The following is a 57,118-nucleotide window of genomic DNA, read 5'->3' as shown; positions in this document are numbered from 1 at the left end:
CGGGGGATATGTTGCGTGCTGCCGTCAAGGCGGGAACCCCCTTAGGCATTCAAGCCAAGAAGATCATGGATAGCGGTGCGTTGGTCTCGGATGACCTGATCATCGGGCTGGTGAAAGACAGATTACAAGAAGCCGATTGCCAAAACGGTTATCTTTTTGACGGTTTTCCCCGCACCATTCCCCAGGCAGATGCGCTCAAAGAGGCGCATGTGGGCCTGGACTTCGTGGTCGAAATCGCCGTGCCAGAGCAAGACATCGTCGAACGAATCAGTGGGCGCCGCTCTCACGCAACGAGCGGCCGCACCTACCACATCAAGTTCAATCCGCCAAAGGTCGAAGGGATCGATGACATCACGGGTGAACCGCTCGTCCAACGCGAGGATGATAAAGAAGAGACGGTGAAACATCGGCTCTCCGTGTACCGTGAGCAAACGCGCCCCCTCGTCGATTACTACTCAAGCTGGGCTGCCGCCGACGCCTTGCAAGCACCTCGCTATCGCAAAGTCGAGGGATTGGGATCAGTCGATGAAATTAAAGCGCGCATATTTAACGCCTTGACCTGACACGAGACCGCCTCACCCGATGAGCTTGTTGCGAGCAACCGCTACGGTCAGCGGCTTCACGCTTTTATCCCGTATATCCGGACTGTTTAGAGATGTCATCATTGCCCGTGCCTTCGGCGCGGGCGCTTTGACGGACGCTTTCTGGGTGGCTTTTCGCATCCCAAACCTTTTGCGAAGGCTCTTCGCCGAGGGCGCCTTTGCCCAAGCATTCGTGCCGATTCTGGGTGAGGCCAAGAACACGCACGATGAAACGGCAATCAAAACGCTGCTCGACCGCGTCGCGTTGGCGCTGTTTGCCATTCTGTTGATCGTGACGGTTGTCGGAATCATCTCAGCGCCCACCGTGGTCATCATGATGGCAAGCGGTTTGGGGGCGGCGGGACGAGAAGACTCGTTTGACGCGGCAGTCGTAATGACGCGGATCATGTTTCCCTACATTGTGTGCATGTCCATGGTGGCCTTAGCTTCGGCTGTACTCAACACGTGGCGAAAATTTGCGGTGCCGGCCTTCACACCCATTTTGCTGAACCTGTCGATGATTGCGGCCGCGTTCGGCATCGCCCCCCATCTAACCCATCCGGTTTACGCCTTAGCGATCGGCGTCATGCTAGGTGGGTTACTGCAGTTGACCGTGCAATGGGTAGCCCTGGGCAAACTAGGATTGCAACCTCGTCTGTCAATCAATGTCAGGCAGGCTCTCGTCGATCCCATGGTGAGACGCATCATGCGCCAGATGTTGCCTGCAACCCTTGGCGTATCGGTTGCCCAGATATCGCTTTTAATTAACACCAATATTGCTACCTGGTTAACGCCCGGCAGTGTGACCTGGCTTTCTTTTGCCGACCGCCTGATGGAGTTTCCCACCGCGCTGATCGGGGTTGCCATCGGTACAGTGCTGTTACCGACTTTATCCAAAGCCAGTACCAATATGGCCGACGGCAGATACAGCAACCTGCTTGACTGGGGGCTCAAGCTCGTACTGTTGCTCGGTTTGCCGGCAGCGGTCACGATGATGCTTATCCCACAAGCGCTCGTCTCGGTACTTTTCCATTATGGTGCTTTTCAAGCCACGGACGTCGGACAAACGCGGCTGGCCGTGGTGGCCTATTCGGTTGGTCTGATTGGGATACTCGCCGTTAAAGTGCTTGCTCCTGGTTTTTACGCACAGCAAAACATCCGCACGCCTGTTTTTATTGCCATTTGCGTGCTGGCAGCGACACAACTGATGAATTTTGTCTTTGTACCCCTGTTTGCGCATGCAGGCTTAGCGCTAACGGTGGGGTTAGGGGCGACGTTGAACGCGTTGGCACTCTTGATTGGATTAAGACGACGAGGGATCTATCAGCCAAACCCCGGCTGGTGGCCGTTTATCGCTCGCATAGGCGTGGCGCTGCTCGCGATGGCAGGCTGTCTCGCCTGGATATCTGCTCGCTTTGACTGGATCGCACTGCAATCCTCGCCCGCACTGCGCATTGGTGCCTTGGTGCTGATCCTAGCAGCAGCGGGGGTCACATACATGGCAGGGCTATGGCTGGCGGGCATACGCATCAAAGACTTCAAACGTGCCCCAACTGTTTAGAAAAAGCCATGCCGCCCGACGCTTGACCATGATTTGTTGGAAAACTGCCAGATTTGCCGCCCAAACTGCCAATAAGGTTTGCAATTCATGGGCTTAGTGCTATAGTAGAGGGCTTTACAGGGTACCCCCCTGCCAACCTAACTAACAGTAAGATATAGCAACCTCATGGCAAATACCGCCCAAGCCCGTAAACGCGCCCGCCAATCGGTAGCGCTTAACAAGCACAATTCAAGCCTGCGCTCGATGTTGCGCACATCGATTAAACGTGTGCGTGAAGCCATTGAGGCTGGTGACAAAGCTGCCGCCAATCTGGTCTTGCAAAAAACAACCAGCATCATTGATCGCGTTGCAGACAAAAACATCATTCACAAGAATAAAGCTGCTCGTCACAAGAGCCGCCTGTCAGCTGCCATTAAATCTTTGGCCTAATGCCTTTGCTTTAGGGCCCCTGGCTGAAAAGGTTCAGTCATCACCAAGGTGTCCCATTGAGTCTCGATTGGATGTAAAGTAGTGCGCTTGTTTAACTCAACGCATAACAACACATCCAATATGAGCAAACCCCGCATACTTCAAATCGGTTCTCTCTCTGGTTCGCCCGTCGCCAACGCGGTCGTCGAAGAGAGATATGACGTTCTCCCTCTCTGGAAATCCTCAGACCAAGCTGCGTTTCTTCGCGAACAAGCTCAAGACATCGAAATTGCAGTCACCTCTGCGGTCACGGGGATTACCGCTGAAGTCATCAACGCGCTACCCAATCTCAAAGCCATTTGTAGCTGGGGGGTCGGTTACGACACATTAGATATCGAAGCGGCACACGCTAGAAACATTCAAGTCAGCAACACCCCAGAGGTTCTCGATGACTGCGTGGCCGACATCGCTTGGGGCCTGCTGCTCGCGTGCCCCAGACAAATAGCTTGGGGTGATCGCTTTGTTCGTGCCAATCATTGGGAAAATAAAACAGCCACCCTGCCCTTGGGAATGCGTGTGAGCGGCAAGAAGCTCGGCATCGTCGGTTTGGGTAATATTGGTGCTGCCATTGCTAAGCGTGGTCTCGGGTTTGATATGCAAGTCGGATATCACAACCGACGTCAACGTAACGACGTTGCCTATGAATACTTCTCGTCGCTCATCGCCCTCGCTCAATGGAGCGATTTTCTCGTGATTGCCACCGTTGGTGGGGCAAGTACCAAACACCTGATCAACGAGGCTGTGTTAAGGGCACTCGGACCACAATCTATGTTGGTGAACATCGCGCGAGGCTCAGTCATCGACGAAGTGGCATTGGTCAAGGTGTTAACCGAAAGTGCGTTGGGTGGTGCAGCGCTTGATGTTTTCGAAAGCGAACCGAAAGTACCGGATGCGTTAAAAACAATGGATAACGTCGTGCTCTTGCCCCACATTGCCAGCGCCACGGTTGAAACCCGACAAGCCATGCTTGAGTTAATGCTCAACAACATTGACACCTATGTCAAAACCGGCAAAGTGGTGACACCGGTCTAAACGAACGTCGTATTACTTTGCTTGAGGATGCGGGCCAAAACTTGTTTTGAGCCCGTTGTCTGTTGCAAAATCTTGAACGAATTTCCAGGCTAAAGGTTCGAGCTCTCGGAGTCTCTCGTCAACGATGACGGCTTTCACACGATCTAACGTGGTTGGCGTCACATAAGGAGAGTAGCTGATGTGGCTTCGAGCGAAACCTACGGGACGATAAGGGGCAAGTACCCCCGCCAGTCGTTCTGCCCAATCGCTAGGTCTGAACGTGGCACCAGATTCGGTAACACCGTATAAAACGAAAAACTGCACTTCTTTTGTCATGCACAACCCGTCTGGTCGCATTCAGGCAACGTGTTCAACAATAAACACGCCGCTGCTCCCTGAATTGTATATGATTGAAGTTTTCCCTTTGCGCACCCAGCGATAACGCTGCGGATTAGCCTCGGAGTCCTCGCATGACCGACAGCAGTCAATCAAAACAACCTCTTAAACATTTTCTTCAGTTTTCAGATTTGACCGTCGAAGAGTTGCATTACGTTCTTGATCGCGCTCGCATTATCAAGGGCAAATTCAAACGCTATGAACCCCATCACCCGCTCAACGACCGCACACTTGCCATGGTATTTGAGAAGGCTAGCACCCGCACCCGAGTCTCTTTCGAGGCAGGGATGTATCAGATGGGTGGCTCTGTGATTCATCTGACCACCACCGACTCTCAACTGGGTCGTTCCGAGCCGATCGAGGACACGGCCAGAATCGTGTCTCGCATGGTCGATCTCGTCATGATCAGAACCTTTGAGCAGACTAGGATTGAGCGTTTTGCAGAGTATTCTAGAGTGCCTGTCATCAACGGGCTTACCAATGAATATCACCCTTGTCAGGTGCTGGCTGATATTTTTACGTTTATCGAACACCGGCAGAGCATTGCAGGCAAAATTGTTGCATGGGTCGGTGACGCCAATAATATGGCGTACACCTGGATACAAGCAGCGCAGATGCTTGGCTTTACCCTTCACGTCAGTGCCCCAACTGGTTACAAGTTGGATCCTGCTCGCATCGAAGGCGTTGCATCAAACGTGCTCAAAGAGTTTGCGGATCCCATGCAGGCGTGTTTAGGCGCGCACTTGGTCACCACGGATGTCTGGACCAGCATGGGCTATGAAGCCGAGAATGAAGATCGACGTCGCGCCTTCGCCGATTGGTGTGTCGATCAGGAGATGATGAGTAACGCGTCTACGGATGCACTCTTCATGCACTGCCTACCTGCGCACCGCGGCGAAGAAGTCACTGCTGAGGTGATCGATGGCCCGCAAAGTGTGGTTTGGGACGAAGGAGAAAACCGATTGCATGTTCAAAAAGCGCTCATGGAGTTTCTATTGCTAGGTCGACTCGACTAAGGCTCGGATCTCCCTCGGCTTGAGGTTAAAATCATACGTTGGCACCTATACAGAGTTACTCATGAGCGATATCAAAAAAGTAGTCCTTGCTTATTCAGGCGGCTTGGATACATCTGTCATCCTTAAATGGTTGCAAGACACCTACCAATGCGAAGTCGTCACTTTTACGGCTGATATTGGCCAGGGCGAAGAGCTAGAGCCTGCCCGTGCGAAGGCCATCAAGTTTGGCATCAAACCAGAGCAGATTTTTATCGACGATTTGCGCGAAGAATTTGTGCGCGATTTTGTTTTTCCGATGTTTCGATGCAATGCGATCTACGAAGGCGAATACTTGCTGGGTACATCGATCGCTCGCCCGCTTATCGCAAAACGTCAGATCGAGATTGCCCGTCAAGTGGGGGCACAGGCAGTGTCGCATGGCGCAACCGGCAAGGGAAACGATCAAGTCCGTTTCGAGCTTGGCTACTATGCCTTAGAGCCCGGCATTAAGGTGATCGCTCCCTGGCGCGAGTGGGATCTAGTCTCGCGCGAAAAGCTACTGGCGTACGCTGAGGATGCAGGCATTGCCATTGACATGAAGCACAAGAACGGAGGTGCGCCCTACTCCATGGACGCCAATCTTTTGCATATCAGTTTCGAAGGCCGGCATCTTGAAGATCCAAAGGCCGAGGCTGAAGAGTCCATGTGGCGCTGGACAGTCTCTCCTGAAGCGGCACCAGATCAGCCGGAATATCTCGATATGGAATTCGAAAATGGTGATCCTGTTGCGCTCAATGGGGTCCGTCTATCCCCTGCCCAATTGCTGACAAAATTAAATGAATTAGGTGGTAAGCACGGCATTGGTCGACTCGATTTGGTTGAAAATCGTTACGTTGGCATGAAGTCACGCGGTTGCTACGAAACCCCAGGCGGCACGATTCTGCTGAAAGGTCACCGAGCGATTGAGTCGATTACGCTGGACCGTGAAGTCGCCCACCTGAAAGATGATTTGATGCCACGATATGCGGCGCTGATTTACAACGGTTACTGGTGGTCACCCGAGCGTCGGGTTTTGCAGGCCTTGATCGACGCGACGCAACAACAAGTCAACGGCTGGGTACGATTAAAACTGTACAAAGGTAGCGTTTACACCGTTGCCCGTGATTCAAAAGACACCTTGTTTGATCAAACCATCGCTACCTTCGATGATGATGGCGGCGCCTACAATCAGGCTGACGCAGCTGGCTTTATCAAACTTAACGCGTTGCGTATGCGTATCGAAGCAAAGGCAGGCCGCAAGTAAACCTGCCATGTTTGAGGGATGCTGGCAAAACATCCCGATATAAAAAAACTGTGTTGACTCATCATCAACACAGTTTTTTTTGGTTCTCTGTTTTCAACTAGCCTTAGCGCTGGACTATTTAAATCTCGATTTGAGTCCCCATTTCTACGACACGATTCGGTGGAATTCTGAAAAATCTAGTGCTGCGCGTGGCATTGCGCATCATGAGAGAGAACAGACGATTTCGGACAGATTTAAATGAGAATTTCTTCTGAACCACTAAGGTCTCGCGTGACAAGAAATAGGATGTCCGCATGGGCTCTAAATTAACTTCGGGATGCAGTTGCCCCAGTTTTTCAAGGATATTGGGCACATCGGGCTCTTCTTTGAAACCGTAGGTCACCGTGGTCTCCCAGCTGCTGGCGCTCAACGGTTTAAAATCAAACTTGTTTTCTAGTTGCACAAAAGGCGTATCGGCGACTTTGATGTGCAAAAACAAGTTCTGCTGATGCAACACTTTATTGTGCTTGAGGTTGTGCAAGAACGCAGGCGGAACAATCCCACCAGCTTCTGAAAGAAACACCGCAGTGCCGTCAACGCGAGCGGGCGGGTGATTTTCAAGCATCCCCATGAATTCGCTGAGCGGCTGACGGTCTCTCAGTTGAATGTCTGCCAACAATGCTCGCCCATTGCGCCAAGTCATCATAAAGCAGAAGATGACCCCAGCGACCAGTAATGGCAACCAACCGCCTTCAACAAACTTCAGTGAGTTTGAGGCAAACAGTAGTGCATCAACGGCTATCAGTATTGACAGACAAATCAATACAAATAGGCGCTTCACGCGCGAAATGCCTCGTAATAAGACCTCAAACGCCAACATGGTCGTAATCAGCATCGTCCCAGTGACTGCGAGCCCATAGGCATTCGCCAGATTATCTGATTTACGGAAGATAACGACCAGCGCCAGTACTGCAATACAGAGCAACCAATTGACTCTGGGCAGATAAATTTGCCCTTCTTCACGTTCTGACGTGTGTAAGACATCCATACGGGGCCAAAATCCGAGCTGGACAGCCTGTCGAGTGACAGAAAAGGCACCTGAAATGACCGCTTGAGAAGCAATTACTGTGGCAATACTGGCCAGAATCACCAAGGGGATCAAGCCGATCGCAGGTGCCATCAGGTAAAACGGATTTTCAATCGCTGCTGGGTTTCGCAGTAATAAGGCACCTTGCCCAAAGTAACAAAGGGTCAACGCCGGTAAGACCAGCGCAAACCAAGCCCTGCGAATAGAGGTGCGACCGAAGTGGCCCATATCGGCATACAGCGCTTCCGCCCCTGTCAATGCCAGGACGACAGAACCCAACAAGACGAACGTTTTATGGGGTGCTGCGAGAATAAGTTGATAGGCGTAAACGGGATTGATCGCCACCAGTACCGCAGGTGTCTGGGAAATTTGCCAAATACCCATCGCACCCAAGATAAAAAACCAGAACATCATCACAGGGCCAAACAATTTGCCGACCACCGCGGTCCCGCGACTCTGAATCACAAACAAAGCAACGATAATGACTAAACAGAGAGGGATTACCCATGCTTCGAAACTATCGGAGATCAGGCTGATCCCTTCGACTGCTGACAACACAGAGATGGCCGGGGTAATCATGCTGTCGCCATAAAACAGGGCAGTACCAAAAGTGCCCAGCGCGATCAAAAGCGCTTTTTGCCAAGGCGGACGCCCCCGAACGGCCAGACCAACCAAGGCCATCGTCCCGCCCTCACCTTTGTTATCAGCTCTTAAAATGAACATGACGTATTTGATGGACACGACAATCATCAACATCCAGAACAACAAAGACAGCGTGCCCAACACTTGATCTTGGGAAAAGTCTTTATATCCCTCAAGGCACTGCTTCAGTGTGTAGAGAGGACTGGTACCAATATCACCATAAACAACGCCGATCGCACCGATCATCAACGCCGAGGCTGGTGTGGCGCCGGTGCTATTTTTGGAAGAATTATCGGATGACATTAAATTGAACCAATCTGTTTAATTGCGCCCCAATACGAGGCCCGGGGAAAACAACAGTCAATCTCGTGCCCGCAAATTGAGGACGACTGACAATATTCCACCAAGCGCCGTGCGCGCGAGCGATTTCGCGCACGATGGCTAACCCCAACCCTGACCCTTCACCGCTGACCTCAGGCGAGCGGTAGAAAGCCTCGAAGACTCTACCTTGCTCTTTGGGACTGACGCCACAGCCATCGTCCTCTACCGCGAGCGTGGGAGGAGTCTCAGTAATGTGCAAACGCACATAACTCGCAGCCGAAGCATACCTCAAAGCATTATCGATCAGGTTACCTAATAACTCGTTCAGTAAAATTGGATCGCCATCAATCCAAACCGGTTGCTCTGGCACGTCAATCACTAAACTGATTTTACTATCTTTGGCTTTATGCCACCATTGCGCACCCGCGCTGCGCAACCATTCGCACAGATCCAGACGTAAAAAATGGTCTTGAGGCCCCGCTTGCGTATCTACCCGAGCCAGTACGAGCAACTGCTGTCCCAGCCTGATCATGCGATCACTAATGGATTTAATGCGTTCAGCCCTGTCTCTGATGTCGGGGGCAAGCTCTCTGGCCAGCATCAGCTCAGATTCGAGTCTCAATCCCGCGAGGGGCGTTCTTAATTGATGAGCAGCATTGCCAATAAAGCGCTTTTGAGCGGCCATCGACTCATCTAACCGGTCAAGTAGCTCGTTCGTGTGTCGGATCAAAGGCCCTAGCTCACTGGGCAGGCTGTCGACCTTCAACCGGCTTAAATCATCGGCTGAGCGCAAGGCGATCTGAGCCGAAATCTGATTCACTGCTTGTAAACCTGATCTGACCCCTTGCAAAATGACCCATGTCAACGAAGCGAGCAAGATCAGATGACCAATTAACATCGACCAGAAAATATCCCTCAGTGCCCACTCTTCAATTTCAAAGTTATGCGTCAGTAACCATGTCGCAAACACGTCAAGTAGCGCGAGCAGAAACACTGGTAGTAATAAACGACGAACCAAATGCCGAGCTAAGGAGCCCGATCGCAAGAACGAAATACTGGCATCAATTGGTGCGTTGCTGTTCGACATCTAAGCTGTACCCGAAGCCACGAATCGTTTGTATTAAGATACCCGTGCCCTCAAGTCGTTTGCGCAAACGGTAAATATAAACTTCAACGGCGTTCTCGCTAAAGTCAGCATCAAGCGCTGATAGGGCCTGAACGATCTGCTGTTTGGTGACGACTTTGCCCGGATGATTCAAGAGCATTTCTAACACCGATAGTTCGCGAACAGATAGTGACAGACGAACACCGGCAACGCGCAACTCGCGATTAGATAAGTCAAACGATAGCCCGCCAAACTCGATCACCGATTGAGACAAACCAACTCGCCGTCTGATGACCGCTCGCACTCTTGCAGCAAACTCGATTAACTCGAAAGGCTTGGTGAGATAGTCGTCTGCCCCCGCATCCAAGCCAGACACACGATCATTCAATCCGTCGCGAGCGGTCAAGATCAGAACAGGGGTATTGTCGCCCTTCTGCCTGAGGGCAGCAAGAATTTGAAGACCATCAATAGACGGCAAACCCAAATCAAGCACCGACAAATCGTACTGATACCGATCGAGCGCATCGATCCCCTGAAGACCGTCATCAACCCAATCAACGACATAGCCTTGATTGGTCAAAAACTCTTGCAATGCACGCCCTAAGGTGGCGTCGTCTTCGATAACAAGGATTCTCATGATGAAAGTTTACCTCGCGAAAGCAGAAGCCCTGCTTTCTTTTCTACCTACCAGTGATTTACCGAGCAAGCGAAAACTCATAGGGGATATCGGCCAGTGCTTGAACCGCTTGACTATTTTTCTGGTGAGGTCTGAACCGTGTCTGTCGGGCAGCTGCCAAGGCAGCGTCATCTAAAGACGAATAGCTTGAGGACGAAAACACGGAGGCCATGGTCACAGCACCTGTATTATCGATCGAAACGCGAATCACCACCTGACCTTGCTGGCGCAATTTGATGGCGGCCACGGGATAGCGTGGTTGCGGTGGGATGCCCCGATATCCACCTGCTTATCCACCCAGTTATCCACGCGCTTATCCACCGGCTTATCCCCTTCGATGGTCAACTTGATATCAATTGTCAAAGGTGTTGCTTGGACGGGGTGCTTTGATAGGTGCAGGTCAGTTGGTTCAGAGACAACCTTCACGTCTGAGGTCGAATCAGACAATGCAGGTTCGTCGTTAGGTTGTACTTCAAGCGACACCATGATCGGAAGGTCGCTGCTGAGATGAGGTGTGGGTTGGATTCGAATGAAAAATACACATACGGCGAATAACGCATGTACGCAGAAAACGCAGAAAACGGTTTTCAGCCGATTCATCCAATCAGCTCGTGCCATGGGAGGGGAAACGTGATGAACGTGAATAAGTGATGGTGGGTCGTGACGGACTCGAACCGCCGACAGCCTCGGTGTAAGCGAGGAACTCTACCAACTGAGTTAACGACCCTAAAAAAACAAATGCGGCTCGCATTATAGCGAACCGCATTTTTTTAGCAACCGACAGTCGATTAATTCACTGCGTCTTTCAGTGCTTTACCTGGACGGAACTTAGGTACTTTTGCTTTTTTGATCTTGATTGCCTCACCAGTGCGTGGATTACGGCCAGTGCGCGCAGCGCGAGCAGTCACAGCAAACGTACCGAAACCAACCAACGTCACCGTACCACCTTTTTTGAGTGTGGTTTTGACAGCAGCGATCATGGCATCAAGCGAGCGACCCGCAGCAGCCTTTGAAATATCTGCCTTAGTGGCGATGTGTTCAATCAGTTCGGTTTTATTCATTTGAGGTTTACCCCTTTGTAATGTTGACAAAAAATCTGACAAAAAAAACTACTTACTCAAACAATTGGCTTTTGATCATTCGAAAACCAAAAAACTATATTTGATGCTTCCAGAGTGAGATTAGGCCTTTTGCAACGGCGGCTGTCAAGAAAAAAACAGCGTAAAAGCCGCACTTTCAGCCAATCTAGCAATTTTTTTATAAGCCTAATTGACAGTAGCTAAAAAAACCAAGGGAGAACACTCATAAATTATTAAGAACGTATTAACAATCCCTCATTTAAATCAGTCTTGCCTCCATCAACATTTGCTCAATGCTTGCTCAAAATCATTGATCAAATCCTGCTCATCTTCAATACCGACAGAGACACGAATCAAACTATCAGCAATCCCCATTTGGGCCCTGAGGTTAGGACCCATTTCGTAATAAATAGTGTGTGCTGCGGGCAACGCCAGTGTGCGCGTATCACCCACGTGTGTCGCAAGGATCACCACTTGCAGATAATTCAAAAATTGAAAACAATCAATGCCGTCAACTAGCTCAAGCGCAAATAGCATGCTGTAACGATCACCGAATAATTGTTGCGCCCGAGCGTGCTGGGGATGATTGGGCAAACCAGGGTAGGCAACTTTGGCTACTTTAGGGTGCCTGACCAAGTAATTCGTTAATGCAGTTGCGTTTCTACAAATTTTATCCATACGAAGCGCCAGTGTTTCAGCACCAATCGCAATGCGATGAGCCGCATCCGACGATAGCGTGCCGCCCATGTCGCGCAACCCTTTCTTCTTGATTTGTGTCAACCCCCAGCCGTTGACCGCGCCCTTTTTGTAGACATCCAGAATATTCGGAAACGTCGACCAGTCGAAAAGACCCGTGTCAGTCAATGACCCGCCAAGGGCATGTGCATGCCCGCCAATATGTTTAGAGAGTGAGTTCATGACGAGTGACGCGCCAATCGACTTAGCCTGAAAGAGGATGGGCGAGGTCACGGTATTGTCAACGACCAAACAAATATTGTTAGCGCGACACAACTCACCAATACCTTCCAAATCTGCCACTTGAGTGCCCGGATTAGCGATTGTCTCGGTGAAAACCATTCTTGTATTGGATTGAATTGCAGCGGCGACTGCTTTGACATCTGTCGCGTCGACCAAGGAAACTTGAATTCCAAGCAGCTGCAACGTGCCGAACAAGCTACTCGTGTTGCCGAAGATGAACTGACTGGACACCAAGTGGTCGCCGCTGCGCAAGAGCGAGGTGAACAAAGCGGACAAAGCAGCCATCCCAGTCGCAAACGTCAAGCTGCTGGCACCAGACTCCATGATAGAAATTTTCTTATCAAGGGCCTCTGTGGTGGGCGTGCCTTGACGCGAATACGTATAGCCTGCCTTGCCTTGAAAAACGACGGCCAATTCACGCGCATCGGCATACGCATACTGCGTTGAAGGGTGGATCGGCTTATGCACCGCCCCATGCTCAACATCGTTGCGCCGATCCGCGTGAAGAATACTTGTCGTGAAACCGAATTTAGCCATGATGCGTTCAATGCCCAGTCGTTGATTGCGAATGGCATTCAGTTTACAGATTTCTTTTTCATCATGGGCCGAGCAAGTTAACCCCAGCGTCAATTAGCGCCTTTGTCGGACGGTCTCATAAAGACAGACGCCAGTGGCTACGCTTACATTCAGGCTTTCTACACTGCCAAGCATCGGGACGTGTGCCAAGAGATCACAGGTCTCGCGGGTCAGTCGTCTCATCCCCTCGCCCTCTGCACCCATGACCCACGCGATCGCACCCTTAACATCAACCTCGTGAATACTTTGAGTCGCCTGATCGTCAGTGCCAATCAACCAAATATTGCGATCCTTAATGTCCCGCATCGTACGAGCCAAGTTAGTCACCATAATGTAGGGCACCGACTCGGCAGCCCCGCATGCGACGCGTTGAACCGTCGTACTCAACCCAGCTGCGCGGTCTTTTGGGGCAATCACGGCATGCACGCCAGCGGCGTCAGCCGTTCGAAGGCAAGCACCTAAATTGTGAGGATCGGTCACACCATCCAGAATCAACAAGAAAGCTGGTTCAGTCAACTCGTCGAGGACTTCGTCTAGATCCGCAGCTAACTTTCTGGGATCAGCCACAGCGACCACGCCTTGGTGGCGTGCGCCACCAGCGAGACCATCAAGGCGATCCATGGCGACAGGATGAACTGCGCAACCAAGTGCACGAGCTTGTTCGATCAGGCTCTGCATCCGCTTATCTCGACGAGACGCTTCAACGTACAGTTCTTTGACGGAGCCAGGTGCTTGCCTCAGACGAGCAATAACCGCATGAAAACCCGCCAGCACTTGTGTTGCAGCCATGATGAACCTTATTCGATCTCTATCCGTTGAACCTCGCCGACTAACGAGGTTTGCGGGGAGATTTTTTCACACTTGGACTTTTCCCGCTTCGAGCCTGACGTTGCGGGGGACGTGAATCCATCTTCGCCGTCTTTTTCGCTTCTGCGCGGCGGACTTTGGCCGTTGTCCCCTTGAGCTCAGCGGGTTTGGAAGAAGCAGCCTTCTTCGCGCGTCGAAACGGTTGCTCTTCTGTCCGATTGGCCTGCTTACGCAGTGAGACGAAACTGGTACCCGCAACAAGCCGGAACTCAATTCGCCTTGCCTCAAGATCAACACGTGCAACTTGCACTTGCACAGCATCCGTCAAACGGTACCGCATGCCTGTTCGCTCTCCGCGCAACTCATGAAGCGCTTCATTGAACTGAAAGTATTCGGTACCGAGCTCAGAGACATGCACCATGCCTTCAACATGCAGGGTATCGAGCGTCACAAAGATACCAAAGCTCGCCACCCCAGTAACTTTGCCACTGAACGTTTCGCCTACCCGCTCTTTAACAAACCAGCATTTCAACCAGGCCTCGACATCACGGGAGGCATCATCGGCTCGGCGCTCATTCGCCGATAACAACAGACCGAGTTTTTCCCAGACATCATGCTCGTGTTCACTGCGAGTCGCACCGGGCGCAGAGATATGACCAGCAAATTCCGGTTGGTATCTCGTCCCCTTGAGTAAGGCCTTGATGACCCGGTGAGTCAGCAAATCAGGATAACGCCGGATGGGCGACGTAAAATGTGTGTAGGCTGGGTAAGACAAGCCAAAGTGTCCCATATTGTCCGGACCATAAATTGCCTGTTGCATCGATCGCAAACACATCGTCTGCAGCAAAGAGTAGTCAGGCCGGCCACGCGCCTTCTCGAGCAACTCGCCGTAATCTTTGGCCGTGGGATCTGAACCGCCGCCCAACCCAAGACCCAGCGTGCGCAAGAACTCTCGTAGCGAGGTGAGCTTGTCAGGCGTTGGCCCTTCATGCACGCGATAGAGTCCGATGTGTTTGCTTCTGAACATGAAATCGGCGGCGCAGGTGTTGGCTGCCAACATACACTCTTCAATCAGCCGGTGTGCATCATTTCTCACCATCCCGACGATCTGTTCAATACGGCCCAGCTCATTACATAAAATCTTGGTTTCAACCGTGTCAAAATCGATAGCACCACGATCTTTGCGGCCTTGGTAAAGCAATTGATAAAGCTGATACAGGTGATTGATCTGCGGCATAACCTTTGACAGGCTCTTGGCCATCGGGCCGCCTTGTTGCTGCAAAGATTCCCACACCTGGTTGTAAGTCGTGCGCGCGTGAGAGTGAATAACGGCGTTATAAAACTGATAAGCGCTGACGGTGCCCGCTTTGGTGCCAGAGGCATTGATTACCATATCGCAAACGAGCACAAGGCGATCGACGTTGGCATTCAGGGAGCACAGTCCGTTGGATAATTTCTCTGGCAGCATGGGGATCACCCGCCGCGGAAAATAGACACTCGTACCGCGTTCACGGGCAGCGATGTCCAAGCCGTCGTCTGGTGTCACGTAGTGGCTGACATCTGCAATAGCGACTAACAGACGCCAAGCGGGGCGTTTACGCCCTGTGGTACCCAAATCAATGGGCTCTGCATAGACGGCATCATCAAAGTCTCGAGCGTCTTCTCCGTCAATCGTGATAAAGGGTACATCACGCAAATCAACCCGATCTTTGAGATCGCTACGCCTTACCGCGTCAGGTAACTTCTCTGTCTGACGCAAGGCTGCCTCACTGAACTCGACAGGCACATCAAATTTGCGAACTGCAATCTCGATTTCCATCCCGGGGTCGTCAATCTCACCGAGAATCTCGGCAACGCGGCCCAACGGCTGAGTATGGCGAGTCGGTTGCTCGATGATATCGACAGACACGACTTGACCGTGTTGCGCGCCTCCCGTCTCACCAGGTGGGATCAATACATCGTGTTTGATGCGCTGATCTTCTGGCACCACAATCGTCAAACCACGTTCGTTTAAGAACCGCCCAACGAGGCGGTTCGTTCTGCGCTCGATGACTTCAACAATAGTCCCTTCCGGTTTGCCCCTGTATTCACCACCAGGTTTAACCAACACGCGATCGCCGTGAAGCACTTTGAGCATTTCACGGGGCGATAAAAAGATATCGGGACCGCCGCCGTCTCTAATCAGGAAGCCAAATCCATCACGATGCCCCTGCACTTTGCCAGCGACAAAATCCAGTTTGTTCGCTAGCAATAGCAGCCCTTTACGGTTAGGCAGTAATTGACCATCGCGCTCCATCGCGGCAAGCCGACGATCAAATCCGATACGCGTCTCTTCTCGGTCGGCACCCATATGGATAGCTAGATCACCTGCTGATAACGGTGCCGCAGAATTGCGCAACGCCTCGAGAATCTGCTCACGACTGGGGACATCAGGGTCAAAGTCGGCTGGAAGTTCGGGCGTCCCGGCGGTGACACGAATTTTCTTTGCTGGATATGGGGCGCGGTTTGCCAAAGTGTGAATCTCGTTTATAATGGAGGGCTTGAGTAAAAGTTATCGCTAATACAGTAATTATTCATGCGAGTAGTGCTGTACGGTAATCAGTCATGCAGGGCCCAGGTGGCGGAATTGGTAGACGCGCACGGTTCAGGTCCGTGTGCCGCAAGGTGTGGAGGTTCGAGTCCTCTCCTGGGCACCACTTAAGTGTAAAGCATATTGCGTGACAATACGCTTGATGTTTAATCAGTCGCGTTTTAGCTAAGCCAGCCCCAATACCATCTTGAAGTGCGAGATGTTGGCTTCGAAAAACTCATCCCCTTCAAGTACAAAACCATGCTTGTTATAAAACGCGATGGCGTGCGTTTGAGCGTGCAAAACCACAGCAACGTGCCCTCTTGTGCGTGCTTCACCGATCAATGCCTGCAGTACTGCGCTGCCGACTTGGTTGCCTCGGGCCGAGGCAGACACTGCCATTCGGCCAATATGCCCGTCTGGTAATAACCGACCAGTTGCAAGCGCTTGGCCTTGTACGTCATAGGCCACGGCATGAACACATGCTGCGTCCATCTCGTCGACCTCTTCCTCGGGGGGCACCCCTTGTTCAATGACAAAGACGGCATGCCTGATGGGCAGCGCGTCTTGTTGCATCTCATGCCAAGGCCCCAATCTTATGTTTACGTCATGGCGATGCATTTCAATCTCTTTTTGCCTGTCATTCATGAGCTCAATCAATTCGCGTTTAGCCAGCCACCCCATGTGCTAACCCGTATCACGATAGTGCAACATAGCTGACCTTAAGTTGCATAGGATACCAACATCCTGCGGCACACTTGAGACAAGCATGTCCAACGTTGTCTGTTAAATTCCCAGCAAACATCATTTGAGACGAGGCACTTATGGCATTGCTTGCACCACGAAATTTTGCACTATGGATTGCCATGGCAGGTGCCGCGATTGGGACAGGGCTCATGCTATTGGGTTCTCCTTACTGGTTACTGCTAGCGCTGCCCTCTTGGTTGTTGGTGGCGGTCGGGTTTAGAGACCTTCATCAATCACATCACGCGATCCTGCGCAATTACCCCATCATTGGTCATATCCGATTTTTTCTCGAGTTCATCCGGCCTGAGATCAGGCAATATCTACTCGAGAACGATACAGAAGAGGCCCCCTTTGCTAGGGTCAAACGCTCGTTGGCTTATCAACGCGCTAAAAAGGCGAGTGATAAACGCCCGTTTGGTACCCAACTTGATGTGTATGGGGATCGTTATGAGTGGATTAATCATTCAATGGCGCCCACGAAAATAGCCGACATGGATTTTCGCATTACCGTGGGTGGGCCCGCCTGTTTGCAGCCAGTATCACTATCGGTCCTGAATATTTCGGCCATGAGTTTTGGGGCGCTGTCTGCCAATGCGGTACTCGCGCTCAACGAAGGTGCCAAAATCGGCAATTTTGCACACGATACGGGTGAAGGCGGCATCAGCAGTTACCACAAAAAGCCAGGGGGAGACTTAATCTGGAACATCGGTTCAGGCTACTTCGGTTGCCGTGATGAAAACGGCCGATTCTCTGAAACCAATTTCGTCGCTAATGCGAGCTTGCCTCAAGTACGCATGATCGAAATCAAATTGTCTCAAGGGGCAAAACCAGGCCATGGGGGGATTTTACCTGGTGCGAAAGTCACGGCCGAAATCGCGCTCGCCCGTGGTGTCAAAGAGGGTGAAGATTGCAATTCACCAGCGGCTCATACCGAATTCGACAGTCCCAAGGGTTTATTGCAATTCGTGCAGCGATTGCGCGCGCTGAGTGGTGGCAAACCCATTGGGTTTAAATTGTGTATCGGCCACACATGGGAGTGGTTCGGGATCGCCAAGGCCATGGTTGAAACGGGTATTACGCCAGATTTCATTGTTGTTGATGGCGCAGAGGGTGGCACAGGGGCCGCGCCAGTCGAATTCGTTGATCACGTTGGCACACCGCTGAGAGAGGGATTGCGTCTGGTGCACAATACTTTGGTTGGTCTCAATTTGCGGCACCTGATTAAAATCGGTGCCTCCGGTAAGATCGTATCCGCGTTCGACATGGCCTGTATCATGGCTCTTGGGGCAGACTGGTGTAACAGCGCTCGCGCGTTCATGTTTTCAATCGGATGCATTCAGGCACAAGCCTGTCACACCGATCGATGCCCCACCGGCGTGACCACACAGGATCCCCAACGACAAAAAGCACTGGTGGTGGCAGACAAGGCACCTCGTGTCGCCAGCTTTCATCAAAACACACTGCATGCGTTGGGCGAGTTGCTTGCGGCCGCAGGGCTTAAGCATCCAGACGATCTGCACACGCATCACATCGCGCGCCGCATGTCGTCGACGCAAGTCACGCTGCTCTCGTCGATATTTCCATCGATGCCCCCCGGCTCATTGCTCAGAGGCGAACTTCCTACTCGTGTGTTTCAAATTGGCTGGCCCATGGCAAGCGCGGACCGGTTCGCGCCTAACCAAGACTTGGGTGAGTCGTTAGCAAAAGCGCAAACCAACTCAGAACCGGTGATTGCCTGATCATCGCGTTTTATGCACCAACATGGTACTTTTTGCACTACTTGAGGGCGATCTCGAGGCAATTGAAAACGTTTATCGCCGTTTTATCCGTTCTTTCTATGTGACATTATTGTTGCAGCGCACATAGGCAGTCTGGCATGGCTCTTGCTTAGATCGTGACAAGTCAATCAATAATTAGTTTCCGAACTAATGTAATGAGTTTCAATCACTAAAGAGGATCTTCATGTTAACTTGGATAAAACGATCTCTAGCCTTAGCGGCAGTCGCGTTTATGTTGAGCGCGGCTAGTCTTAGCATCGCGCCCGTCGCGCATGCGCAAGACGCTAAACCGGCAGCCACAGCAGCGGCCGTTGCAGCACCTGCAGCCGCCGGCGATGCCGCGGCGGTCACGCCGCCGACCCCCAACAAAGGGGATACCGCATGGATGTTGATCTCAACGGCACTGGTTCTTCTCATGACATTGCCAGGTCTGGCTTTGTTCTACGGCGGCTTAACGCGGGCGAAAAACATCCTGTCGGTCTGCGCTCAGTGTATGGTGATTTTTTCTTTAATTACTGTCCTCTGGTCGATCTATGGCTATAGCCTCGCGTTCACCGAGGGCTCAGCTTGGATCGGAAAATTCGACCGATTATTTCTGGCTGGATTGACGCCGGATACCAATGCAGCCACTTTCAGCAAGGGCGTTGTCATTCCTGAGTTTGTCTTCATGGCGTTTCAGGCGGTCTTTGCAACGATCACATGCTGTCTGATCATCGGTGCTTTTGCTGAGCGTGCCAAGTTTTCTGCAATCCTGTGCTTCATGGTGTTGTGGTTCACCTTCAGCTACCTGCCGATTGCCCACATGGTTTGGTTCTGGCCTGGTCCAGACGACGTCAAAGATGCCGCTTCACTTGATGCGATGACAGCCAAGGCAGGCTGGTTGTTTCAGAAAGGGGTGCTTGATTTCGCCGGTGGTACTGTCGTTCATATCAATGCGGCCATTGCCGGTCTGGTTGGCTCATTTGTGATTGGCAAGCGCCTCGGTTACGGCCGCGAAATCATGAAGCCACACAACATGGTTCATGTCATGACGGGCGCATCGCTACTGTGGTTCGGCTGGTTCGGATTCAACGCTGGCTCAGCGCTTGAAGCCAATGGCACAGCTGCTCTCGCCTTTGTGAACACCTTCTTGGCAACCGCTGCTGCAGTATTAGGCTGGACCTTTGCTGAGTGGATTTCTAAAGGCAAGCCATCCGTGCTGGGTGGTGCATCGGGTTGCGTCGCAGGTTTGGTGGCCATCACCCCCGCTGCTGGTTTTGTCGGCCCGATGGGCGCCCTGGTCATTGGTGCGCTAGCTGGCATTGTTTGTTTATGGGGTGTCAACGGTCTGAAAAAGCTGTTGGGTTCAGACGACTCCTTGGATGTCTTCGGTGTACATGGTGTTGGCGGGATATTGGGTGCCCTTCTAACAGGCGTGTTTGCAGCCCCCTCCTTGGGCGGCACAGGCATCTACGACTACGTCACCAATGCTACTGCCAAAGACTACGACATGCTCGGTCAACTCTGGATTCAGTCCCAAGGCGTCCTGACGACGTTGATCTGGTCAGGTGTGGTCTCGTTCATTGCCTTCAAATTGGTCGATATCGTGATCGGACTGCGTGTCCCAGAGGATGAAGAGCGTGAAGGCCTTGACATCACCTCGCATGGCGAGTCTGCCTACGAAAATTAAGCTTCACCTTAATCAGTTTGCTTTAAGCACGTGCTAAATAACTCCCGGAGCACTCATGCAACTCTTATCGAAATCTGTCACTGTCCTTGCCTTGGCATGCACATTAACGGGCGCGGCTTACACCCAGGTCGCACTGGCGGAAGAACCCGCAGCGGCCCCAAGCCCATTTACGGCCAACGCCTCTGTGGTTAGCGAATACCGGTATCGTGGTCTCTCGCAATCAAACTTTCAACCAGCTGTCCAAGGTGGGTTTGACTACGCGCATGAGAGCGGTTTCTACATCGGCAATTGGAACTCAACCATTAGCTGGATCTCTGATGCCAACAAAGGCACGTCAGCCCCCATCGAAATGGACTTTTATGGTGGCTACAAGCACGACTGGTCTGAGGGTTTCATCGCTGACGTCGGCATCTTGCAATATTATTATCCATCGTCAGGGTATCCGAGTGACGGAGTCAGCCCCAACACCACCGAAGCCTATGCGGCCCAGAACTTTACGTTTGGCCCTCTCACTGGTTACGTCAAGTTTTCGTATTCGCTTAGCACACTGTTCGGAACGGCTAACAGCCGAGGTTCAAAATACGGCGATCTGACCTTAGCCTACGACACTGGCGTATGGGGCTTATCGCTCAACGGCCATGTGGGTTATCAATACTTGGCGGGCGACAACCCTGCAGGCGGATCAAACAGCAGTCTGTACTCCTATACAGACTGGAAACTCGGCGTCACGAAAGACTTCGGCGAAGGCTTCTCTGCCAACGTGAGCTATGTCGGCACAAACGCCAACACGGCAGCTTACACGAGCCCAACTGGTGCCAATCTCGGCAAGGGTGCGGCAGTCTTCGCTGTCACCAAAACGTTTTAAGTTAATACCCACACTAACTCTGTCAACCAGCGATCAAGCTGGTTTACAGGGGAGTGAGAATGCAGATATAGTCCGGATCAGTGCACAAGAGCCCGTTTAAGGACTCGGATCCGGAGACAACAATGATTCAAACATATTTGCGCAACGCTTGCTTACTGTTGAGCCTGTTGTTAACTGGCTTTACGGTTAACGCTCAAGACTGGCCCAGTCGACCGGTCAAAATTGTTTTGCAGTTTCCACCCGGCGGCTCAACCGACGTTGTTGCACGAATCCTCAGTCAGCACATGTCCAAGACACTTGGGCAAGCTGTTCTCGTTGAGAACAAACCGGGTGCAGACGGGGCCATTGCAGGTGAGTATGTGGTTCGGTCCGATCCAGATGGATACACGTTTTTTCTGGCCTCGAATACGCCGATGATGCAGGTGCCTCTGCTCAAGCTCAAGCCACCTTATGACCCAATTAAATCATTTACCCCTGTCTCTTTGATGGGGTATTACGTCTATGTGCTGGTTGCGAGCCCAGCGATCGAGCCAAAGACGGTTGAACAGCTTATTGCATACGGCCGAAAGAACCCGGACAAGTTAAATTACGGCAGCTACAGTAGCGTGACGCAACTCATGCAAAGCTTGTTCAAAACAAACTCACAGGTTGATCTGAATATGATCAACTATAAAGGTGAGGCCCCTACGGTCAGCGATATTCTTGGTCAGCATATTCAATTTACGTTTGCGACACCCACTAGCACGATGTCTCATATCAACGCCGGCAAGTTAAATGCAATGGCAGTGCTGCTTAAAAATCGATCACCATTATTACCCAATGTGCCCACAGCTCAAGAGGCTGGGCTTCCTGCGCTAGACGCGGTGACCTTCGCAGCGTTCTACGGACCTGCCAACCTGCCAGACGCCATTACGCAGCGGATGAGCGCCGCCATTAACGCTGCCATCAAAGATCCGGATGTCGCTGCACAAGTCGCCAAGCAAGGTTTCGACTTGGCAGGTTCAACGCCTGCTGCGCTCGCGTCTTTCACCGCAGAACAATTGGTCTCTTGGAAGCGAGCTTTTGACCGTGCGGGGTTAACCCCTGACTAGCGCGCAGACCGATGAATCCAAAGTGTCGGTTGGTCTGAGTCTATCAACCGACTTGAGGACTAAAGGGATAAATGGGACTGCGGATGTGCTTGAAATCAAAGCGGGCATAGTTTGAACTCGTTGGTCCCCCTTCATCAGAATCACACTCAACGAGTCCTTTACTGATGGGCACGAAAACCGGCCGACAGTAGATACGGGATTTCAATAGAACAAACGACTTGTCTTCTAAGCTAATCCCGCAACTGGTCAGTGTGCCAAGGTCGTAAGGCTCAATCCGCTCAGTTGTGATAACGATTTGCGCCGATCCCGTATCGAGCACGGCCGTCGGGCCCATCTTGGCGATTGCCCCTGTGAAAATCGGACCTGTGACTTTGAAGCTGCCATCAGTGAGCGATCTGACTGTTCCCGTCAGTCTTAATGGTGCGGGTGCTTTACCCAAGCTCAGCCACCCAGCTTTGTTGCCTAAGTCAACCGTCACCGTTGCACCAAGGCCGGCTGATATCATTTGCTGCGCCACCTGAGGATCTGCGATAGGACCAACAGCGATATTCGTGAGCCCGTGGCGCAACGCACCAGCCAACACATCCATGGTGTCGCAAGTGCCGCCAGACATCACGTTGTCACTGTGATCCAGCAAAAGGACAGGGCCAGAGCCTGGGCCCCGTGACAACTCAACAGCTTGCGACAGAGACCGAGCCAAGGGGGCACTTTGGTAGAAGAACCCTTCACGGTGCTTGAGGATCAGCGCTTGGATACCATTAGCGACCTCATCGGCGAGTGGTTGATTGTTATCAGTCACGACCACCACAGACATCCCTGCATCGTGAAAATCAGCGAGTGCAAATCCCGCCAAGACCGATACCGCGAGCACCCCTGGGCGCTGCTCAGCTTTGTGCGCGGCTTCAACAGCCGCTTGCATCGCCCCCTGAGTGGTATTGCTACACAGCGTATGCGACAGCACCGGAATCTGTCGATAGGCCATGATGGGTCTCGTTCGCCCGGCGAACATGTCCAGAAAAATCCGACCCGCATGATCACCGGTCTCAAACATGTCGATATGGGGATAGGTTTTATAGCTCACCATGACGTCGCAATTTGCTGCCATGCGTGGGGTCACGTTGGCATGCAAATCCAGGGCAACAATCAAGGGGGTAGACGGCGCAATTTGCCGGATCCTCGCGAGCAGCTCACCTTCGCCGTCGGGTGCATCTTCAGCGACCATCGCACCATGCAGATCAAGCAAAATCGCGTCACACCCTGGCCGGATAGCATCCACAATTTTGTTGCAGACCGTTTCATAAGCCAATCGAGAAACTGTTTGACTGGGATTAGCCATGGCTGACACGGGCGTCACGACCTGAGCCCCTGTCGAAAGCGCCGTTTTTATCAAAGCACCGACCGCAGTCCGAGCGTGCTGCTCTTGTTGCAGCACCGCCTCGTCCCACAGAGGGTCAAAGGCTTCAAGCGGCGTTGGAATCGGTGAAAACGTGTTCGTCTCGTGCTGAAACCGGGCAACAACAATTCGTTTGGTCATTTTTTACCATCCATAAAATCGCGGCCAGGCGTTAATCTGGCCTGATGCGTCAAGAGCCTGATACTCAGGAAACTGAGCCCCTGTGGCGCAAGCGTGATTGGGAAGAATTCGCAATTGAGTCCCAACAGGCAATCGATCAACGATATCCTTGAGGGGTACATCAGGATTTGAAATGATGCCATGCTCTTGGTTGGCACCGTGCATCACCAACCCTTCTAATGGCTGACCATCGAGTGCGCAGACCTGACCATAGCCAAAGTCATGCCGTTGTTTTTGCGTGCCACGGTCTCGACTCATGGCCATCCAACCGGCATCAACGATGGCCCATCCTTTCTCGGCCTGGTGGCCAATCACCGTTGTCACCACGCTCAGCGCGATTTCACTCAGCTGGCACACGCCAACGTTGTGCATCACCAAGTCAAAGAACACATACACCCCTGCTCTGACTTCAGTGACCCCATCAAGATGGCGAGCCATCAGTGCCGTCGGCGTTGATCCAACGCTCACGGTCGCGCAAGAATAACCGGCTGCGCGCAGCCTGTCAGCCGCATGAACGCACAACCGTCGCTCTTGCTCGGCCATGGCAATGAGTGCCTCAGCGGTGTTTAAGTCATAGCTCGAGCCAGCATGCGTCATCACGCCCGCAATGGTCGCGCCCGGCTGATGCAGGGCCTGTGCCACATCAAGCAGTAATTGCGCATCTGGGGCTACGCCTGATCGGTGACCGTCAGTATCGATTTCAATCAAGACGTTGAATGTCACCCCTTTTGATTGACCGAATTTGCTGATCGCTTGTGCGCACTCAACGCTATCGGTGAGCAACGTGAGATCACAGCCCTTGTCAATTAATGCATAAGCCTGTGCAAGTTTGCTGGGCACCATGCCGACGGCGTAAAGAATGTCGTTGATGCCCGCAGCGAAAAACTGCTCGGCTTCTTTCAGGGTTGAGACGGTGATACCACGAGCCCCCGCTTGTAATTGCATCTTTGTGACTTCGACGCACTTAGTGGTCTTGACGTGGGGCCTGAACTGAATGCCAAAAGCATCAATCTTCTTTTGCATCCGGTCAATATTACGCTGTACGGCCAAGAGATCTATCACGGCTGCCGGGGTGCTCACTTCGTTCAGTTTCATCGGTAAATTAAAAACTCATTCAATACAGTCGTTAAACAATTGAGGCGCCGACGGAGACAGGATCATTGATCAGGACCGTTTGACATGATTACTGACAACATCGAGCACTTGCCGTCCGTTGCTGCTCATTAACTTCGTTCTCACGACGGCGGTCATCCGGCCATGATGAACAACTTTGGAATCCGAAGTAATAGTCTCGCCTTGTCCAGGGCTGATGTAACTGGCGTGAACAGCCGTCATCAGCCAACCCTCACCCAGCGCCGCATTGGCCGTCACCATGGCTTGGGTCAGTGTAATACCGCCCTGTACGTGCCCCACTCGATTGCCGATGTGCGGGCCGTTTTTAATGACACAGTGAGCAGCCCCTTTGATGGCTTCGGGATAAAACCCAAGAAAATGGGTGAGAAAATCACCCCCCTCTTGCGACGAATGATGAAGTGCAACCCTGGCGAGTTTGACAATTTCGGCCTCTGACTCTGTCAACTGCGCAGGGTCAAACACAGACTCAGTCGGCGCCAGCTGTTTGATCCAGGGGATTGGATGCAGTTCAACACCAGGTGGTGGCGGCAAAATCATGAAACTACCTGTACCAAAGCAAACCAATTCTCCATTGGCATGTACCTTGGTACTACTCAAGCCTTCTTTGCCTGCGGCACCAATGACAAACCCCTCTGAGGCACTCGCCACCGTCAATTCACCGTATCGTGGCGCGGACGTTAGCTGCAGGCTCAGCGAAACCGTCGCCAAACGCGTTGAAGGCTCTAAACCAGATCTGATCCCCGTCGCTAAGCCCATATCGGTAATGATGGCGAATGCAGCCACGTGAACTTGCCCGTGCTTGTCGAGCAAATGCTCCCCCAAAGGTAACGTTAGCAGTGATTGCGTGAGTTGTACTTGATTAAATACTTGTCCAACGAAATTACCGACGAAGTGGTAACCCGGATATCGATTAAGCACAATGGCGTGCTTGACCTGCTGCATAATCGGGTGATCGTCTAGCGTTGGGTCAAACATGGGGCTGGCCGCTTCAGGGTTGATGTTTGGCGCAAGCGTCAGGCGACTGCCCTGCTCACACATAGTCTCGTTAGTCTACCCTCGATGAGCGCCTGCGCTTGACCAACAATCCGATTGATCAGCACTTCGCAAGAGGGTATGTCGTTAATCAACCCCTGCACCATGCCGACTGACCAGATACCCCCTTCGGTGTCACCCACTTCGTACACCCCTCGCCCTTTCAGACCGGATACGTGCGGGCCAATCTGCTCGATACCCAAGCCCTCTTTCTCCATGCCAATAATACTTTCAGACAAGGCGGTTCTCGCCACGCGGCTACTATTACGCAAGCTGCGCAAGATCAAGGCAGTGCCGGTTTCGCTGCCAGCAACAATCGCTTGTTTGATATTGTCGTGAATTGGGGCTTCTTTCGTACACATGAAGCGAGTCCCCATATTGATGCCCTCTGCGCCCAGTGCCAGGGCCGCCACCAAACCTCGCCCATCGCCGAATCCACCCGATGCAATCACAGGGATGGTTAACTGTGCAACGGTCGCCGGGATCAGGATGAGCCCCGGAATGTCTTCTTCACCCACATGACCTGCACACTCAAAGCCGTCGATACTGACGATATCCACACCTATCTGTTGCGCCTTTAGTGCGTGACGTGCAGTGGTACATTTGTGAATCACCGTGATGCCTGCCGCCTTGAAGGCGGGCATGTGAGCCGAGGGGTTATTACCCGCTGTCTCAACGATTTTTACGCCCGACTCAATGATCGCTGCCCGATACTCTTCATAGGGAATCGGCTTCAACGAAGGAAGCAGCGTCAGGTTCACCGCAAACGGACGATCCGTCATGCCTTTCACCCGTTCTATCTCAAGGCGTAAGGCGTCAGGTGTTGGCTGCGTTAACCCGGTTAACGTCCCCAAAGCCCCTGCGTTCGAAACGGCGGCGACCAGTTCCGCCCGGCCAACCCATTGCATTCCACCTTGCACGATAGGATGCTCAATACCCAACATTTTTGTGATGACAGTTTGCATGATTTAAGTGACTACCGGTGAAAGATGAGGATGATAATTGAGAACCTCAGCATCGCTCAGAGGACGATATTCAGTGCACGTGGGACTCATCGTCAACTTCGCCCCTGTGAGTGATTGCAAGGACTCGAAATCAATATCAGCGGCCATGCGCTGAACGACTAAACCTTGCTCAGTGACCAGGATGAGCGCCAAATTCGTATAGATGCGACTCACACACTGTGATGCAGTGAGCGGGTAAGTGCAGCGCTCAAGAATTCGAGGCGAACCGTCTTTCTGACAATGCTCCATCAGCACCCAGACATGCGGTGTACCCGCGGCGAGATCCATCGCACCGCCGACTGCGGGCGTATGGGACGAGTCACCCGTTGACCAGTTTGCGAGGTCGCCGTTGGCAGCTACCTGAAATGCGCCCAAGCAAGAGATATCGACATGCCCACCGCGAATCATCAAGAACGAATCGCTGTGACTAAATATCGACGCACCTTTGACTAAAGTCACAGGTGTCTTGCCCGCGCTGATCACGTCATCGTCCTCAAATCCGGGCTCAGGCTTGGGCCCCAGACCGAGCATCCCCTGTTCACTGTGCAACATGATTTCGCGATTGACCGGAACGTAATCCGCCATCATCGTTGGCAGACCGATCCCCAAATTGACACAACTGCCATCTGGCATATCTTGCGCGGCAATTTGCGCAAACGTCTGACGACTCAACCCTTTCATGGTCTGACCTCCACCAGTCGATCAATAAACAAGCCCGGTGTGACGATCACCTCTGGGTCTAAAGCACCGAGCTCAACGATTTCACGCACTTGTGCAATAGCCAGCTTGGCCGCGCCCGCCATCACCGGGTTATTGACTCGTGCGCCGCGGTGATAGACCAGATTACCCCAGCGGTCACCCTGTTTGGCGTTAATCAGGGCCACATCCCCAGTGATGGGCTCTTCAAGTACATAAACTTGCCCTCGTATCAGACGCGTCTCTTTGCCTTTGGCCAGGTCGGTGCCGGCAGACGTCTTAGTAAAGAAGCCACCAATCCCAGCCGCGCCTGCACGTATCCGTTCAGCCAGCGTGCCTTGTGGAACGAGTTCAAGTTCTATTCGGCCCGCCGTGTACTCGCTATCGAACGCTGTTTTTCCAAAGATGCTTCTCGGATAAGACGACACCACTTTGCGAATCCGTCCCGCCTTGATGAGGTTCTCGATGACGTCGCCCCCACCGGTCGCGGTATTGGCGACGATGGTCAAATCTTTGACACCCAGTTCTAACAAACCTTCACACAATTGACCGGGGCGACCAGACACCCCGAACCCGCCAATTAAAATGACAGCCCCATCTTTGATCCCTTGCATTGCCTGAGCGATTGTGTCGACACGTTTATCTATCATGATGATGAGCGACCTTGATCAAAACGAGGTGCGCGCTTCTCGACATAGGCTTGCGTCGCCTCTTTGTGATCCGCCGTGTCAGTGCAGCGCACATGCCTGATCGCCTCGTGATCGAGCAGATCCGACAACGAGGCGTCGAGCGCGTAGTTCAAGTTTGCTTTCATGTGTCCAATCGCCGCTCTAGGGCCGTCAGCAAACTTCTTGGCTAGCGTTTTGACGGTAGCCTGCAAGGCATCGGGTTCAACCAATTGATGGATGAGCCCAATATTGAGTGCCTCTTGCCCGGTCAACAGCGGAGATAACATGTACAGTTCGCGTGCTTTTGCAGCACCGACTAAACGAGGCAAAAAGTAATGTCCACCGAAATCGCCTGGCAAACCCACCTTGATAAACGCAGTCGTGAATTTCGACGTCGTATCAGCAATTCGAATATCGCAGGCCATCGCGAGCGATAGCCCAGCCCCTGCTGCGGCCCCGCTCATCATGGCAATGGTCGGCTTTGGCATTTTATGCAACAGCTCGGTCACTTGATTTTTACTGCGCAACTGGGCGACTTTATCTTCAAACGTTAATGCCCCCACGCCAGGACCGGCCATACGGGCAACATCACCTCCCGCACAAAAAGCACCGCCCGATCCCGTCAGGACCACCGCGCCCACCCCGCTGTCGGTTGAGGCGTCCAACAATGCCTGTTTAAACAAATCATGCATTTCTGGGCTTAAGGCATTGCGCCGCTCGGGTCTGTTCAGCGTGATGGTGAGTATCCCGCTTTCAAGGTGCGTCAGTAGGTGTGCAGACTGATCTGAACTGCTGTGCGTCATTTTGTCTCGTCCTTATTTTATTTTCTTGTGATTCTCTTTGAATGGATCACATAGGCATTTATATAGCATGACAGGGTACCCGTTCGGGGCTGCCCACTGGATCTTACTCAAATTTTGTTGAAGACAAGCCCATTCTCCACCTCTGCCTTGGCTTCAAGCTGTTTGCCTTTTCCGCCTGTCGACCTACTTTGCCACAAGGACACATTCACACGTCACAAGCACAGGGTTGATATGCCGAGCAATACGACCCCTATTCACATTGCTGGTGTAATCCACGAGGGCGATATCGATGTCTGCGCGAAGATTGCCGTCCGTGTCAGCCGCAACGCGTCCCCGCTCGATCAATAGCTCAGTCGCAAGCTGCTCGACCTGTCTGCCGTCAGCGAAGTCTGCGCAAATCAAACTACCGACTCCGCCATAAATCTGAGCCTCTCGCCAGTGGTGTGCAGCACACAACTGTTCAAGTGTTTCGCACAGATCTTGATTGGGGACGGCACGAACAATCAGACCCTGCTGCTTCTCCTGAGCTGGCCAGTCGACGAGTGGTCGACAGTCAAGCCTTCGAGGTTTAAACAAAGAGAAATTCGTTTCGGTGTCAAAGGCAACCTCGAAACGGACTGACTCGATTAAGCAAATTTCTGCCTGGATCGCACTGGCGACCAGAATTTCATCGGGCACCAAGTGCCCGCAACGCCTGCTGCCGTCGGGCGCTAGCCAGATTGCGTGGCAGTGCAACCAAGGAGCACCATCCCTATGCCCAAACGTAATGGTGGCAATTTCCAGGTCGACCGCATCTGTGTCGACGATTTTCTCGCTAAAGAAAACCGCGTGCTCGGGGTGATCCGATAGTGCTGGCAGGTGATAGCAAAAACGACTAAACCCCCCGCCCGTTAACCTCAGAACCGCACTATCACTGTCAAATCGGCCAAGCGCAGCAGCCACACTGTCCAATAAGGTTAGCCCTTCGGTTAACTCAGCGTGCACGATTCGGACGTTACTCAGTAAAGCCGTCGAGGTGTTGTCAACGGCTGGTCCGGGATGTTTGATTTGTCTCATCGTCTTATTATGCAGACCTTATGGTCGCTGCCAATTCAGTGATCGTCAAGGCCAATACTAGAATACTATTTACAATTCGACCATCCCCATGACTGTAAACGTGACCTATGAACTTCACTTTGACCGAAGCGCAAAAAGATCTGCAAGACCGTACCAAAGCGTTTATTGCAGAGAAAATCATTCCGTACGAGACAGATCCGAGGGTGACGGCACACGGACCGAGTGAGGACTTGAGGCAAGAACTCATCGCACTTGCTCGGCAAGCGGGTCTGTTGACCCCGCACGCATCACAAGAGCTGGGTGGATTGGGATTAAGTCACATCGACAAAGCCATTGTTTTCGAAGAAGCCGGTTACTCAACGCTCGGCCCCACTGCCATGAATATTCATGCCCCAGATGAGGGCAATATACATTTGATGGAAATCGTTGCGACCGAGGCGCAAAAAGAACGCTGGTTGCGACCTCAAGTCGAAGGCCGAACCCGATCTTGTTTTGCCATGACCGAGCCGTCACCGGGCGCCGGCGCCGATCCGTCCATGATGACCACCACCGCAGTCAAGGACGGTGACAATTACATCATCAACGGCACAAAATGGTTCATCACGGGAGGCGAAGGCGCTTCGTATTGCATCATCATGGCGAAGCTCGAAGACGGTTCTGCCACGATGTTTTTAAGTGATATGGATCGACCTGGCATACAGGTCGTTCGGAGTATGGACTCGATGGATGCCTGTTTTTCAGGTGGACACGTCGTGATGGAATTCAAAGATGTCAGAATTCCCGCAACCGATGTATTGGGAGAGGTAGGCAAGGGCTTTCGGTACGCCCAAATTCGGCTGGCCCCTGCTCGCTTGACGCACTGTATGAGGTGGCTAGGTCAGGCAAGACGCGCCCATGACATCGCCGTTGACTATGCGAGCAAACGAGAGGCATTTGGTCGTATTCTGGGCAAACACGAAGGCGTTGGTTTTATGCTGGCTGACAATGACATGGACATCACCACAGCTCGACTTCATATTTGGCATACGGCGTGGTTATTAGATCAAGGCCAAACCTGTAATTTCGAATCAAGCCGCGCCAAAGTCATCTGCTCTGAGGCCGAATGGCGAGTGATCGATCGATGTGTACAAGTGCTCGGCGGTCAAGGTGTCACTGGCGAAAAGATCTTGTCTCGTATTTTTATGGATATGCGTGGATTCAGGATTTATGACGGTCCAAATGAGGTTCATCGCTGGAGCATGGCGCGCAAGATCATTGAGGCAGGGGTTCGGCCATGAGTTCAGCCATACCCTCCCGCCAATCAAATCCACAGACACTTTTTGACTTGACAGGAAAAGTTGCTCTGATGACAGGTGCTTCAAGCGGCATCGGTCGCCATCTCGCTCAAACGCTCGCAGCGGCGGGCGCCGAGGTGATCGTCGCCGCGCGGCGCGTCGACAAGCTGCAGGCCTTGGTCAAAGAGATTGAAGCCGCTGGCGGGCATGCTCATGCGGTTGCTCTGGATGTATCGAACGCCGACAGTGTGCGTCACTGTTTTGATGAAATAGAGACACGCATTGGTGCCCCGGATATTGTCGTGAGCAACGCAGGCACAACGGTGGCCAAGCCCTTGTTGGATCAAACCGAAGCAGATTGGGATCATGTGATTGATACAAATCTGAAAGGCGTCTGGTTGGTCGACACAGAGGCCGCACGCAGGATGATCAAACACGGCAAAGGCGGCAGCATTATCAACGTCGCATCCATTTTGGGCGAACGGGTCGCTGGCGCTGTGATTGCGTACACCACTTCGAAAGCAGGCGTCGTGCAAGCGACTAAGGCCATGGCGCTTGAGTTAGCTCGCCATCAAATCAGGGTCAACGCGCTTTTACCTGGGTATGTGGCAACCGATCTCAACAGCGATTTTCTGCAAAGCGATGCCGGGCAAAAGCTCATGTCTAGAATCCCTGGGCGCCGTTTCTGCCAGATGTCTGATCTTGAAGGCCCGCTCATGTTGCTAGCCTCCGACGCAAGCCTCGCCATGACGGGGACGAGCCTCGCCGTCGACTGGGGTCACCTTGTGAGTAGTTTGTAATGAGTTCAGTTATTTCCGCAGGCAACAACATCGACGTTGATGCGCTGGCGAATTGGATGCACGCTCAAGGGCTGATCGATCAGCTTGCCTTATCGGCTTCTCAATTGACCGGCGGGCAGTCCAATCCCACCTTTCGCATTAAGTCAGGCTCACAACAGTATGTTTTGCGAAAAAAGCCCTCTGGGCCATTGGTACCGTCGGCGCACGCAGTGGATCGCGAGTATCGCGTGATCCGTGCGCTGCAAGGCAGTGATGTGCCCGTGCCAAAAGTGTACGCCTTCAGTGACGATGATTCGATTATCGGCACGCCCTTCTATCTGATGGAATTTCTGGATGGACGCGTGATGCTGGATCAGTCGTTACCGGATATGAATCAGCGCGAGCGAGGAGACGTATACGCCGAAATGAACCGCGTGATTGCCGCCTTGCATCAAGTTGACCCGAACGCAGTTGGACTCGATACGTTTGGTAAGGCGGGAAATTATTTTGCCAGGCAGATTACTCGCTGGGGTCGAAGCTACAAAGAGGCGCCTGCAGAAGATATTCCCGCCATGTATGCATTGATTGACTTGCTTCCTCAGCTGATTCCCGAGGGTGAGGTCACTCGTATCGTACATGGTGACTTTCGTCTTGATAATCTGGTATTTCACCCGACTGAGCCGCGTGCCATTGGATTGCTTGATTGGGAGTTATCGACCTTAGGCCACCCCTTGGCCGATTTCTCGTATCACTGCATGAGCTGGCATGTCGCGCCGACGTTATGGCGAGGCATAGGTGGTTTAGACCTTGACGCTCTGGGTATTCCGCAAGAGAAAGCATATCTGCAGCGTTACCTAGACGCCACTGGGTTTACCGGACAGGAGCACTGGGACTTCTATATGGCTTACAACTTGTTTCGAATGGGTGCCATTCTGCAAGGCATTTTGCGCCGGGCGATGGATGGTACCGCTGCCGCGCCGGACGCGATCGAAACAGGTAGAAAAGGCCGTGCACTGGCTGAACTTGCTTTGCAGTATGCCCATCGTTATCAGCAACGCCATGTATAAGCGCTGGCATAAATTGCAAGTCTTGAAGGCATGCGTTATCGCAATAGGTTTTTTTACTATTCAACAGACAGTGGCGGCAGGCCTCTCGCCCAGCACCCTGAATAACATCAGAAGCACGGGCCAAATACGGCTAGGGGTTCGCGAATCGGCGCCGCCCTTTAGTTACACGCTCGGCCACAATGAGTTCGTCGGATTTTCGGTAGACTTGATGATGAGGGTAGTCGACGATCTCAAAGCACAACTTAAAATGCCTGATCTCAAATACCGTTTCGTTGAGTTCTCTCCGCAAGATCGCACCGCTTTGATTCAAAGCGGTCGGATTGATCTTGAATGTTCGAGTACATCGATCACCCCTGAACGTCAGCGCCAAGTCTCCTTTTCGTCGCCCTTCTTTGTATCCAGCAGTCGCCTTTTGGTGGCATACGATTCTGACATTCAAAGCATTCAAGATCTGACCGACAAGAAGCTGGCGACCACCTCGGGGACAACCTCAGAGCGGTTAAGCCATCAATACAATCGAAATACCAGTAACAAGATCAACATCATCACGGCTCGGGACAATGCCGAGGCTTTTCGTTTACTCGAAAGTAATCGCGCCGACGCTTTCATGATGGACGAATCCGTTCTTTTGGGTGAACGGGCGACCGCGAAGCATCCCAACAAGTGGATTTTGGTTGGTGAACCATTATCAAAAGAGCTCTATGGGTGCATGCTCGCCACAGACGACGGCGACTTCAAAGCGATCGTTGACCGCAGTTTGGCTGACATCATGCACTCAGATGAAATCAATGTTCTTTACAAAAAATGGTTTGAACGCCCTATCCCCCCTAACAACGTGTCACTTGAGACCCCAATGTCTACCGAGTTGAAAACGCTGTATGCGAAGTCAGCAGATAAGGCCAGTCACTAGCCGAACCCTTTGTACTTGTTTCTGTGTTGTGTTTGGCCTTGCCAGCCACGGTATCATTCTCATTGAACTCCATATCAGGATTGCGCATGATCAAAGATTTACCAGATTGGCAACAGTCTCCAGGTCAGATTGGTGCATCACTTAGTACCGTCGATACGCCGGCATTGATCATTGATCTGGACGCTTTGGAGTTCAACTTGGCAAACGTACACGCACGTGTGCATGCCGCTGGTGCTCGCATCAGAGCTCATGCAAAGGCACATAAATCTGTTGACATTGCCAAACGTCAGATCGCCGCAGGGGCAATCGGCATCTGCTGTCAGAAGGCCAGCGAAGCTCAAGTTTTCGTCGAAGCGGGTATTCAAGATGTCATGATTTCGAATGAAATTTATGGCAAAAGCAAAGCAGATCGAGTGGCACGTTTGGCGAAATACGCCAAGATCAGTATTTGTGTCGATGCACTCGAACAAATTGACCAATTAGCGCAAGCGGCCCAAACGCATCAGACCAATATCGACATGTTTGTCGAAATCGATGTGGGACAGGGACGATGTGGCGTTAAGACGCCAGAAGCAGCGCTTGCGCTCGCCAGAAGCATCGTGTCGTACACACCCCATCTACGTCTCGTTGGCATTCAGGCTTATGGCGGTTCGGCGCAACACTTCAGATCACCGGCAGATCGACAAAACGCCGTGTTTGCGTCGGCCGAAAAGGTCAAACAAACCCTCAAGCTCCTGCAATCAGAGGGTCACGAGATTCGGACGGTTGCAGGTGGCGGCACCGGTACCTACGAACTCGAGTCGAACTCCGGCGTCTATAACGAAGTACAGCCTGGGTCATATGTCTTGATGGATGGGGACTACTCCGCCAATACGCTCGCCGAGAATGCCCCAGCACTTCAACACGCCCTGTATGGCCTATGCACCGTCATCAGCGTGTCGGACAAGCAGGCAGTGCTTGATGGAGGCTTGAAAGCCTTCGCCACGGATAGCGGATTGCCCAACATGGTACTTCCTGGGTGGTCGGTGAAATCCATCTCTGATGAACACATGGTCATTGTTCACGAACCAGAGACCGAGCCTTTACAAATCGGCGATAAAGTCAGACTCATTCCCGGCCACTGCGACCCTACCGTCAACTTACACAATTGGTTAATTGCCATACGTGGCCAAATCATCGAAGAGGTCTGGCCTGTTAGTGCCCGAGGCGCTTTGTTCTGAGGGACAAGCACTCGACTGGATGTGCAAACTTTACCTGATCATAACGGTAAGTGGCTGCCATCGTAATTCAAAAATGCACCGGTGCTGGCGAGCGAAAGCTCGTCAAACCGTTGAATTAACTCGGACGCGCTCAAGGCTGGCGGGATATCCGCGGCGCTTCCACCCATATCCGTTTGCACCCAACCGGGATGATAGGAGGCCACCGCAATGCCTTGTGATTTCAACTCGTTAGCCAAGGTAACCATGACATTGTTTACCCCTGCTTTTGAGGCACGGTAAAAGTAAGCAGAACCGCTCTCGTGTCGTTGTGAACCCATCATCGAAGAGATAATGGCAATCTTGGGATGCTGGCTATGTCTAAGATTTTTTAAAAACGCCCTTGCCGTGAAAAATGGCCCAGCAATGTTCGTCATGAGCACCGTTGCTACGCGATCGGCGGTGTTTTGCTCATCGGTCAGTCCGCCACGCGGACTCATCACCCCAGCGTTGCAGACCACCACATCAATACACCGATCGATCTGTGACGCAACGGTATCCAAGGCCTTTTCATCACAGACGTCTGCGCCATAGATTTCCCCTCTACCATCGGCGTCTTGAATCAGTGCACGCAAGTCACTGGCGGACTCAGGATGGCGACATAAGGCAATCAACCGGTTGCCAGACGTCAGCACCGCTTTGGACATCTCAAACCCAATCCCTCGATTCGCACCTGTCAGTAGATAAGTGATCGTCATTCGTGTATTCCTTGGCTTGAACGTGTGAGAAAGCAACTATTCTGGTTGCTTACACAGAAATAGTATTACTCTGAATCGATAGTAGCCTGATTTTTTATGAGATCAGTTGATGCCGTCTAGGAGCATATATATGGATCATCTCTCGGCCACCACAAAACTACCTGCGTCGGTGTATGTATCGAACTCAGCGGGTGTCCAAGCGCTCAACACCCATGCGGGTATTGCCGCACTCACGCAGGCCGACAAGCCATGTTGGATCGACATTATCAATCCGTCGGCTCAGGACATCACTGACTTGCTCCGACTCATTGGCCTAGATGCCTCTGAAACGGTTTGGATGCAGCGCTTCGGACAAGCAGGTCGATTGTCGGTCGGACCGAAACAGGTGATTGCGGTGACTTGGATTGCAGATCGGCACTCACCCTCTTTCGGACCTCTGATTGAAGTGCATTTCTTAACCGTCAAAAACATGATGGTCACCATCTGGCAGGGAGATCCCGATTGCCTGAGCGAGATACGCCAGCGCTATCATGAACGGTCACTCGTGCTTGAAAAAAATATGCTTCATGCAGCCAGCGTCTTACTGCAACTACTCTTTAGCACGCTGGATCTGGCCATGGCAGAGCTTGACCGGCGAATTCAGGCTGTCTGGTTTGATATTGACCGTTACAGCAGCTCAGTGCGCAGTGCCATTGTTGGGGTAGAGACGCTGCCAGACGTCATCGATCAAGCGGCAGCACAATTGAACGACTACGCCGGACAAGTCGAAAAGGTCGAACGCCGTTTGCAAGACCGCAGTCGATGGTTATCAAATATCATGCAAGACTACGGGACGAGCCTGGCCGCCAAGCAAGGGGACCAGATTAATCGCCTCACCATCGTTTCCACCATATTTCTGCCGCTTACCTGGCTAACTGGTTTCTTCGGCATGAATTTTGACTGGCTAGACCATCATCTGAGCGGCACGCCGGCCTTCTTGGGCTTCGGCATTGGGCTGCCGATTTTCAGTGTGTGCGCGACGATTTTTTGGTTTCGCCAACGTAGGCTAATCTAAATACTTCAACAACGTTGACACTGCGCCATGCACCGTTACCAACACACCGTCGGCTCACGCTCATATGTCTTCAACGATCTGAAAGATCTCATGATGACATTAGCCGCATTGCCTCTGAAGGTATTTTTAACAGATTGTTTGATTCCCTACGAGGACGACGAAGTCACTAGGCTAATCATTGACGAACACGACACTCAAGCCTTTGCACAGATTTCACATTTAACCGTGGGTGATTTCAGAAACTGGTTGTTGAGTGATGATGTCGATACTAGGACATTGCAGGCGATCGCACGTGGGGTAACACCATCGGATTAAAAGGACGATTAGCCACTCGCTTACAACCTAACCATCCGACGGACGACATCACAGGCATTGCGGCAAGTGATTAAAATCGTCAATATGCTCAATGACGTCATTGCAGAGTATCAGATCCCCACCCAATCCTGCGTCTTAACGCATGTGACCAATACCCTCATGGCCATCGAGGCCGGTGCACCCGTTGATTCGGTGTTGACTTAGCCCTCTTGCAGGAGGCGCATGATGCCGCGCAGTCGTTGACCCGTGGGACCGTTGGTCAAAATGTGATGTATTTTGAAACGGGACAAGGTAGCGCACTATCCGCACAGGCAAATCATGCGGTCGATCAGCAGACGTGCGAGGCACGTGCCTACGCGGTTGCACGCAAGTTCAAGCCGCTTTTAATCAATACCGTGGTCGGTTTTATCGGACCAGAATACTTGTTCGATGGAAAGCAAATCATCAGAGCGGGCCTGGAGGATCACTTCTGCGGAAAGCTCATGGGTCTGCCAATGGGCTGCGATGTTTGCTATACGAATCACGCAGAGGCAGATCAAGATGATATGGATGTTCTGCTGACGCTCTTGGGGACGGCAGGTTGCAATTTTGTCATGGGCGTGCCAGGGGCGGATGACATTATGCTGAACTACCAAACCACCTCATTTCATGACGCCCTCTATGCTCGCCGAGTGCTGGCGTTAAAGCCAGCGCCCGAGTTCGAAGCGTGGCTTCAACGCCTTGGCATCTTTTCAACTGAGGACACCGTTCGTCTGGGCGAGAGCATCCCTCAACGTATTGCAACAGCACTGGGCAAACTCGTATGAGCCATGCAGCAAAACCATCCGACCTGGTGACAATCAACGAGAGATGCTGTCCATCAGGGGCTTGACGCCCAAGCATTAAAACGTCAATTCGGCAGCATGTTTGGCATAGGGGACGATGAATGCGTGCTTTTACAGAGCGCAGCAAAAGATCGAGTCACCTATCTGCAACGACCCGATTTTGGCCGACAACTATCCGAGTCTTCCCGCGCCTCACTGATTAAGAAATACGGTGATCCGACGGCAGACGATCAAGCGTCTATTTTTGATCTTGCGTTTGTCTTGGTGGATGGTCTGTCCGCACTTGCGATTGAGAGAAACGCGCTCGCGTTTTTATCGCTGGCCTGTCAGACCTTTGAAGCAGAAGGTCTGCGCATTGCCCCTTTCTCAATTGTTGAACAAGGGCGCGTTGCCATCGGCGACAAGATCGGTGAATTGTTACGTGCGCGTTTGGTGATTGTCATGATAGGCGAACGCCCTGGTTTAAGCTCACCCGATAGCATGGGTCTTTACATTACCTGGCATCCCAAACGAGGTCTCACCGATGAAAGTAGAAACTGCATTTCAAACATTCATCCCCGAGGTCTATCGTACGAGGCGGCCAACGGCAAATTGCATTATTTGGTCACGCAAGCCCGCGCAAGACAATTAACAGGGGTTAGGCTCAAAGATGAAACGATCTCGTCATCTCAAGCGCCGCTCGCGACTGTGTCTAATTTCTTACTCGATTAAAGATCCTCAATCGCATAAGTGACACGCAAGGTATGCTGCTGGCCTGGTTCGATACATAAGGCGTTGTCCAACGCGTTAGCACTCTCAACGCAAACCATCGATCGCCAACCGTCCGGACCAAGATCCTTGATGCTGGCTGCAGTTTCTAACCCGGGGTTCCAGACAACCGTGCTCAGGCTGCCAGATTTAGTGATGTTGATGCGTCGGCACAGACCAACATCATCAATCGTGCAGCGAGCGATCGTATTCAAATAGACGCGGTCGACTCGACCGAAGAATTGAATATTGCCCGCCTGCTGCCTGCGCTGCCCCCCTGCCGCCGTGTCTGCATAATCACACCCATCAAGCCCGTCAATCGTAATATTGTCGATATCGCTGACATAGAAATAGGCGTGTAACGCTTCAGTCAAACGAATTGACTCTCGGGTCAAGTTCGTCGTGGTTAACTCGATGGTTAACGAATCATGGATCAATATTTTCTGTTGCAATTGGGCAGAAACGCCGTTACCGCTTTGTTGCGTCTCGCGATTATCGAGGGTCAACACCACTTCGGTGGCACCCGTATCCGTGGTTAACACAGACGTCAAATCCCACTGACTAGTCCTCGCATAACCATGACTGCTCGCCCGTATATCGCTTGGATGAGGGCCAAACCATGGCCAACAGACAGGGACACCAGCGCGGATGGCCGTACCTTGCTCAAACTTCGCTTGCGGATTAGACCAGAGTACGGCCGCAGCTTGGCCCTTTGGCCGCCATTCGATCAGCTGACCACCATAAAGACTGATGGTGGCGGTCGCCAGCGGGTTATCAATGTTGACAAGGACAATGCCATCGGCAACTTGTTCAAAATTCAGCGAGTTCATGGCCTGATCATGGTTGTAGTCTATGCAATGACTGAAAGTGTAGCTTGCGCGGTCAGCTACTTTAGCCTCCATACAGACCATATAGACCATTTGAGACGGCACGAGGATGACGTTTTGACGCTAAACCGTTAAATTCAGATCAACATCTATTTTTTCAAATAAGGATCAGTCATGACCGTGACGATATTCGGCATCAAGCATTGCGACACCATGAAGAAGGCCTTTACTTGGCTCAGTGCTCACCACATCGACTATACCTTTGTCGATTACACACACCCTGGTGTGATCGAGGCGCACATAGCCGCGTGGTGCAAAGCGGTTGGCTGGGAGACCTTATTGAACAAAAAGGGATTGACCTGGAAAAAGCTCACTGATGCAGAACGCGCCGATATTGATGAATCCAAGGCTGTGATGTTGCTGACAAAGTATCCGACCATGATCAAACGGCCCGTGCTAAGCGCAAGCAAGCAAGTATTGGTGGGTTTTTCGCCAGAAATTTATCAACTGAATTTGCGATAGCGAACGGCTTTGCTATGGTAAACCCTTGAAACGCTTGTATTAAAGGGATAAATCGTTGATCATCTTCAAAAAATATCTAGTCAAACTGCGCTTTGTTGTTTACCTTAACTTGAGACGAGCGAATGTAGACCGACATCAGACAACCACGATTGAAAATGAGTGATATCAATGAAAACAAACGAGGACACCAGTTTGACCGGCTTTTACAAGGTCATGAATCCGCAGGAGAGAAAAACCTTCTGGGGCTGTTTTCTGGGTTGGGGATTAGACGGGATGGATTTCATGATCTATCCCCTCGTGATTGGCACCATCATCGCGCTCTGGAAGGTTGATCAAGGGCTGGCAGGTCTCGCCGTCACAGCAACCTTATTGGCTTCGGCAATCGGCGGTTGGATGGCAGGCTACTTGGCAGATCGGATTGGCCGTGTCAAAACATTGCAGATCACGATTCTTTGGTTTTCGTTGTTTAGTCTGGTGTGTGCGTTTACCCAAAACTTCAACCAACTGATGATTGCCCGTGCCATTCTCGGATTTGGGTTCGGCGGCGAATGGGCTGCCGGTGCCGTGCTCATGGGAGAAACGATTCGTCCAGCGTTTCGAGGCCGTGCCGTGGGTACCGTGCAATCCGCGTGGGCGTTGGGCTGGGGTGCAGCGGTCGTCTTACAAGCATTGATGTTCACGGTGTTTCCTGCTGAAACGGCGTGGCGAGCGATGTTCGTCATGGGGTTCTTGCCTGCCCTGTTACTTGTATTTATTCGTCGCAACATTCAAGAACCCGACGTGGCAAAGCAGGCGAGAGAAAAACGAGCGACTGAAGGTTCAGCACCTTCTATCCTAGAGATCTTTAAACCCAGCCTGCTCAAGACAACCGTGCTCGCCGCGATTCTGTCGATGGGCGGGCAAGGTGGCTATTATGCGGTGACGACCTGGGTACCAACATTCTTGAAGACTGAGCGTCACCTCACCGTCGTCGGTTCGACCGGCTATCTGGCCTTTGTTATTGTCGGTAGTTTTCTCGGATACTTGGTAGGCGCATGGATGGCCGATCGCTACGGTCGCAAAAAGCTCTTTATTACCTTCTCGATAGGCGCCATCATTTTAGTGCTCGCCTACACCCAGTTAAACATCACCAATGGCATGATCATGTGGTTAGGCTTCCCCTTGGGATTTTTCTCTGCTGGCTATTTCTCGGGGATGGGTGCCTTTCTGACCGAATTATTCCCGACCCGGTTGCGCGGCTCTGGTCAAGGGTTTTGCTACAACTTTGGGCGTGGCATGGGGGCATTGTTTCCAACCTTTGTTGGCTATTTTTCGACTCAATATGGGTTGGGTTCGGCCATCGCCGTGTTTGCTGTGATTGCTTATGGCCTGTTTTTGTTGACCGCCATTCTGCTGCCAGAGACACGCGGCCGGGAACTGATGGTCGATTAAACAGGCGAAGCAGACATTTCCGAGTAATCTTCGGATATGCTGAACTTCGTCAATATCTATAAAAGAGTGCTGCAACAGTTGGGTGAAGATGCCCAACTGGCGTGGTGCCTTTCTGTTGCTAACGTTGCGCTCGTGCTGGCACTCTTTGCTGAACCTGTCCTGTTCGGTCAGATCATCGACGCGCTATCTCATCTCGATAAACGACATGTTTCAACTGCCTGGGCTAACGCTAGCCCTTATTTACTTGCCTGGGTAGGGTTTGGGCTGTTTGAAATTGTTTGTGCGACCTTTCTCGCGCTTCAAACGGATAGGCTTGCGCATCGCCGAAGACACATGGTTTTACGCCATTTCTTTGAGCATGTCTTACAGTTACCCGCCTCGCACTACAACCAGATGCATTCTGGCCGGCTCATGAAAATCATGTTGCAGGGGGTGGATTCCTTATGGGCACTTTGGTTGGGGTTTTTCAGGGATCATTTCAGCTCTTTCATCGCACTGATTTTTTTAATCCCCATCACTTTCTATATCAACTGGCGTATGGCTTGGTTGCTCGTCGTACTCTGCGCCGTCTTCGCCCTGCTGTCGGTCTATATCGTCGGTAACACTCAAGCGCTGCAAAAAGAGGTCGAACAACATCACTCAGATCTGGCCGAGCGCGCCAATGACACGCTAGGCAACATTGCCTTAGTGCAAAGTTTTGCGAGAGTCAAAGACGAAGTCAATGCAATCAAGGGGATTAGCGGGCGAGTATTGACTGCGCAGTTTCCGGTCCTGTCTTGGTGGGCGCTGGTCAGAGTATTGACTCGTGTCAGTACAACACTGACCCTTCTGGCTATCATCACGTTGGGGATATGGCTATTCGCTCAAGGATTGACCACCGTTGGTGAAATTGTGACCTTCATTTCAATTGCCACCTTGGTGGTCGGCCGACTTGAACAGACGGCACAATTTATCAATCGCCTCGCAGGTGATGCCCCTCGTCTACAAGAGTTTTTTGATGTCCTCGACACAACGCCTCACATCCAAGACTCGCCCAATGCGCGGGATATCAAGCGTTTCAAAGGCAATATCGAATTCGATCACGTTACGTTCTCTTATACCAACGAGCGCCAAGCGATTATCGATTTGAGCTTTTCTATCGAAGCAGGCCAGACGGTGGCGCTCGTAGGCGCCTCAGGTGCGGGTAAATCAACGGCCTTAGCCCTGCTCTACCGCACGTTCGACCCAGACTCGGGCACCATCAAAATTGACGGCATCGATATCCGCGACATTAAGCTCGAAGCCTTGCGCAACAACATCGGCGTGGTCTTTCAAGAAGCGATGCTGTTTAATCGCAGCATTGCCGACAACCTTTCGATTGGCGCGCCAGATGCTACCTCTGAGCAGATGGTACAAGCCGCAAGAGCGGCCGAGGCCTATGATTTCATTACGCGCCATCCTGCTGGCTTTGACGCCGTGATTGGTGAACGCGGCCGCTCCCTGTCAGGCGGAGAACGTCAACGACTGTCCATCGCTCGCGCCATGCTCAAAGACCCTCCTATCTTGATTTTGGATGAAGCAACGAGTGCCCTCGACAGCGGCACGGAAGCAAAGCTGGTGAAAGCGCTCAACGTCGTGATTAAGAATCGGACAACCTTGGTGATTGCTCACCGGTTGGCCACCATCAGAACCGCGGATAAAATTTTAGTCATGGAGCATGGCAGACTCATTGAAAGTGGCACGTTTGATGAGCTGATTGCCAAAGATGGCAGCTTCGCCCAACGTGCAAGAGAGCAATTTGACTTATCAGCCTAACCAACGCGACCTTGGATCACCTGTATGAGTGGATTTTCTGCCGCCTGGCTATCTCTTCGAGAACCCGTGGATCATCGATCCCGAGATATTTCTCTTCTGGAGCAGGTCTCCTCGTATTTTCAGACACAACGATTTTCAGCTGAGCAACCCATGTGCATCTTGGACTTGGGCTGCGGTACTGGGTCAAACTTGCGCGCCCTCGCAGATCACTTGCCAGATGATCAACAGTGGACGCTAATCGATCACGATATCGAGCTGTTGCACGCAGCAAAAGCGGCAATTGCACGGTGGGCTGACTGTACATCGAGTGCTGACTTAACACCGCTTGAACTTCAACGGCATGGCAAGCATCTATCGGTGCATTTTTTGTCAGAGGATCTGGCCCTCAACATTGAACAAGTGTTGACACACCCCTCACATCTTGTGACAGCTGCGGCATTTTTTGATCTGGTCTCACCGGATTGGCTCGTTCGCTTTTGCGCTCACTTGAATTGCCCGTTTTACACCGTATTGACCTACAACGGCCAGGAGCAATGGCAGCCAGCTTGCGAAAATGATGTCGCCCTGTTGGCAGCGTTTCATCACCACCAACAACACGATAAAGGCTTCGGGGTTGCGGCTGGCCCGGATGCAACCGACATGCTTGTCGAGCAACTCGAACGCAGACGGTTCGTCACGCAAACTGCCTCGACACCTTGGGTGATGAGGCAGCCAGACGACCAGGCGCTGATCGAAGCATTGGCGCGAGGCAGTGCACAAGCGGTAAGAGAAACGGGACAGGTCCAAGAGCGCCAGATTCAAGCTTGGTTACACCGAAGCCTGAACGCGACAGAATGTTTGATCGGCCATTGGGATCTATGGGCACGCCCGGTGGTGTAAAGTGTAATTGGGTCATTACAGCGAAAGCTGATTAATTTGAGGTGGATCAACGTCGTGACGGATATCGTAGCAATCGGCGAAGCAATGCTTGAGTTCAATCAGACCGAACCTGGTCAACCAAACTACTTGCAAGGATTTGGCGGCGATACCAGCAACGCGATCATCGCCGCTGCACGCGCAGGCGCTAGTACCGCCTACCTGACGCGTCTTGGCAACGATGCATTCGGTGAACGGTTGATCGATCTCTGGCGCCAGGAAGGTGTTCAGACCGACGGGATCGACATTGATCCTCATCGACCAACAGGCATCTATTTCGTCACGCATGGCAGAAACGGCCATGAGTTTACTTATCGCCGCGCGGGATCAGCCGCCAGCTACCTCACTGACGCCTGGTTAACCACGTTCGCCAAAAAGCAAATTGAAGCGAGCAAATGGCTTCATGTTTCTGGCATCTCGCTTGCTATTTCAACGGACGCGGCAAGCACAGTCCTCAACGCGATGCGGTTGGCGCGTGCGTCACACGTCCAGGTCTCATTTGATTCGAATTTGCGGCTCAAACTATGGTCACTTGAACAGGCAAAGCAAACGATCGTCGACGCGATCAGGTTGTGCGATTTGTTTTTACCAAGTATGGATGATCTGACCACGTTGACGGGTTTGTCAGATGCGCATCAAATACTCGATTGGTGCCATCTTCAAGGGGCGCAAACCGTTGTGCTCAAGCAAGGCGACAAGGGCTGTATCATCAGCAAAGCAGGCATTCGCAAGCACATCCAAGGGCGCCAAGTCGTCGCAATCGACGCAACGGGCGCAGGGGATTGTTTTTGTGGCAATCTGTTGGCACGATTGTCGTTGGGCGACACGTTAGAGGATGCGGCCGACTATGCAAACACTGCGGCATCTATTGCGGTGCAAGGCTGGGGCGCGGTGGCGGCGCTACCGCACGCGATAGCGGTGCAAACCTGCCGCCTCGCTGGCCAATAAAGTAATACGATCAAAATCCTCGTCGGCCAAAGCATCTGCGGGTGACAACCAAGATCCGCCGACACAGGCCACGTTGGGCAGAGCAAGAAATTCATGCGCATTTTGTATGGTCATCCCACCGGTCGGGCAAAACGTCACCTCACCAAAGGGGCCACCTAAGGCCTTGAGCATGGCCAAGCCGCCTGACTGTACCGCCGGAAAAAACTTCAGCTCGGTATACCCAGCTTCGCCCGCTAACATAATGTCACTGGGGCTAGATACCCCCGGCAACAAGGCAGTCCCCAAGGCTTGACACGCGTGACCGAGTGCAGCGGTATAGCCCGGGCTCACCAAAAACTCAGCGCCTGCTTCAACTGCCGCTTGTGCCTGATCAACACTGCAAACCGTGCCAGCACCGACCACTGCGCGAGGAACTTCGGCCACGATGTTTCGTATGCACTCGAGAGCGACAGGGGTTCTTAGCGTCACCTCAAGCATTCGGATGCCCCCCGCGACCAACGCTCTCGCGAGTGCCACAGCTTGCTCAGGGTTGTTCAGCACAATGACCGGGATAACCGGGGCATCTTGCATGACTTGCAGGGCAGTCAACTTAGTCGTCATCTTGATGTGCTCGCATCCGCTGAGGCATTGACTTGCTTTCGGGACAATTCTTTAGGCAAGGGAAAAGAAACGTGTTCTTCGAGCCCAGCCATTGTTCTGACCGAAATCGCACCAAGCGACTTCAACCGAGTGATCACCTGCTGCACCAGCAACTCAGGCGCTGAAGCCCCGGCCGTGATCCCAATATGATTTTTACCTACCAACCAACTGGGGTCTATCGACTCGGCACCATCAATCAGGTGGGCAGGTAACCCGCGACGCTCGGCAACCTCTCTCAAGCGGTTCGAATTTGAACTATTGGCACTGCCGACCACGAGGACGAGATCGCATTCGTTGGCGAGCATTTTCACCGCATCCTGCCGATTTTGTGTGGCGTAGCAGATATCGCTTTTTTTAGGCTCAACGATCGTTGGAAACTTAAGACGCAAGGCCGCGGCAACTGCACTCGCATCGTCAATGGATAAGGTGGTTTGCGTCACGAAAGCCAATTGATCGGGTTGTTTGACCTGTAAAGCGTTGACGTCTTCGACCGTTTCGACCAGATACATGCCATCACTCGACTGACCGAGGGTTCCCTCGACCTCAGGGTGACCTTTGTGGCCGATCATCACGATCTCACGACCAGCTTGACGCATCTTGGCCACCTCAATGTGCACCTTCGTCACCAGCGGGCAAGTGGCGTCGAAAACCTTGAGCCCCAGCGCCTCGGCTTCATGTCTGACAGTTTGCGACACCCCGTGCGCGGAAAACACCACAATTGCCCCGGCCGGTGCTTGTTCAAGCTCATCGATGAATATCGCCCCTTTGGCTCGCAAATCTTCAACCACATAGCGATTGTGAACAATCTCATGACGCACGTAAATGGGGGCGCCGTGCAATTCAATCGCCCGCTCGACAATGTCAATGGCGCGATCAACCCCCGCACAGAAACCACGAGGCTGAGCCAACACCACTTGAGGCGCAGTCATCACAGCACCCCCAGCAGGTCTATGTCGACCCGTAACGTTAGCCCGGCGAGCGGGTGATTAAAGTCAAACAGGGCAGAGTCTTCGCCCAGCTCTTTGAGAACCCCTGAATAACGGCCACCATTCGGCGCGGTGAACTCGACGACGTCGCCTGCCTCAAAACCAGCATCAGCGCCGCCCTGCTCCACCATCATTTTGCGACTGACCCGCTGGATCAGATCCGGATTGCGTGCCCCGTAGGCCTCTTGCGCCGATAACTCATAGCTGAAACAATCGCCCTCCGGACGTCCAATCAGTGGCGCCTCCATGTTGCGCGACCACTGCCCCGTGCCAAGTTGCAAGGTCGCTGGCCGCGCATCAAAGGTATCGATAAACGTGGATCCGGCGGCCGGACCACTCGTCATCACAATACGGTAATGCAACGTAAGGTAGGAATCCGGACGGACAACCGGAGGCGTTGCGGAAGACGTTGCGTTCAAAATCTGTCACCTTGGCAAGCTTTTCAAACCTCTATTTTAAGGCCTTGTCCATGACCTTGTGCGATACCCTCACAAATGATCAACGTCCACGCGAACGGTTATTGAAATTTGGTGCAAATAGTCTGACGGATGCAGAGCTACTGGCCATTGTGCTGGGCTCAGGCACCCGCCAGCTCAACGCAATCGAACTATCCCAAATGTTACTTAGTCACTATCAAGGGATGCGGCAACTACTGGCAACGCCGATGCCAGATTTGATGGCTGTTGCCGGGATAGGACAAGCCAGGGCTTGCCAGATCGGTGCCATTTCAACCATCGCTAGGCGGGCCATAGAAGAGGATTTATTGACCAGTGACACCCTCGCGCAACCCGAACAAGTCAAATTCTTTTGCCAAACCTTGCTGGCGCATTTAAAAATTGAACATTGTGTGGCGCTATTTCTCGACAACCAGCATCGGCTGATCGCAACCGAAGAAATTTCAAAGGGGACGTTGACACAAACGTCTATCTATCCAAGAGAGCTTGTCCGAGCGGGGCTCAAGCATCACGCCAGATCGCTCATCATCGCTCACAATCACCCATCGGGCTTGGCCCAGGCAAGCGCCGCCGATGTCGAACTCACTCGAGAATTAAAACGGTCTTTATCCATGGTCGATATTCAGCTACTCGACCACTTGATCGTTGCCGGCCATCGCGTGGTGTCGATGGCCGAACGATCGCTGATTTAGCAAGGTGCGCCGCGTCAGAAGTAACGCTCGCACGCCCTTACCCTCAATTACACCCGTTCAAAGATCGCTGCAATCCCTTGACCACCACCGATACACATGGTCACCAGCGCGTAGCGACCTTTAATTCGGTGCAGTTCATAAAGTGCTTTGGTCGTGATGATGGCACCTGTCGCACCTACGGGGTGACCCAGAGAGATACCACTACCATTGGGGTTCACGCGCGCCATATCAAACTTGAGCTCTTTGGCAACGGCGCACGCCTGCGCGGCAAACGCCTCATTAGCCTCAATCACGTCCAGTTGATCCACTGTCAGTCCTGCACGTTTGAGCACAGCTTGTGTTGCAGGCACTGGCCCAATGCCCATGATTTTGGGGTCTACCCCAGCATGGGCATAGGCCACCAAGCGAGCCATCGGCTGCTTGGCGCTCGCTTTGGCGGCTTCACCACTCATCAACAAGACAGCGGCAGCACCGTCATTAATGCCTGAGGCGTTACCCGCGGTCACGGTACCATTTTCTTTGATGAAAACAGCTCTCAAAGCAGCCAGATTCTCTGCCGACACGTCACGACGAGGGTGCTCATCGAGCTTGAATTCGACTTCACCTTTGCGAGTTTTTACAACGACTGGCACGATTTGATCGTTGAAGCGACCTTCATCTTGCGCAACAACAGCGCGACGGTGCGATTCAAGCGCTAAGGCGTCTTGATCAGCACGGCTGATGTCAAACTGAGCAGCGACGTTTTCAGCCGTGACGCCCATGTGCATGCGACCAAACGGATCAGATAAGGCACCCGTCATCATGTCGATCATGCTTGAATCACCCATGCGGGCGCCAAAACGCTGTGTCTGCGACAAATAACCACCGCGACTCATCGATTCTGCGCCACCGCCAATCGCAGCCTCGGTATCGCCCAATAAAATGGATTGCGAAGCCGACACGATGGCCTGAAGACCAGAACCACACAATCGATTGACGTTGAACGCGGCGCTGCTGTGCGGCAAGCCCCCGTTCACAGCCACGACTCGAGACAAATACATATCTCTGGCTTCGGTGTGGATCACATGGCCAAAGGCCAGATGCCCGACGCTATGTGGATCAACCCCAGAACGACTCAGCACCGCCTTGACCACGGTTGCCCCTAAATCACATGGGGCCACATCTTTCAGACCGCCACCAAAATCACCGATGGCGGTTCTTGCCGCGGCCATAACGAAAACTTCACGCATTTTGAGCTCCTTGTTGGTTTTGCGACATTTTTGTCGTATTCTGCGAGATCCAAATCAGTCGATTTTGATAGCATAACCCGCTTGGGCAGACCATACACAATATGAATATTCCCTATTCTATTTTGGATATTTCTCCAGTACCACAAGGTGGTACTACGGCGGATGCCCTACACAACACCCGTGATCTGGCGCAACACGCCGAGAGATGGGGGTACACGCGCTATTGGTTAGCCGAGCACCACAACATGATAGGCAACGCGAGTTCTGCGACCGCCGTGGTCATTGGGCATGTTGCCGCCGGCACGAACACCATTCGCGTTGGTTCGGGCGGCATCATGTTGCCAAACCATGCCCCGTTGGTCATCGCCGAACAATTTGGTACCTTGGCGTCGATATTCCCCGGGCGTATCGAGCTCGGGTTGGGGCGAGCACCTGGTACTGACTACCAGACGGCCCAGGCACTGAGAAGAGATCTGCAAGGAAATTCAGAGCAATTTGCTCAAGATGTACAAGAACTTCAGCACTATTTCGATGATATTCAGCCCGGTCAGTATGTCAAGGCTATCCCCGGTGCTGGGTTACACGTGCCGATCTGGATTCTCGGCTCAAGCACCTACGGGGCTCAAGTGGCCGCACATTTTGGCTTGCCCTACGCCTTTGCTTCGCATTTCGCCCCTGAGCAACTCATGGATGCACTCTATGCCTATCGCGCGTTGTTCAGACCCTCCACCCAGCAAGCCAAACCGCACGCCGTTGTGTTGACCAATGTGGTCGCCGCCGACACGGATGAACAAGCTTGGCATTTATTCACGACGTTACAGCAGCAGTTCACGCGAATGCGACGCAACACCCGGGGGCAGTTACCACCCCCTATCGACGATATTGAGACCTTTTGGACACCTCAAGAGAAAGTTGCCGTGATGCAGATGCTATCTTGCGCAGTCGTTGGCTCAATGGCAACGGTCGAAAAAGGCTTGCAGGCGCTCGTGGATAAGACGGGGGCCAATGAGCTGATGATGGCTGGTCAGATATTCGACCATCAGGCGAGACTTCGGTCTTTCGAAATTGCGTCACTTGCCATGCAAAACGTGCAAGCCAGAGCAGAACCAGCGCTCGAACCCGCCTAGTGTATCTCGCTGAACCGAGGTCTTGAGGCGAGGTCTTGAACCGACGTCTTGAGGCGCGTCTGACCAGGTATCACGAACTGTCACAAACATGGCGTTCAATAGCGTGGCGCCGAGACTGGTTTAATACACCCTTCACCACCAAGAGAATTCTTTCCGATGAAAGCACATGACATATTGAATTTACCTTCAATGCCGTTGGCATCCCCCTCTTACCCGCGAGGTCCGTATCGATTTATTGATCGCGAGTTTTTGATCATTACGTATGAAACTGACCCAGAAGCGATTAGAGCGGCCTTGCCCGAACCACTCGAACCAGATGGCAGCAATACGGTGATGTTCGAAGTCATTCGTATGCCCGACTCGTCTGGCTTTGGTGATTACACCGAATCCGGTATTGTGATTCCTGCGCTATTTAAGGGAGAACCCGTTAGTTTCACCTCGCAGATGTACTTAGACGACGAGCCACCGATCGCAGGCGGCAGAGAGATCTGGGGGTTTCCCAAGAAGCACGCAAAGCCTTCCTTGAATATTGTTCACGATACGTTGACTGGCAAGCTCGTTTACGCTGGCGTTGAAGTCGCCATTGGCACGATGGGCTACAAGCATCAAAACCTGCTCTACGATGTCCAAGGTCGCAAAGCTTGTTCACCTGAGGCGATTCTTCACAAACTCACCAAGACGTCAGTGAATCTGAAGCTGATTCCTGATGTGGATGGCACACCGGCTATTGCCCAATTAGTCGGCTATAACCTGACCGATATCCAAGTCAAAGGGGGATGGTCGGGACCAGCGCGACTGCATTTAATCCCGCATGTGAATGCACCACTTGCTGACCTACCGGTTAAAAAGATTGTCGGCGGATTGCACTTTATTGCAGACTTGACCCTACCATTTGGCAGAGTCCTGCACGACTATAAAAGCTAAGTCACCACCGCGGCGCCGCAAGCCTTGCAATGCCGGCGTCAAGGCAATGAAGCGGGTGTGAGAATACTCGCGTTTCATTTGCCTGTAATAGTTCGATAATTAGGACTATAGTATTGCTCTTTGAACTTGCGACACAGACCAACCGATATGCCAACCGCTTCGTCACCGCCGACCACTTTTGCACAGTGTCTGGCGACCATCACCCAGCAAACGCCAGATCGGGTTGCACTGATCGATAGACATCAACCAACGACTTATCAACACTTACAAAGCCAGGTTGAGCGGCTCGCAGCTGGTTTTGCCCAACTGGGGATTGGACCCAACGATAGAATTGCCTTGTGGTTACCAAATTGTCTGGCTTGGGTGCAAACGTTTTTAGCCTGCGCTCGCTTGGGTGCCACCGTGCTTGCCGTGAACACAAGATTTCGCAGCAAAGAGGTTGCCGATATCGTCGGACGCGGCGGTGCAAAGTGGCTCGTCATGTGGCCCGAATTCAAAGGGATTGCTTTCGCAGACATCTTGGCCGATGTTGAACCTGACATCACCGCCGGTCTTGACGGCATCATCGCCTTAGGTCAAACGCCGGCTCAAATAGCGGGTCATCAGCCCATCGCGTTTGAAGACTTGTTACGCTCGACTGACCCAACGCCTGCTGACTACGGTAACAATGGTGTCCTTTGCTACACCACGTCTGGCACCACCTCTTTGCCCAAATTTGTTTTGCATGATCAAAAAACGTTGATCCTGCACGCTCGCGCCATGATCAAGGCTTACGGTTACGATCAGACCAGTCGAATTCTCGCGAGCACTCCGTTTTGCGGTGCCTTTGGTTTTTCAACACTGTCTGGTGGGCTCGTTAACGGCTTTACCGTTGTCAGCGAACCTGTGTCAGACACGGCAAGCACCCTAGAGCAAATTCGCTTGCACGGGATTAGCCATACCTATGCCAACAACGAATCCATACTCAAATTGCTTGAGTCCGCAGATACGCCAGCAGCTTTTTCGAGTTGCAAACTCTTCGGTTTTGCGAGTTTCTCACCCGCGGTCGGTGAGTTAATCAATCAAGCTGATCAGGCTCAATTGCCACTGACGGGGCTGTACGGTTCAAGCGAGTTACAAGCACTGATTGCGGCCCAGCCGACTAACGCGCAGCAGGGTGACATCACCGTTCGCTATCTCGCCGGTGGAAGCCTCATTCACCCCGAGGCACGGTTGCGCGCACGAGATCCTGAATCGGGTCAGATTCTGCCCCACGGACAATCGGGCGAAATAGAAATCAAAACCCCTAGCATCATGCTCGGCTATTTGGATAACGAGCCAGCAACACGGGCAGCATTCACAGTGGATGGCTATTTCAAAACAGGCGATCTGGGCTATGCCGTCAGCGACACGCAGTTTGTATTTCAGACGCGCATGGGGGATTCCATGCGCCTATCGGGCTTCATGGTGAACCCCGTAGAAATCGAACAATGTATCGAACAGCAGGCAGGCGTGCTTGCCTGTCAGGTTGTCGCTGGCACCCGTGGATCTAAAGTATTGCCGATCGCGTTCGTCATCTTAAGAGAAGGCGCAAAGGCCGAACCACAAGCGTGGACAAACGCCTGCAAGCGCGTCTTGGCAGGATTTAAAGTACCTGCGCATTTTGAAATCGTGACTGAATTTCCCTCGGTGCAAAGTGCCAATGCCGTCAAAATTCAAAAAAACAAACTGCGTGAAATGGCAGACAAGCTAGTGGGGTCATTACCATGACCAGTGTCGGACAGGTTTACTCGAGAAGTTCGCTGCCGCTCTACCTGCAAGTAGCGGCGATCTTTCGACGTAATATTCAACGTGATGTCTGGCCTAGGGGGTCTCAAGTTCCAGCCTTGGATATTTTGGTCGATACGCTGGGCGTCTCGCGGGCGACGGTGAGACAAGCCTTTGGTCTGCTCGAGCGCGAAGGTCTGATCCATCGCTCACGGGGATCGGGCACTTACGTCAATGACGAGTTACCTCAAACAATCAGCATCACGTTACCGAAGACCTGGACTGAAGCCATTGCACTGAGTAACGCATTGGGCACGCATACCCTGATGGAATCCAATGCCGATGTGGCGCTCCCTTCATGGCTGGGGATGCAGTGTCCCTATGAGAAAAGTGGTCACTTCCATTATTGGAGACGTGTGCACACAACCCCTTCAGGCCCATTTTGTTACACCGAAGTTTATCTAGCGAATGATATTTACGATAAGCATCCAGAGCGCTATCGCCACCGAACCGTCGTCCCCATACTTGATTCACTGCACGGGACTGAGATTAGTCACGCCGAACAGCTGCTAACCATTATCGAGGCAGGGTCAGACTCAGCAGAAGCACTGCACCTGCCCCTCGCCACCCCGGTGGCAGAGCTCAGGCGCTATGCCTGCATTGGCGACAGAGTCATTTACTTTACTCGGCTCGAAGTACCCACTCGTTTTGTACAAATCACGTTCGATTTGATGGAGCAGCGTTGATATGTTTCACGCCAATTCCCTGTTGTTACCTTTCTTTGATGACCCCCATCGAGCACTTCACGACGAGCTTCACGACTGGTGCCGCTACAACCTGACCACTCGGCTGCACAGCGGTTCAGTGGATATGCACTGCCGCACGCTGGTCAAACAACTGGGTGCCGCCGGCTGGCTGCGCTATAGCGTGCCGCAAGCTTACGGTGGCCTCTTGCCTGACATCGACTCGCGCAGCCTTTGCCTCTTGCGGCAAACACTGGGTTATTACGATGGTCTGGCAGACTTTGCCTTGGTGATGCAAGGGCTAGGTTCGGGTCCCATCTCATTATTCGGCTCTGAGGAACTCAAAGCCAAGTACTTGCCTCACGTCGCGAATGGTGAATACATTGCAGCCTTTGCCTTGTCAGAACCTGAGGCAGGCTCAGACGCGGCCGCCATGGATACCAAGGCGATCCGTACCGCGACGGGCTACTCGTTAAACGGTGTCAAAACCTGGATCTCAAATGCAGGGATTGCCGACTTTTACACCGTGTTTGCACGCACAGTAAACGACGAAGTGGATGGGGTTACCGCCTTTGTCGTGGATGCAAACACCCCAGGGCTCGAAGTGACCGAACGGTTTGATGTGGCCGCGCCCCATCCTATCGGTGAGTTAACGTTCACCAATTGCCACGTCCCTGTTTCGCATCGCTTGGCTCAGCCAGGTCAAGGCTTCAAAGTTGCCATGCAAAATCTCGACGTGTTCAGGGCATCCGTCGGTGCGGCGGCTCTCGGATTTGCCGAAGCCGCGTTAGATATGGCGATCGACCGAGCCACGTCCAGAAAGATGTTTGGCGGTGTTTTGAGTGACTTGCAAATGACTCAAGCGGCCATCGGAGACATGAGCACTGAGATCGATGCCGCTACCTTGCTCGTTTACCGCGCAGCCTGGGAGCGAGATGTGTTGAAACAGCGGACAACCCGCTCTGCCGCCATGGCCAAGCTATACGCCACCGAAGCGGCTCAGCGTATCGTTGACCGCAGTTTGCAAATGTTCGGCGGCTTGGGGGTCAGAGTTGGTCAGCCGATTGAAATGCTCTATCGCGAGGTGAGGGCACTCAGAATTTATGAAGGGGCAACCGAAGTACAACAAGTCATCATTGCCCGCGAAACCATTAAAAACAAAACGACTGGAGACACACGATGAACGGCTCAGAAGCAATGGTTCAAACCCTATTGGCAGCAGGTATCGACACCTGTTTTGCTAATCCCGGCACCTCAGAAATGCACTTCGTCTCAGCACTCGATCGTGCAACCGACATGCGTTGTGTGCTCGGATTATTCGAAGGTGTGGTAACTGGCAGTGCGGATGGGTATTACCGCATGGCCGAAAAGCCCGCAGCCACCTTGCTGCATTTAGGCCCCGGATTGGGCAACGGTTTAGCGAATTTGCACAATGCCAAACGTGCACACTCTGGCATTATCAATATCGTCGGACAACACGCGCTGGATCATATTCACCATGACGCGCCTTTGAATTCAGACGTTGAAGCGGTCGCACGTCCCATGTCACACTGGGTCAAGACCACTCGGTCTGCGACCGAGGCACCCATAGATACCGCGCAAGCCATCTCGCAAGCGTGCAGCACCCCTGGTCGCATAGCGACACTCATCTTGCCTGCCAACTGCGCGTGGGAGCCATCTGATCCAGGTCACTACGCGACGAATCCCTCACAAGGGCCAGCCGCGCCACTCACAGAGTCGATCGTCGCGATTGCCAAAATATTGAGTGACAAGACGCTCGCCTCGCAGACCACCTTGCTCTTGGGGGGTTCAGCGCTCAGGGCAAAAGCCGCGCTATTGGCGGGACGAATTGCGGGCAAGACCGGATGCAAGCTCGGCTCAGAACCCCGCAATCCACGAATGGAGAGAGGCCGGGGTCGTGTCAATGTTCGTCCGCTGCCCTTCCCGGTCGCTGGCGCTGTAGAGATGTTAAAGGACACCAAGCACTTAGTCCTGATCGGCGCAGCCCCGCCCGTGGCTTTCTTTGCTTACCCAGATAAGCCACGCACAATCCAGCAATCTGACTGCCAAGTGCACACATTGGCTACCTTGACGCACGACCTCGAAGCAACGCTGCAAGCCCTATGCGACGCGCTTGACGCTGGGTCTGCATTGCCAGCAGATTTTGCCACTGAAACCAACGTCATCACCGATCTGCCCACCGGCGCTGCAACCGCCGACACGGTCGGTTACGTGATTGCCGCTACCCTGCCCACCAACGCCATTTTGATCGACGAAGCCGTGACCTCAGGGCGGCAATTATTCAAAACGATGCCGATGGCGCAGCCGCACGACTGTCTGGATATCACCGGGGGCTCAATCGGCTTTGGCCTGCCTTGTGCCGTCGGCGCGGCGGTTGCTTGTCCAGATCGCAAAGTCGTGGCTTTAATTGGCGACGGTAGTGCGATGTACACCATTCAATCCTTGTGGACAATGGCTCGCGAGCAACTGGACGTCACCGTGGTGATCTTTGCGAATCGTTCTTATCGCATCTTGCGAGGCGAGCTCACCAATATGGGTGGCCCCGCCGCCGGCGTCAACGCGGCAAGGATGCTGGATCTGGATAAACCCAACTTGGATTTCGTGGCCATTGCCAAGGGGCACGGTGTGCCTGGCGTTCAGGTGAACAACCTGGAAGACCTCGCCGCCGCATTACGCGTGGCGGCTAACGAGAAAGGACCGAAACTGATTGAATTGCTGATGAATTAATCATCTGAATGACCAAATAAGCCGCGCAAGCCCCTCGCTTTAGCCATGGGGTGAGCGGCCGGTATTTGTTATGGCAGTATTTAGTATCTTGCTGTATACTGATTTTGTGTCCAGTAACTACCGATCCAATAGTAACGTCGTTTTCTCGTGCAAGTACCACGTTGTATGGTGCCCGAAGTACCGTCGCTCGGTTCTGGTGGACGGCGCCGATGAGGCTC

53 protein-coding genes, 2 tRNA genes and 2 pseudogenes (1 of these 57 cut by a window edge) are annotated in these 57,118 nt (G+C 52.6%); 32 read left to right on the top strand and 25 right to left on the bottom strand.

What is annotated here, in order from left to right; genetic code table 11:
• From adk to AC1W8Y_RS10710, 4 genes are all read left to right on the top strand, one after another.
• Positions 1 to 563: the 3' portion of an adenylate kinase gene (gene adk, locus AC1W8Y_RS10725; RefSeq protein ID WP_482014470.1), read on the top strand. Its footprint begins 91 nt before the window's first position; the window shows 563 of its 654 coding nt (coding positions 92-654); the start codon falls outside the window, past its left edge; it ends in the stop codon at positions 561 to 563.
• Positions 564 to 582: 19 nt separating this feature from the next.
• Entirely contained in the window at positions 583 to 2,142 is a 1,560-nt protein-coding gene (gene murJ / locus AC1W8Y_RS10720) for a murein biosynthesis integral membrane protein MurJ (protein WP_482014469.1), read from the top strand.
• Between the two features lie 165 nt (positions 2,143 to 2,307).
• Complete coding sequence (rpsT, locus tag AC1W8Y_RS10715) at positions 2,308 to 2,571, top strand: 30S ribosomal protein S20 (protein WP_106226455.1); 264 nt, start codon at positions 2,308 to 2,310, stop codon at positions 2,569 to 2,571.
• Between the two features lie 120 nt (positions 2,572 to 2,691).
• Complete coding sequence (locus AC1W8Y_RS10710; RefSeq protein WP_482014468.1) at positions 2,692 to 3,642, top strand: 2-hydroxyacid dehydrogenase; 951 nt, start codon at positions 2,692 to 2,694, stop codon at positions 3,640 to 3,642.
• A gap of 12 nt (positions 3,643 to 3,654) precedes the next feature.
• On the opposite strand, the gene AC1W8Y_RS10705 is transcribed toward AC1W8Y_RS10710, so the two are convergent.
• On the bottom strand, positions 3,655 to 3,957 hold the full coding sequence (locus AC1W8Y_RS10705) for a DUF3579 domain-containing protein (protein WP_482014467.1): 303 nt from the start codon (positions 3,955 to 3,957) through the stop codon (positions 3,655 to 3,657).
• Between the two features lie 134 nt (positions 3,958 to 4,091).
• On the opposite strand from AC1W8Y_RS10705, the gene argF reads away from it, so the two are divergent.
• Together argF and AC1W8Y_RS10695 are read left to right on the top strand one after the other, a co-directional pair.
• Positions 4,092 to 5,033: an ornithine carbamoyltransferase gene (argF, locus tag AC1W8Y_RS10700; protein ID WP_482014466.1), complete on the top strand. Its 942-nt coding sequence runs from the start codon at positions 4,092 to 4,094 to the stop codon at positions 5,031 to 5,033.
• A gap of 61 nt (positions 5,034 to 5,094) precedes the next feature.
• Entirely contained in the window at positions 5,095 to 6,315 is a 1,221-nt protein-coding gene (locus AC1W8Y_RS10695; protein WP_482014465.1) for an argininosuccinate synthase, read from the top strand.
• 118 nt (positions 6,316 to 6,433) lie between these two features.
• Here AC1W8Y_RS10695 and AC1W8Y_RS10690 read toward each other — a convergent pair whose 3' ends face one another.
• The 9 genes from AC1W8Y_RS10690 to rnr all read right to left on the bottom strand — a co-directional run bounded on the left by AC1W8Y_RS10690 (position 6,434) and on the right by rnr (position 16,077).
• Positions 6,434 to 8,326 carry a potassium transporter Kup gene (locus AC1W8Y_RS10690; protein WP_482014464.1) on the bottom strand — a complete coding sequence of 631 codons (1,893 nt, stop codon included), beginning with the start codon at positions 8,324 to 8,326 and terminating at the stop codon, positions 6,434 to 6,436.
• Positions 8,313 to 9,431: a sensor histidine kinase gene (locus AC1W8Y_RS10685; RefSeq protein ID WP_482014463.1), complete on the bottom strand. Its 1,119-nt coding sequence runs from the start codon at positions 9,429 to 9,431 to the stop codon at positions 8,313 to 8,315. The genes AC1W8Y_RS10690 and AC1W8Y_RS10685 overlap by 14 nt, the downstream gene beginning before the upstream one ends.
• A complete protein-coding gene (locus AC1W8Y_RS10680; RefSeq protein WP_482014462.1) occupies positions 9,406 to 10,086 on the bottom strand; it encodes a response regulator transcription factor in 681 nt (226 codons plus the stop codon). Before AC1W8Y_RS10680 ends, AC1W8Y_RS10685 begins: the two co-directional genes overlap by 26 nt.
• A gap of 58 nt (positions 10,087 to 10,144) precedes the next feature.
• Positions 10,145 to 10,396, bottom strand: a complete 252-nt coding sequence (locus tag AC1W8Y_RS10675) for a TonB family protein (RefSeq protein WP_482014541.1) — start codon at positions 10,394 to 10,396, stop codon at positions 10,145 to 10,147.
• Positions 10,397 to 10,776: 380 nt separating this feature from the next.
• Positions 10,777 to 10,852, bottom strand: a tRNA-Val gene (locus AC1W8Y_RS10670).
• 61 nt (positions 10,853 to 10,913) lie between these two features.
• On the bottom strand, positions 10,914 to 11,186 hold the full coding sequence (locus AC1W8Y_RS10665; protein WP_422242744.1) for an HU family DNA-binding protein: 273 nt from the start codon (positions 11,184 to 11,186) through the stop codon (positions 10,914 to 10,916).
• Positions 11,187 to 11,483: 297 nt separating this feature from the next.
• The gene (locus AC1W8Y_RS10660) at positions 11,484 to 12,719 is read right to left on the bottom strand and encodes a cystathionine gamma-synthase family protein (RefSeq protein ID WP_482014461.1); all 1,236 of its coding nucleotides are present in this window, start codon (positions 12,717 to 12,719) and stop codon (positions 11,484 to 11,486) included.
• A gap of 93 nt (positions 12,720 to 12,812) precedes the next feature.
• Complete coding sequence (gene rlmB / locus AC1W8Y_RS10655; RefSeq protein ID WP_482014460.1) at positions 12,813 to 13,547, bottom strand: 23S rRNA (guanosine(2251)-2'-O)-methyltransferase RlmB; 735 nt, start codon at positions 13,545 to 13,547, stop codon at positions 12,813 to 12,815.
• Between the two features lie 40 nt (positions 13,548 to 13,587).
• Positions 13,588 to 16,077, bottom strand: a complete 2,490-nt coding sequence (gene rnr, locus AC1W8Y_RS10650) for a ribonuclease R (RefSeq protein ID WP_482014459.1) — start codon at positions 16,075 to 16,077, stop codon at positions 13,588 to 13,590.
• Positions 16,078 to 16,176: 99 nt separating this feature from the next.
• Here rnr and AC1W8Y_RS10645 point away from each other — a divergent pair.
• Positions 16,177 to 16,261, top strand: a tRNA-Leu gene (locus AC1W8Y_RS10645).
• Between the two features lie 59 nt (positions 16,262 to 16,320).
• Here the strand turns inward: AC1W8Y_RS10645 and AC1W8Y_RS10640 are convergent.
• Positions 16,321 to 16,782 carry a GNAT family N-acetyltransferase gene (locus AC1W8Y_RS10640; RefSeq protein WP_482014458.1) on the bottom strand — a complete coding sequence of 154 codons (462 nt, stop codon included), beginning with the start codon at positions 16,780 to 16,782 and terminating at the stop codon, positions 16,321 to 16,323.
• Positions 16,783 to 16,958: 176 nt separating this feature from the next.
• Here AC1W8Y_RS10640 and AC1W8Y_RS10635 point away from each other — a divergent pair, with 176 nt between their 5' ends.
• The 4 genes from AC1W8Y_RS10635 (at position 16,959) to AC1W8Y_RS10620 (ending at position 22,284) form a co-directional block, all read left to right on the top strand.
• Complete coding sequence (locus AC1W8Y_RS10635; protein ID WP_482014457.1) at positions 16,959 to 18,620, top strand: FMN-binding glutamate synthase family protein; 1,662 nt, start codon at positions 16,959 to 16,961, stop codon at positions 18,618 to 18,620.
• Positions 18,621 to 18,843: 223 nt separating this feature from the next.
• Complete coding sequence (locus AC1W8Y_RS10630) at positions 18,844 to 20,328, top strand: ammonium transporter (protein WP_482014456.1); 1,485 nt, start codon at positions 18,844 to 18,846, stop codon at positions 20,326 to 20,328.
• Between the two features lie 55 nt (positions 20,329 to 20,383).
• A complete protein-coding gene (locus tag AC1W8Y_RS10625; RefSeq protein ID WP_482014455.1) occupies positions 20,384 to 21,193 on the top strand; it encodes a TorF family putative porin in 810 nt (269 codons plus the stop codon).
• 122 nt (positions 21,194 to 21,315) lie between these two features.
• Positions 21,316 to 22,284, top strand: coding sequence for a Bug family tripartite tricarboxylate transporter substrate binding protein (locus AC1W8Y_RS10620; RefSeq protein WP_482014454.1), 969 nt, complete (start codon positions 21,316 to 21,318; stop codon positions 22,282 to 22,284).
• Between the two features lie 43 nt (positions 22,285 to 22,327).
• Here the strand turns inward: AC1W8Y_RS10620 and AC1W8Y_RS10615 are convergent, their stop codons facing one another.
• From AC1W8Y_RS10615 to AC1W8Y_RS10580, 8 genes are all read right to left on the bottom strand, one after another.
• On the bottom strand, positions 22,328 to 23,818 hold the full coding sequence (locus AC1W8Y_RS10615) for a M81 family metallopeptidase (protein ID WP_482014453.1): 1,491 nt from the start codon (positions 23,816 to 23,818) through the stop codon (positions 22,328 to 22,330).
• Positions 23,819 to 23,821: 3 nt separating this feature from the next.
• The gene (locus AC1W8Y_RS10610; protein ID WP_482014452.1) at positions 23,822 to 24,952 is read right to left on the bottom strand and encodes a DSD1 family PLP-dependent enzyme; all 1,131 of its coding nucleotides are present in this window, start codon (positions 24,950 to 24,952) and stop codon (positions 23,822 to 23,824) included.
• 69 nt (positions 24,953 to 25,021) lie between these two features.
• On the bottom strand, positions 25,022 to 26,029 hold the full coding sequence (locus tag AC1W8Y_RS10605; RefSeq protein WP_482014451.1) for a hypothetical protein: 1,008 nt from the start codon (positions 26,027 to 26,029) through the stop codon (positions 25,022 to 25,024).
• Positions 26,005 to 26,988: an NAD(P)H-dependent flavin oxidoreductase gene (locus tag AC1W8Y_RS10600; protein ID WP_482014450.1), complete on the bottom strand. Its 984-nt coding sequence runs from the start codon at positions 26,986 to 26,988 to the stop codon at positions 26,005 to 26,007. The genes AC1W8Y_RS10605 and AC1W8Y_RS10600 overlap by 25 nt, the downstream gene beginning before the upstream one ends.
• Positions 26,989 to 26,991: 3 nt before the next feature.
• Positions 26,992 to 27,708 carry a 3-oxoacid CoA-transferase subunit B gene (locus tag AC1W8Y_RS10595; RefSeq protein WP_482014449.1) on the bottom strand — a complete coding sequence of 239 codons (717 nt, stop codon included), beginning with the start codon at positions 27,706 to 27,708 and terminating at the stop codon, positions 26,992 to 26,994.
• Positions 27,705 to 28,373 carry a 3-oxoacid CoA-transferase subunit A gene (locus AC1W8Y_RS10590; protein WP_482014448.1) on the bottom strand — a complete coding sequence of 223 codons (669 nt, stop codon included), beginning with the start codon at positions 28,371 to 28,373 and terminating at the stop codon, positions 27,705 to 27,707. The genes AC1W8Y_RS10595 and AC1W8Y_RS10590 overlap by 4 nt, the downstream gene beginning before the upstream one ends.
• Positions 28,370 to 29,194, bottom strand: a complete 825-nt coding sequence (locus AC1W8Y_RS10585) for an enoyl-CoA hydratase (RefSeq protein WP_482014447.1) — start codon at positions 29,192 to 29,194, stop codon at positions 28,370 to 28,372. The genes AC1W8Y_RS10590 and AC1W8Y_RS10585 overlap by 4 nt, the downstream gene beginning before the upstream one ends.
• Positions 29,195 to 29,377: 183 nt before the next feature.
• Positions 29,378 to 30,250, bottom strand: coding sequence for a PPC domain-containing DNA-binding protein (locus AC1W8Y_RS10580; RefSeq protein ID WP_482014446.1), 873 nt, complete (start codon positions 30,248 to 30,250; stop codon positions 29,378 to 29,380).
• A 107-nt stretch (positions 30,251 to 30,357) separates the two neighbouring features.
• Here AC1W8Y_RS10580 and AC1W8Y_RS10575 point away from each other — a divergent pair, with 107 nt between their 5' ends.
• The 5 genes from AC1W8Y_RS10575 to AC1W8Y_RS10555 all read left to right on the top strand — a co-directional run bounded on the left by AC1W8Y_RS10575 (position 30,358) and on the right by AC1W8Y_RS10555 (position 35,500).
• The gene (locus tag AC1W8Y_RS10575) at positions 30,358 to 31,527 is read left to right on the top strand and encodes an acyl-CoA dehydrogenase family protein (protein ID WP_482014445.1); all 1,170 of its coding nucleotides are present in this window, start codon (positions 30,358 to 30,360) and stop codon (positions 31,525 to 31,527) included.
• Positions 31,524 to 32,324, top strand: a complete 801-nt coding sequence (locus AC1W8Y_RS10570; RefSeq protein WP_482014444.1) for an SDR family NAD(P)-dependent oxidoreductase — start codon at positions 31,524 to 31,526, stop codon at positions 32,322 to 32,324. Before AC1W8Y_RS10575 ends, AC1W8Y_RS10570 begins: the two co-directional genes overlap by 4 nt.
• Positions 32,324 to 33,370 (top strand): phosphotransferase, encoded by a 1,047-nt coding sequence (locus AC1W8Y_RS10565; RefSeq protein WP_482014443.1) that lies wholly within the window; start codon positions 32,324 to 32,326, stop codon positions 33,368 to 33,370. The genes AC1W8Y_RS10570 and AC1W8Y_RS10565 overlap by 1 nt, the downstream gene beginning before the upstream one ends.
• Positions 33,339 to 34,280 carry an amino acid ABC transporter substrate-binding protein gene (locus tag AC1W8Y_RS10560; protein WP_482014442.1) on the top strand — a complete coding sequence of 314 codons (942 nt, stop codon included), beginning with the start codon at positions 33,339 to 33,341 and terminating at the stop codon, positions 34,278 to 34,280. The genes AC1W8Y_RS10565 and AC1W8Y_RS10560 overlap by 32 nt, the downstream gene beginning before the upstream one ends.
• A gap of 86 nt (positions 34,281 to 34,366) precedes the next feature.
• Positions 34,367 to 35,500, top strand: coding sequence for a DSD1 family PLP-dependent enzyme (locus AC1W8Y_RS10555; RefSeq protein ID WP_482014441.1), 1,134 nt, complete (start codon positions 34,367 to 34,369; stop codon positions 35,498 to 35,500).
• A gap of 38 nt (positions 35,501 to 35,538) precedes the next feature.
• Here the strand turns inward: AC1W8Y_RS10555 and AC1W8Y_RS10550 are convergent, their stop codons facing one another.
• Entirely contained in the window at positions 35,539 to 36,234 is a 696-nt protein-coding gene (locus AC1W8Y_RS10550) for an SDR family oxidoreductase (RefSeq protein ID WP_482014440.1), read from the bottom strand.
• 130 nt (positions 36,235 to 36,364) lie between these two features.
• Here AC1W8Y_RS10550 and AC1W8Y_RS10545 point away from each other — a divergent pair, with 130 nt between their 5' ends.
• The 3 genes and pseudogenes from AC1W8Y_RS10545 to eutC all read left to right on the top strand — a co-directional run.
• Complete coding sequence (locus tag AC1W8Y_RS10545; RefSeq protein WP_482014439.1) at positions 36,365 to 37,288, top strand: CorA family divalent cation transporter; 924 nt, start codon at positions 36,365 to 36,367, stop codon at positions 37,286 to 37,288.
• Positions 37,289 to 37,315: 27 nt separating this feature from the next.
• Positions 37,316 to 38,409 (top strand): annotated as a pseudogene (gene eutB / locus AC1W8Y_RS10540) (ethanolamine ammonia-lyase subunit EutB).
• 48 nt (positions 38,410 to 38,457) lie between these two features.
• Positions 38,458 to 39,138: pseudogene (eutC, locus tag AC1W8Y_RS10535) on the top strand (ethanolamine ammonia-lyase subunit EutC); the annotation flags it as partial.
• On the opposite strand, the gene AC1W8Y_RS10530 reads toward eutC, so the two are convergent.
• Complete coding sequence (locus AC1W8Y_RS10530; protein ID WP_482014438.1) at positions 39,135 to 40,004, bottom strand: D-hexose-6-phosphate mutarotase; 870 nt, start codon at positions 40,002 to 40,004, stop codon at positions 39,135 to 39,137. The pseudogene eutC and the gene AC1W8Y_RS10530 overlap by 4 nt on opposite strands.
• 171 nt (positions 40,005 to 40,175) lie before the next feature.
• Here AC1W8Y_RS10530 and AC1W8Y_RS10525 point away from each other — a divergent pair, with 171 nt between their 5' ends.
• From AC1W8Y_RS10525 to AC1W8Y_RS10505, 5 genes are all read left to right on the top strand, one after another.
• Positions 40,176 to 40,523, top strand: coding sequence for an arsenate reductase (locus tag AC1W8Y_RS10525; protein ID WP_482014437.1), 348 nt, complete (start codon positions 40,176 to 40,178; stop codon positions 40,521 to 40,523).
• Between the two features lie 168 nt (positions 40,524 to 40,691).
• Positions 40,692 to 41,954, top strand: a complete 1,263-nt coding sequence (locus AC1W8Y_RS10520; protein ID WP_482014436.1) for an MFS transporter — start codon at positions 40,692 to 40,694, stop codon at positions 41,952 to 41,954.
• A gap of 36 nt (positions 41,955 to 41,990) precedes the next feature.
• A complete protein-coding gene (locus AC1W8Y_RS10515; protein ID WP_482014435.1) occupies positions 41,991 to 43,748 on the top strand; it encodes a glucan ABC transporter ATP-binding protein/ permease in 1,758 nt (585 codons plus the stop codon).
• A 24-nt stretch (positions 43,749 to 43,772) separates the two neighbouring features.
• Positions 43,773 to 44,627 (top strand): methyltransferase domain-containing protein, encoded by an 855-nt coding sequence (locus tag AC1W8Y_RS10510; RefSeq protein ID WP_482014434.1) that lies wholly within the window; start codon positions 43,773 to 43,775, stop codon positions 44,625 to 44,627.
• Between the two features lie 54 nt (positions 44,628 to 44,681).
• Positions 44,682 to 45,611: a sugar kinase gene (locus AC1W8Y_RS10505; RefSeq protein WP_482014433.1), complete on the top strand. Its 930-nt coding sequence runs from the start codon at positions 44,682 to 44,684 to the stop codon at positions 45,609 to 45,611.
• On the opposite strand, the gene eda is transcribed toward AC1W8Y_RS10505, so the two are convergent.
• The 3 genes from eda to AC1W8Y_RS10490 are packed head-to-tail and all read right to left on the bottom strand — an operon-like array spanning position 45,564 to position 47,655.
• Positions 45,564 to 46,211: a bifunctional 4-hydroxy-2-oxoglutarate aldolase/2-dehydro-3-deoxy-phosphogluconate aldolase gene (eda, locus tag AC1W8Y_RS10500; RefSeq protein WP_482014432.1), complete on the bottom strand. Its 648-nt coding sequence runs from the start codon at positions 46,209 to 46,211 to the stop codon at positions 45,564 to 45,566. The genes AC1W8Y_RS10505 and eda overlap by 48 nt on opposite strands.
• Positions 46,208 to 47,179: a 4-hydroxy-3-methylbut-2-enyl diphosphate reductase gene (gene ispH, locus AC1W8Y_RS10495; RefSeq protein ID WP_482014431.1), complete on the bottom strand. Its 972-nt coding sequence runs from the start codon at positions 47,177 to 47,179 to the stop codon at positions 46,208 to 46,210. The genes eda and ispH overlap by 4 nt, the downstream gene beginning before the upstream one ends.
• Positions 47,179 to 47,655, bottom strand: coding sequence for an FKBP-type peptidyl-prolyl cis-trans isomerase (locus AC1W8Y_RS10490; protein ID WP_482014430.1), 477 nt, complete (start codon positions 47,653 to 47,655; stop codon positions 47,179 to 47,181). The genes ispH and AC1W8Y_RS10490 overlap by 1 nt, the downstream gene beginning before the upstream one ends.
• A 50-nt stretch (positions 47,656 to 47,705) precedes the next feature.
• Here AC1W8Y_RS10490 and radC point away from each other — a divergent pair, with 50 nt between their 5' ends.
• On the top strand, positions 47,706 to 48,383 hold the full coding sequence (radC, locus tag AC1W8Y_RS10485; RefSeq protein ID WP_482014429.1) for a RadC family protein: 678 nt from the start codon (positions 47,706 to 47,708) through the stop codon (positions 48,381 to 48,383).
• Between the two features lie 47 nt (positions 48,384 to 48,430).
• On the opposite strand, the gene AC1W8Y_RS10480 is transcribed toward radC, so the two are convergent.
• Positions 48,431 to 49,612, bottom strand: a complete 1,182-nt coding sequence (locus tag AC1W8Y_RS10480) for an acetyl-CoA C-acyltransferase family protein (RefSeq protein ID WP_482014428.1) — start codon at positions 49,610 to 49,612, stop codon at positions 48,431 to 48,433.
• Between the two features lie 101 nt (positions 49,613 to 49,713).
• Between AC1W8Y_RS10480 and AC1W8Y_RS10475 the strand changes: the two genes are divergently transcribed.
• From AC1W8Y_RS10475 to AC1W8Y_RS10445, 7 genes are all read left to right on the top strand, one after another.
• A complete protein-coding gene (locus tag AC1W8Y_RS10475) occupies positions 49,714 to 50,739 on the top strand; it encodes an LLM class flavin-dependent oxidoreductase (protein ID WP_482014427.1) in 1,026 nt (341 codons plus the stop codon).
• Between the two features lie 156 nt (positions 50,740 to 50,895).
• Positions 50,896 to 51,663 (top strand): acetoacetate decarboxylase, encoded by a 768-nt coding sequence (locus tag AC1W8Y_RS10470; RefSeq protein ID WP_482014426.1) that lies wholly within the window; start codon positions 50,896 to 50,898, stop codon positions 51,661 to 51,663.
• Between the two features lie 147 nt (positions 51,664 to 51,810).
• The gene (locus tag AC1W8Y_RS10465; protein WP_482014425.1) at positions 51,811 to 53,412 is read left to right on the top strand and encodes an AMP-binding protein; all 1,602 of its coding nucleotides are present in this window, start codon (positions 51,811 to 51,813) and stop codon (positions 53,410 to 53,412) included.
• A complete protein-coding gene (locus tag AC1W8Y_RS10460) occupies positions 53,409 to 54,155 on the top strand; it encodes a GntR family transcriptional regulator (protein WP_482014424.1) in 747 nt (248 codons plus the stop codon). The genes AC1W8Y_RS10465 and AC1W8Y_RS10460 overlap by 4 nt, the downstream gene beginning before the upstream one ends.
• Before the next feature lies 1 nt (position 54,156).
• Positions 54,157 to 55,335, top strand: coding sequence for an acyl-CoA dehydrogenase family protein (locus tag AC1W8Y_RS10455; RefSeq protein WP_482014423.1), 1,179 nt, complete (start codon positions 54,157 to 54,159; stop codon positions 55,333 to 55,335).
• Positions 55,332 to 56,900 carry an acetolactate synthase large subunit gene (locus tag AC1W8Y_RS10450; protein WP_482014422.1) on the top strand — a complete coding sequence of 523 codons (1,569 nt, stop codon included), beginning with the start codon at positions 55,332 to 55,334 and terminating at the stop codon, positions 56,898 to 56,900. Before AC1W8Y_RS10455 ends, AC1W8Y_RS10450 begins: the two co-directional genes overlap by 4 nt.
• A 70-nt stretch (positions 56,901 to 56,970) precedes the next feature.
• Positions 56,971 to 57,118: transposase (locus tag AC1W8Y_RS10445; protein ID WP_482014540.1), on the top strand; the 148-nt coding region annotated here is incomplete at its 3' end.

It is taken from the genome of Jezberella sp. (genome assembly GCF_964834465.1).
Note: the sequence above shows the minus strand (reverse complement) of the source record. Positions and strands in the feature narration are given on the sequence as shown.

Coding starts and splice junctions, on each gene's coding strand:
- AC1W8Y_RS10665 (WP_422242744.1), bottom strand. CDS start 11,186: ATGAATAAAACCGAACTGATTGAACACATCGCCACTAAGGCAGATATT.
- AC1W8Y_RS10510 (WP_482014434.1), top strand. CDS start 43,773: ATGAGTGGATTTTCTGCCGCCTGGCTATCTCTTCGAGAACCCGTGGAT.
- AC1W8Y_RS10615 (WP_482014453.1), bottom strand. CDS start 23,818: ATGACCAAACGAATTGTTGTTGCCCGGTTTCAGCACGAGACGAACACG.
- AC1W8Y_RS10515 (WP_482014435.1), top strand. CDS start 41,991: ATGCTGAACTTCGTCAATATCTATAAAAGAGTGCTGCAACAGTTGGGT.
- AC1W8Y_RS10660 (WP_482014461.1), bottom strand. CDS start 12,719: ATGGCTAAATTCGGTTTCACGACAAGTATTCTTCACGCGGATCGGCGC.
- AC1W8Y_RS10570 (WP_482014444.1), top strand. CDS start 31,524: ATGAGTTCAGCCATACCCTCCCGCCAATCAAATCCACAGACACTTTTT.
- AC1W8Y_RS10590 (WP_482014448.1), bottom strand. CDS start 28,373: ATGATAGATAAACGTGTCGACACAATCGCTCAGGCAATGCAAGGGATC.
- rpsT (WP_106226455.1), top strand. CDS start 2,308: ATGGCAAATACCGCCCAAGCCCGTAAACGCGCCCGCCAATCGGTAGCG.
- AC1W8Y_RS10620 (WP_482014454.1), top strand. CDS start 21,316: ATGATTCAAACATATTTGCGCAACGCTTGCTTACTGTTGAGCCTGTTG.
- rlmB (WP_482014460.1), bottom strand. CDS start 13,547: ATGGCTGCAACACAAGTGCTGGCGGGTTTTCATGCGGTTATTGCTCGT.
- ispH (WP_482014431.1), bottom strand. CDS start 47,179: ATGACTGCGCCTCAAGTGGTGTTGGCTCAGCCTCGTGGTTTCTGTGCG.
- AC1W8Y_RS10555 (WP_482014441.1), top strand. CDS start 34,367: ATGATCAAAGATTTACCAGATTGGCAACAGTCTCCAGGTCAGATTGGT.
- AC1W8Y_RS10690 (WP_482014464.1), bottom strand. CDS start 8,326: ATGTCATCCGATAATTCTTCCAAAAATAGCACCGGCGCCACACCAGCC.
- radC (WP_482014429.1), top strand. CDS start 47,706: ATGACCTTGTGCGATACCCTCACAAATGATCAACGTCCACGCGAACGG.
- AC1W8Y_RS10710 (WP_482014468.1), top strand. CDS start 2,692: ATGAGCAAACCCCGCATACTTCAAATCGGTTCTCTCTCTGGTTCGCCC.
- argF (WP_482014466.1), top strand. CDS start 4,092: ATGACCGACAGCAGTCAATCAAAACAACCTCTTAAACATTTTCTTCAG.
- AC1W8Y_RS10595 (WP_482014449.1), bottom strand. CDS start 27,708: ATGAAAGGGTTGAGTCGTCAGACGTTTGCGCAAATTGCCGCGCAAGAT.
- AC1W8Y_RS10685 (WP_482014463.1), bottom strand. CDS start 9,431: ATGTCGAACAGCAACGCACCAATTGATGCCAGTATTTCGTTCTTGCGA.
- AC1W8Y_RS10630 (WP_482014456.1), top strand. CDS start 18,844: ATGTTAACTTGGATAAAACGATCTCTAGCCTTAGCGGCAGTCGCGTTT.
- AC1W8Y_RS10705 (WP_482014467.1), bottom strand. CDS start 3,957: ATGACAAAAGAAGTGCAGTTTTTCGTTTTATACGGTGTTACCGAATCT.
- AC1W8Y_RS10610 (WP_482014452.1), bottom strand. CDS start 24,952: ATGAAACTGAACGAAGTGAGCACCCCGGCAGCCGTGATAGATCTCTTG.
- AC1W8Y_RS10560 (WP_482014442.1), top strand. CDS start 33,339: ATGCCCATCGTTATCAGCAACGCCATGTATAAGCGCTGGCATAAATTG.
- AC1W8Y_RS10450 (WP_482014422.1), top strand. CDS start 55,332: ATGAACGGCTCAGAAGCAATGGTTCAAACCCTATTGGCAGCAGGTATC.
- AC1W8Y_RS10695 (WP_482014465.1), top strand. CDS start 5,095: ATGAGCGATATCAAAAAAGTAGTCCTTGCTTATTCAGGCGGCTTGGAT.
- AC1W8Y_RS10470 (WP_482014426.1), top strand. CDS start 50,896: ATGAAAGCACATGACATATTGAATTTACCTTCAATGCCGTTGGCATCC.
- AC1W8Y_RS10635 (WP_482014457.1), top strand. CDS start 16,959: ATGGCATTGCTTGCACCACGAAATTTTGCACTATGGATTGCCATGGCA.
- AC1W8Y_RS10605 (WP_482014451.1), bottom strand. CDS start 26,029: ATGTGTGAGCAGGGCAGTCGCCTGACGCTTGCGCCAAACATCAACCCT.
- AC1W8Y_RS10525 (WP_482014437.1), top strand. CDS start 40,176: ATGACCGTGACGATATTCGGCATCAAGCATTGCGACACCATGAAGAAG.
- AC1W8Y_RS10565 (WP_482014443.1), top strand. CDS start 32,324: ATGAGTTCAGTTATTTCCGCAGGCAACAACATCGACGTTGATGCGCTG.
- AC1W8Y_RS10550 (WP_482014440.1), bottom strand. CDS start 36,234: ATGACGATCACTTATCTACTGACAGGTGCGAATCGAGGGATTGGGTTT.
- AC1W8Y_RS10455 (WP_482014423.1), top strand. CDS start 54,157: ATGTTTCACGCCAATTCCCTGTTGTTACCTTTCTTTGATGACCCCCAT.
- AC1W8Y_RS10480 (WP_482014428.1), bottom strand. CDS start 49,612: ATGCGTGAAGTTTTCGTTATGGCCGCGGCAAGAACCGCCATCGGTGAT.
- AC1W8Y_RS10475 (WP_482014427.1), top strand. CDS start 49,714: ATGAATATTCCCTATTCTATTTTGGATATTTCTCCAGTACCACAAGGT.
- AC1W8Y_RS10575 (WP_482014445.1), top strand. CDS start 30,358: ATGAACTTCACTTTGACCGAAGCGCAAAAAGATCTGCAAGACCGTACC.
- AC1W8Y_RS10680 (WP_482014462.1), bottom strand. CDS start 10,086: ATGAGAATCCTTGTTATCGAAGACGACGCCACCTTAGGGCGTGCATTG.
- AC1W8Y_RS10640 (WP_482014458.1), bottom strand. CDS start 16,782: ATGAATGACAGGCAAAAAGAGATTGAAATGCATCGCCATGACGTAAAC.
- AC1W8Y_RS10460 (WP_482014424.1), top strand. CDS start 53,409: ATGACCAGTGTCGGACAGGTTTACTCGAGAAGTTCGCTGCCGCTCTAC.
- AC1W8Y_RS10465 (WP_482014425.1), top strand. CDS start 51,811: ATGCCAACCGCTTCGTCACCGCCGACCACTTTTGCACAGTGTCTGGCG.
- AC1W8Y_RS10600 (WP_482014450.1), bottom strand. CDS start 26,988: ATGCAAACTGTCATCACAAAAATGTTGGGTATTGAGCATCCTATCGTG.
- AC1W8Y_RS10580 (WP_482014446.1), bottom strand. CDS start 30,250: ATGAGACAAATCAAACATCCCGGACCAGCCGTTGACAACACCTCGACG.
- AC1W8Y_RS10530 (WP_482014438.1), bottom strand. CDS start 40,004: ATGAACTCGCTGAATTTTGAACAAGTTGCCGATGGCATTGTCCTTGTC.
- murJ (WP_482014469.1), top strand. CDS start 583: ATGAGCTTGTTGCGAGCAACCGCTACGGTCAGCGGCTTCACGCTTTTA.
- AC1W8Y_RS10585 (WP_482014447.1), bottom strand. CDS start 29,194: ATGACGCACAGCAGTTCAGATCAGTCTGCACACCTACTGACGCACCTT.
- AC1W8Y_RS10625 (WP_482014455.1), top strand. CDS start 20,384: ATGCAACTCTTATCGAAATCTGTCACTGTCCTTGCCTTGGCATGCACA.
- eda (WP_482014432.1), bottom strand. CDS start 46,211: ATGACGACTAAGTTGACTGCCCTGCAAGTCATGCAAGATGCCCCGGTT.
- AC1W8Y_RS10545 (WP_482014439.1), top strand. CDS start 36,365: ATGGATCATCTCTCGGCCACCACAAAACTACCTGCGTCGGTGTATGTA.
- AC1W8Y_RS10520 (WP_482014436.1), top strand. CDS start 40,692: ATGAAAACAAACGAGGACACCAGTTTGACCGGCTTTTACAAGGTCATG.